Source organism: Pseudomonas sp. PSE14, assembly GCF_029203285.1.
Classification (GTDB): domain Bacteria; phylum Pseudomonadota; class Gammaproteobacteria; order Pseudomonadales; family Pseudomonadaceae; genus Pseudomonas.
In genome coordinates this window covers 620454-676507 of the sequence record NZ_CP115669.1, presented here as the reverse complement: position 1 = coordinate 676507, position 56054 = coordinate 620454, and the positions used below count along the sequence as shown (strand labels likewise).

Below are 56054 nucleotides of genomic sequence, written 5' to 3'. Positions count from 1 at the left end.
CCTGCGTTACCGGGGTGTCCGGCTCCGGCAAGTCGACGCTGATCAACAACACCCTGTTCCCGATCACCGCCACCGCGCTCAACGGCGCCACCAGCCTGGAGGTCGCGCCGCACGACTCCTTCGACGGCCTGCAGCACCTGGACAAGGTGGTGGACATCGACCAGAGCCCGATCGGTCGCACGCCACGCTCCAACCCCGCGACCTACACCGGCCTGTTCACACCGATCCGCGAGCTGTTCGCTGGCGTACCGGAAGCCCGTTCGCGCGGCTACGGCCCGGGGCGCTTCTCCTTCAACGTGAAGGGCGGCCGCTGCGAAGCCTGCCAGGGCGACGGCGTGATCAAGGTGGAGATGCACTTCCTGCCGGACATCTACGTCCCCTGCGACGTCTGCAAGGGCAAGCGCTACAACCGCGAGACCCTGGAAGTCCGCTACAAGGGCAAGAGCATCACCGAGGTGCTGGACATGACCATCGAGGACGCGCGCGAGTTCTTCGACGCCGTCCCGGCCATCGCCCGCAAGCTGCAGACGCTGATGGACGTCGGCCTGTCGTACATCAAGCTGGGCCAGAGCGCGACCACGCTGTCCGGCGGTGAGGCGCAGCGGGTGAAGCTGTCCCGCGAGCTGTCCAAGCGCGATACCGGCAAGACCCTGTACATCCTCGACGAGCCGACCACCGGCCTGCACTTCGCGGATATCCAGCAGTTGCTCGACGTGCTGCACCGCCTGCGCGACCACGGCAACACCGTGGTGGTGATCGAGCACAACCTGGACGTGATCAAGACCGCCGACTGGCTGGTCGACCTCGGCCCGGAGGGCGGCTCCAAGGGCGGCCAGATCATCGCCGTTGGCACGCCGGAGCAGGTCGCGGACATGGAGGCGTCGCACACCGGACGCTTCCTCAAACCGCTGCTGGAGCGCGATCGGGCCTGATCCGCGCCGGCATGAAAAAGCCCCTGCTGCCAATCGGCGCAGGGGCTTTTTTCTGCTCTTCGTAGGAGCGAGCTTGCTCGCGAACCGCCCAACAACGGAGTCGCCGGGAAGCTCTGTTCGCGAGCAAGCTCGCTCCTACAAAAGCGTGCTCCGCGCGCAAATAAAAAAGCCCCCGGAGCCTGAGCGCCGGGGGCTTTTGTCGAACCGAAGCTGCGGATCAGATCTGCGACTGCAGGTAATTTTCCAGCCCCATTTTCTGGATCAGCCCAAGCTGCTGCTCCAGCCAGTAGGCGTGGTCTTCCTCGGTGTCGGTCAGCTGCACGCGGAGGATGTCGCGGGTAACGAAGTCCTTGTGCTTCTCGCACAGGGCGATGCCCTTGGCCAGGGCGGCGCGCACATGGCGCTCCAGTTTGAGGTCAGCTTCGAGCATCTCCGGTACGGTCTTGCCTGGGTGGATGTCGTCCGGACGCATGCGAGGTGTGCCTTCGAGCAGCAGGATGCGGCGCAGCAAGGCATCGGCGTGCTGGGTTTCCTCTTCCATCTCGTGGTTGAGGCGTTCGTAGAGCTTGGTGAAGCCCCAGTCCTCGTACATCCGCGAGTGGATGAAGTACTGGTCGCGAGCGGCCAGCTCACCGGTCAGCAGCGTGTTCAGATAGTCGATAACCTCGGCGTGGCCTTGCATCAGCCTTCTCCCTGGAACGTGACAGCAAATTAAACGGCGCTATGGTCCGGCTGGGGATGACCGGGGTCAAGCCCGTAATTGGCCGGAAACAAAGCCGCCCTCCGAAGAGGGCGGCGTGTTCCGATGCCTGAGCTTAGTCCAGCTTCAGACCGAGCGCCTTGGCGACACCTTCGCCGTAGGCCGGGTCGATCTTGAAGAACAGCGCGAGCTGACGACGCTGGATGGCTTCCGGCACGCCTGCCATGTCACCGGCGATGTTGGCGTACAGCCGCTGCCGCTGAGCCTCGTCGAACAGGCGGAACAGCGCGGCCGGCTGGCTGTAGTAGTCATCGTCGACGCGGTGGTTCCAGTGATCGGCGGTGCCTTCCAGGGTCAGCGGCGGTTCGGAGTAGTCCGGCTGCTCCTGCCACTGGCTGAAGCTATTCGGCTCGTAGGTGACGGTCATGTCACCATTGTTGCCGTCCACCCGCATGGCGCCGTCGCGGTGGTAGATGCGCGGATTGTTGCGCGCGGCGTTAACCGGGATCTGGTGGTGGTTCACGCCCAGACGGTAGCGGTGCGCATCGCCGTAGGAGAACAGGCGCCCCTGGAGCATCTTGTCCGGCGAGAAGCCGATCCCGGGGACGATATTCGCCGGGCTGAACGCGGACTGCTCGACCTCGGCGAAGTAATTCGCCGGGTTGCGGTTAAGCTCGAAGTAGCCCACCTCGATGAGCGGATAATCACCGTGCGGCCAGACCTTGGTCAGGTCGAACGGGTTGTAGCGGTAGGTCGCCGCTTCCTTCTCCGGCATCACCTGCACGTACATGGTCCAGCGCGGGAAGTCGCCACGCTCGATGGCCTCGTACAAGTCGCGCTGCGAACTCTCGCGGTCGGCACCGACCAGCTTCGCCGCTTCCTCGTTGCTCAGGTTCTCGATGCCTTGCTGGGTCTTGAAGTGGAACTTCACCCAGAAGCGCTCGTTGCTGGCGTTGATGAAGCTGAAGGTGTGGCTGCCGAAGCCGTGGACGTGACGGTAGCTGCGTGGCAGGCCGCGGTCACTGAAGTCGATGGTCAGTTGGTGCAGCGCTTCAGGCAGATGCGAGAAGAAGTCCCACTTCATGGTGGCGTTGCGCAGGTTGGTACGCGGGTCGCGTTTCACCACGTGGTTCAGGTCAGGGAATTTCAGCGGGTCGCGGAAGTAGAAGACCGGGGTATTGTTGCCCACCAGGTCCCAGTTGCCTTCCTCGGTGTAGAACTTCAGGGCAAAGCCACGGATATCGCGTTCGGCATCCGCCGCGCCGCGCTCGCCTGCCACGGTGGAGAAGCGCAGGAACAACGGAGTCTGCTTACCGATCTGGGAGAACAGCTTCGCCCGGCTGTAGCGGGTGATGTCGTGGGTGACGGTGAAGGTGCCATAGGCGGCCGAGCCTTTGGCGTGCATGCGGCGCTCAGGAATCACTTCACGATCGAAGTGCGCCAGTTTCTCCAGGAACCAGACGTCCTGCAGCAGCATCGGCCCCCGCGGGCCGGCGGTCTGGACGTTCTGGTTATCGGCGACCGGCGCTCCAGCAGCGGTCGTCAGGCGGGTTTTGTCGCTCATCGTTACTCTCCTAAACGGCGGTCTGTGCGGCAGCCAATGCGTCACCGGAAGGGTGAGCGCTGCCCGACATCCCGATCGGACAATTAAGCGCCTCCACCGGCGTTGCGGCTGTTGATCCAGCTCAGCTAGCGGTGGAAGTCGGCGAAGTCAGGATCGTCGAGGAGATGGGTAATGAGCCAATTTATTGATTCGAGCCCATCGATAGAGAAATACTTTTCGATAGGCGATAAAAAACCGGGCACAAGGCCCGGTTTCTTATAAGTAAGGCGTAAACCTTACTCTGCAGCTTCTACTGCTTGGCCGCCAACAGCACGGTCAATCAGTTCGACGTATGCCATGGGGGCATTGTCGCCGGCGCGGAAGCCGCACTTCAGGATGCGCAGGTAGCCGCCCGGACGGTTGGCGTAGCGCTTGCCCAGTTCGTTGAACAGCTTGCCTACGGCTTCTTTCGAACGGGTACGATCGAAAGCGAGACGACGGTTGGCAACGCTATCCACTTTAGCCAGGGTGATCAGCGGCTCGGCAACGCGACGCAGTTCCTTGGCCTTGGGCAGGGTGGTTTTGATCAGTTCGTGTTCGAAGAGCGACACAGCCATGTTCTGGAACATAGCCTTGCGGTGCGCGCTGGTGCGGCTCAGGTGACGACCACTTTTACGATGGCGCATGGTTCAATTCCTTTCCAAACTTTACGTTCGGTAGCTACGACGATCAGGCAGTAGCCTTGTCGTCTTTCTTGAGACTTGCCGGCGGCCAGTTGTCGAGGCGCATACCGAGGGACAGACCGCGAGAGGCCAGAACGTCCTTGATTTCGGTCAGGGACTTCTTGCCCAGGTTCGGCGTTTTGAGCAGCTCTACTTCGGTGCGCTGAATCAGGTCACCGATGTAGTAGATGTTCTCTGCCTTCAGGCAGTTGGCCGAACGGACGGTCAGCTCCAGGTCATCGACCGGACGCAGCAGGATCGGATCGATCTCGTCTTCCTGCTCTTCAACGACGGGCTCGCTGTCGCCTTTGAGGTCCACGAACGCTGCCAGCTGCTGTTGCAGGATGGTAGCGGCGCGACGGATAGCCTCTTCAGGGTCCAGGGTGCCGTTGGTTTCCAGATCGAGGACCAGCTTGTCCAGGTTGGTACGCTGTTCGACACGGGCGTTCTCGACCACGTAGGCAACACGACGTACGGGGCTGAACGAGGCGTCGAGCTGCAGACGGCCGATACTACGGCTTTCGTCTTCATCGCTCGAACGGGCATCAGCCGGCTCGTAGCCACGGCCACGAGCGACTTTCAGCTTCATGTTCAGCGCGCCGTTATCGGCCAGGTGGGCGATAACATGGTCACCGTTGACGATCTCGACATCATGATCCAGCTGAATATCGGCAGCGGTCACCACACCCGAGCCCTTTTTCGCCAGGGTCAGCGTCACTTCGTCACGGCCGTGCAGCTTGATGGCCAGGCCTTTCAGGTTGAGCAGGATCTCGATGACATCTTCCTGCACACCTTCGATGGCGGAGTACTCATGGAGTACGCCGTCGATCTCGGCCTCGACCACTGCACAGCCAGGCATGGAGGACAACAGGATGCGACGCAGCGCGTTGCCCAGGGTATGGCCGAAACCACGCTCGAGGGGCTCGAGGGTGATCTTGGCGCGGGTTTGGCTGACCACCTGCACATCGATGTGGCGGGGGGTCAGGAACTCATTTACCGAACTCTGCATGGATGCACCTATTTTCTAGCCCTTACTTGGAGTAGAGCTCGACAATCAGGTTTTCGTTGATGTCGGCGGACAGATCAGCACGAGCCGGGACACTCTTGAAGGTGCCGGACTTCTTGTCGCTATCCACTTCGACCCACTCAACGCGACCGCGCTGGGCGCACAGTTCCAGGGCTTGGGCGATACGCAGCTGGTTCTTCGACTTCTCGCGAACAGCAACGACGTCACCAGCCTTGACCTGGTAGGACGGGATGTTAACGGTCTGACCGTTCACGCTGATGGTCTTGTGGGACACCAGCTGACGGGATTCGGAACGAGTGGAACCGAAGCCCATACGGTAGACGACGTTGTCCAGACGGCACTCGAGCAGCTGCAGCAGGTTCTCACCAGTGGAGCCCTTGCGGCGGGACGCTTCCTGATAGTAGCCACGGAATTGACGTTCCAGAACGCCGTAGATGCGGCGGACTTTCTGCTTCTCGCGCAGCTGCAGACCGTAGTCGGACAGACGACCACGACGCTGACCATGCTGGCCAGGAACGTTTTCTGCCTTGCACTTCGAGTCGAGGGCACGAACGCCGCTCTTCAGGAACAGATCAGTGCCTTCGCGGCGAGACAGTTTGCACTTGGGACCAATGTAACGAGCCATTTCTCACTGTCTCCTATTACACGCGACGCTTTTTCGGCGGACGGCAGCCGTTGTGCGGGATCGGGGTTACGTCGGTGATGCTGGCGATCTTGTAACCGCAGGCATTCAGCGCACGTACAGCCGATTCGCGGCCCGGGCCCGGGCCCTTGACGTTGACGTCGAGGTTCTTCAGACCGTATTCCAGAGCTGCCTGGCCGGCACGCTCGGCCGCTACCTGGGCAGCGAACGGAGTGCTCTTACGCGAGCCGCGGAAGCCCGAACCACCGGAGGTAGCCCAGGACAGGGCGTTGCCCTGACGGTCGGTGATGGTAACGATGGTGTTGTTGAAGGACGCGTGGATATGCGCGATCCCGTCAACCACCGTCTTTTTGACTTTCTTACGAGGACGAGCAGCAGGTTTTGCCATGACTAAATTCCTAAGCGATTACTTGCGGATCGGCTTACGCGGGCCCTTACGGGTACGCGCGTTGGTCTTGGTACGCTGACCGCGAACCGGCAGACCGCGACGATGACGCAGACCGCGGTAGCAACCGAGGTCCATCAGACGCTTGATGTTCATGTTGATTTCGCGACGCAGGTCACCTTCGGTGGTCAGCTTGGCCACCTCGGTACGCAGCGAATCAATCTGCTCTTCGCTCAGGTCCTTGATCTTTGCAGCCGGGCTGATGCCGGTGGCTGCACAGATGCTCTGTGCGGTAGTGCGACCGACACCATAGATGTAGGTCAGCGAGATAACAGTGTGCTTGTTATCCGGAATGTTTACGCCTGCAATACGGGCCATTCAGAAAAACTCCAATTGACAGCTACCCGGCGCCCAGGAAGCCAAGAAAGGGCGCGGATATTAGCGCTGTAAAAACAAATAATCAACCCGGCAGCACACTAGCTGCCGGGTTATAACGCGTGGTTCACACTCAGCCTTGGCGCTGCTTGTGACGCGGCTCCGCGCTGCAGATCACACGAACGACGCCTTCGCGACGGATGATCTTGCAGTTACGGCACAGCTTCTTTACCGATGCACGAACTTTCATCAGTGACTCCTCGAACCTTACGGGTCAGCGCAGCAGGCCGCTGCCATAGCCCTTCAGGTTGGCTTTCTTCATGAGGGATTCGTACTGGTGAGAAACGAGGTGCGATTGTACTTGGGCCATAAAGTCCATCACAACCACGACCACGATCAGCAACGAGGTCCCGCCAAGGTAGAACGGTACGTGGGCAGCTACGACCAGGAACTGGGGCAGCAGACACACAGCCGTCATGTACAGGGCACCGAACATGGTCAAACGGGTCAGCACGCCATCGATGTAGCGAGCCGATTGTTCGCCCGGACGAATACCCGGAATAAATGCACCGGACTTCTTGAGGTTTTCCGCCACGTCCTTCGGGTTGAACATCAGCGCTGTGTAGAAGAAGCAGAAGAAGACGATCCCTGCACTAAACAGCAGAATGTTCAGCGGCTGCCCCGGAGCGATCGCTTGCGCGACGTCCTGCAGCCAACCAAGGCCTTCCGACTGACCGAACCAGGCACCCAGGGATGCCGGGAACAGCAGGATGCTGCTGGCGAAGATCGCGGGGATTACACCCGCCATGTTCACTTTCAGCGGCAGATGGCTGGTCTGGGCGGCAAACACCTTGCGGCCTTGTTGGCGCTTGGCGTAATGCACGGCGATACGGCGCTGACCACGCTCGATGAATACAACGAACGCGATGATGGCCACGGCCAGCAGGCCGATGGCGATCAGGGCGAAGATGTTGATGTCACCTTGACGCGCAGACTCGAAGGACTGACCGATTGCTCGGGGCAGGCCTGCGACGATACCGGAGAAGATCAACATGGAGATGCCGTTGCCGACACCCCGCTCGGTGATCTGCTCACCCAGCCACATCATGAAGAGTGCACCCGCCACGAAGGTGGTGACCGACACGAAGTAGAAGCCGAAGTCGTTGGAGAAGGCCACACCCTGGCTGCCCAGACCAACGGACATGCCGATGGCCTGGACGAGTGCCAGAGCGAGAGTTGCGTAGCGGGTGTACTGGCTGATCTTGCGACGCCCAGACTCACCCTCTTTCTTCAACTGCTCCAGCTGCGGGCTGATAGCGGTCATGAGCTGCATGATGATCGATGCCGAGATGTACGGCATGATCCCCAGTGCAAAGATACTCATGCGCTCCAGCGCGCCGCCGGAAAACATGTTGAAGAGGCTAAGAATGGTCCCCTCGTTCTGCCGGAACAGTGCCGCCAAGCGATCAGGGTTGATGCCCGGGACTGGGATGTGCGCGCCGATCCGATAGACGATGATCGCCAGGAACAGGAAACGCAGACGTGCCCAGAGCTCGGACAAACCACCACCGTTGCTCAGCGCAGAGAGAGCACCTTGCTTAGCCATTTAGTCCTCGATTTTGCCGCCAGCTGCTTCGATAGCCGCACGAGCGCCTTTGGTGGCGCCGATGCCTTTCAGGGTGACTGCGCGAGTAACTTCGCCGGACAGCATGACTTTCACACGCTGTACGTTCTGGTTAATCACGTTGGCATCCTTCAGGGCCTGCACGGTTACGACATCACCCTCGACCTTGGCCAGCTCGGAGGTACGCACTTCTGCGCGATCCAGGGCCTTCAGCGAGTTGAAGCCGAACTTCGGCAGACGACGGTGCAGCGGCTGCTGACCACCCTCGAAGCCCGGAGCGATGGAGCCACCGGAGCGGGAGGTCTGACCTTTGTGACCACGGCCACCGGTCTTGCCCAGACCGCTACCGATGCCACGGCCCGGACGGTGCTTTTCGCGACGGGCACCCGGCGCGGAACGCAGATCGTTCAGTTGCATGGATTAACCCTCCACACGCAGCAGGTAGTAGGCCTTGTTGATCATGCCGCGGTTTTCAGGAGTGTCCTGAACCTCAACGGTGTGACCAATGCGACGCAGGCCCAGGCCTTTGACGCAAGCCTTGTGATTGGCCAGACGGCCGTTCACGCTCTTGATCAGGGTAACTTTGACAGTTGCCATGGTTAGAGAATCTCCTCGACGCTCTTGCCACGCTTGGCCGCTACCGACTCAGGGGACTGCATGTTCTTCAGGCCCTTGAAGGTTGCGTAGACCACGTTCACCGGGTTGGTGGAGCCGTAGCACTTCGCCAGAACGTTCTGCACACCGGCCACTTCCAGGACAGCACGCATGGCGCCGCCGGCGATGATACCGGTACCTTCGGAAGCCGGCTGCATGTACACCTTGGAGGCGCCATGGGCGGACTTGGTCGGGTACTGCAGGGTGGTGCCGTTCAGATCAACCTGGATCATGTTGCGGCGAGCAGCTTCCATGGCTTTCTGGATGGCGGCCGGCACTTCACGCGCCTTGCCACGACCGAAGCCAACACGGCCCTTGCCATCGCCAACCACGGTCAGCGCGGTGAAGGCGAAGATACGGCCACCTTTAACGGTTTTGGCGACGCGGTTAACTTGAACCAGCTTCTCGATGTAGCCTTCGTCGCGCTTTTGATCGTTGTTTGCCATAACTTAGAACTCCAGACCGCCTTCGCGAGCGGCATCAGCCAGGGCCTTGATACGGCCGTGGTACTTGAAGCCAGAACGGTCGAACGCCACCTGAGTGACGCCGGCAGCCTTGGCGCGTTCGGCGACCAGTTGACCAACTTTCTTGGCTGCGTCGATGTTGCCGGTGGCACCTTCGCGCAGTTCCTTGTCCAGGGTCGAGGCGCTGGCCAGGACCTTGCCGCCATCGGCCGCAATGACCTGGGCGTAGATGTGCTGGGCGGAGCGGTACACACAGAGGCGTACGGCTTCCAGTTCGCGCATCTTCAGGCGTGCCTTGCGAGCGCGGCGCAGACGGGTTTCTTTCTTGACGCTCATTTGCTATGCCCTACTTCTTCTTGGCTTCTTTACGAAGGACGACTTCGTCGGCGTAACGCACGCCCTTGCCTTTGTACGGCTCCGGCGGACGGAAGTCGCGGATTTCCGCAGCTACCTGACCCACCAGCTGCTTGTCGATGCCCTTGATCAGGATATCGGTCTGGCTGGGGGTTTCCGCTACGATGCCGGCAGGCAGTTCGTAATCAACCGGGTGGGAGAAGCCGAGAGCCAGGGACAGCACTTGGCCTTTGGCCTGCGCCTTGTAACCAACGCCGACCAGCTGGAGCTTGCGCTCGAAGCCCTGGCTGACGCCGATCACCATGTTGTTGACCAGAGCGCGGGTGGTACCGGCCATGGCACGGGTCTGCTGGTCGCCGTTACGCGCAGCGAAACGCAGCTCACCGTTGTCCTGAATGACTTCGACGGACGGATGGACTTTCAGCTCGAGAGCGCCTTTGGCACCCTTGATCGAAAGCTCCTGGCCAGCCAGCTTGATTTCAACGCCGGCGGGCAGCTTGACGGGGTTCTTAGCAACGCGAGACATGCTGATTCCCCTTAGAACACAGTGCAGAGCACTTCGCCACCAACACCAGCGGCACGGGCAGCACGATCAGTCATCACACCCTTGTTGGTGGAGACGATCGACACACCCAGGCCACCGCGTACTTTCGGCAGCTGGTCTACGGATTTGTACTGGCGCAGGCCAGGACGGCTGATTCGCTTCACTTCTTCGATGACAGGCTTGCCTTCGAAGTACTTCAGCTCGATCGACAGCAGAGGCTTGGCCTCGGCGCTGACTTGGAAATCCGCAATGTAACCTTCGTCCTTGAGGACTTTGGCGACTGCCGCTTTCAGCTTGGAAGACGGCATGCTCACGACGGTCTTCTCAGCCATCTGGGCATTACGGATGCGAGTTAGCATGTCTGCTAACGGGTCCTGCATACTCATGGGCTTAATGCTCCTGATACAAAAGATAAGCCTTCAACTTCTTTACTCGCCCTCAAAACACCAGGCGCACAAAACCCCTGGCTCGGGGGAGCCGGGTATTCTAGAGATCGCTCAAAAACGAATCAAGCCCCACGAGGGGGCTTGATTCGTTAAGCGATCAACGGAGCCGTTGCCGGCTCCGCTAACGACTTACCAGCTGGCTTTCACCAGACCCGGTACGTCGCCGCGCATTGCAGCTTCGCGCAGCTTGTTACGGCTCAGACCGAACTTGCGGTAGAAGCCGTGCGGACGACCGGTCAGACGGCAGCGGTTACGCAGGCGGCTGGCGCTCGCGTCACGGGGCTGCTTCTGCAGGGCGACCTGGGCATTCCAACGCTCTTCCGCGGAGGAGTTCGGATTAGCGATGATCGCTTTCAGCTCGGCACGCTTTTTGGCGTACTTGGCTACCGTTTGCTGACGCTTCAGCTCACGGTTCTTCATGCTCTCTTTAGCCATGGTCCTACTCCAATCAGTTGCGGAACGGGAAGTTGAAGGCGCGCAGCAGGGCACGACCTTCATCATCCGTACGAGCGGTGGTGGTCAGAGTGATATCCATACCGCGGAGGGCATCGATCTTGTCGTAATCGATTTCCGGGAAGATGATCTGCTCTTTGACGCCCATGCTGTAGTTGCCACGACCGTCGAAGGACTTGGCGTTCAGACCGCGGAAGTCACGTACGCGCGGCAGGGAGATCGACAGCAGACGGTCCAGGAACTCGTACATGCGGTCGCCACGCAGGGTGACTTTCACGCCAATCGGCCAGCCTTCACGGATCTTGAAGCCAGCGATGGACTTACGAGCGTAAGTCACGACCGGCTTTTGACCCGCGATCTTTTCCAGATCGGCTACGGCGCTCTCGATGACTTTCTTGTCACCAACAGCTTCGCCAAGACCCATGTTCAGGGTGATTTTGGTAACGCGCGGAACTTCCATCACGTTCGCCAGCTGAAGCTCTTGCTTCAGCTTGGGAGCGATTTCCTTCCGATAAATTTCTTTCAATCGTGCCATGGTGATCTACCTAGCTCCCTCAAGCCTGAACCGGTTTCTGGGTCGACTTGAAGACACGAATCTTCTTACCGTCTTCGACCTTGAAGCCAACGCGGTCAGCCTTGTTGGTTTCAGCGTTGAAGATGGCGACGTTGGAGACGTGCAGAGGCGCCTCCTTCTCGACGATCCCGCCTTGCTGGTTGAGCATGGGGTTGGGCTTGGTGTGGCGCTTGATCAGGTTCACACCGCCAACGACCAGACGGTCGTCAGCGAGAACTTTCAGCACCTTGCCACGCTTGCCCTTGTCCTTGCCGGCAATGACGATGACTTCGTCGTCACGACGAATTTTTTGCATGACGGCTACTCCTTACAGCACTTCAGGGGCAAGGGAGACGATCTTCATGAACTTCTCGGTACGAAGTTCACGAGTCACCGGCCCGAAGATACGGGTGCCGATCGGCTCCTGCTTGTTGTTCAGCAGGACGGCGGCGTTGCCGTCGAAGCGAATGATGGAACCGTCGGTACGACGTACGCCGTGCTTGGTGCGAACGACCACGGCAGTCATTACCTGGCCCTTCTTCACCTTGCCACGCGGAATCGCTTCCTTGACGGTGACCTTGATGATGTCGCCAATGCCGGCGTAACGACGGTGGGAACCGCCGAGTACCTTGATGCACATTACGCGACGCGCGCCGCTGTTGTCAGCGACATCGAGCATGGATTGAGTCTGAATCATCTTCTATCTCCGACCCTTAGACTTCAACCGCGCGCTCGACGATATCAACCAGGGTCCAGGCCTTGGTCTTGGCCAGCGGACGGGTCTCGCGGATGGTGACCAGGTCACCAACGCGGCACTGATTGGTTTCGTCGTGGGCGTGCAGTTTGGTCGAACGCTTCACGTATTTGCCGTAGATCGGGTGCTTTACGCGACGCTCGATCAGAACGGTAACGGTCTTGTCCATCTTGTCGCTGACGACGCGGCCAGTCAGCGTACGGACGGTGTTCTGAGCTTCAGCCATGATTACTTACCTGCTTGCTGGTTGAGCACAGTTTTAACGCGAGCGATGTCGCGCTTCACTTGCGAGAGCAGGTGAGACTGCCCCAACTGGCCAGTTGCCTTCTGCATGCGCAGATTGAACTGGTCGCGCAGCAGGCCGAGCAGTTGCTCGTTCAGCTGCTCAACGGATTTTTCACGAAGTTCATTCGCTTTCATCACATCACCGTCCGCTTAACAAAGGAGGTGGCGAGCGGCAGCTTTGCAGCAGCCAGGGCGAATGCCTCACGCGCCAGCTCTTCGGATACACCCTCGATCTCGTACAGGACCTTGCCCGGTTGAATCTGGGCTACCCAGTACTCGACGCCGCCCTTACCTTTACCCATACGTACTTCCAGGGGCTTCTTGGTAACAGGCTTGTCGGGGAATACGCGAATCCAGATCTTGCCGCCACGTTTAACGTGACGGGTCAGCGCACGACGTGCGGACTCGATCTGACGCGCGGTGAGACGGCCACGGCTGGTTGCCTTGAGGGCGAACTCGCCGAAGCTGACTTTGGAACCGCGATGAGCCAGGCCACGGTTGTGACCGGTCATTTGCTTGCGGAACTTCGTACGCTTAGGTTGCAGCATTTGCGTACTCCTTACTTAGCAGCTTTTTTACGAGGAGCGGGCGCTACAGGCTTCAGCTCTTCCTGGCGGCCACCAATGACCTCGCCTTTGAAGATCCAAACCTTCACACCGATCACACCGTAGGTGGTGTGCGCTTCGTAGGTTGCGTAGTCGATGTCGGCACGCAGGGTGTGCAGGGGCACACGACCTTCGCGATACCACTCGGTACGAGCGATTTCAGCGCCGCCCAGACGACCGCTTACCTGGATCTTGATGCCTTTGGCACCAATGCGCATGGCGTTCTGTACAGCGCGCTTCATGGCGCGACGGAACATAACGCGACGCTCCAGCTGCTGAGCTACGCTCTGCGCAACCAGCATACCGTCGAGTTCCGGCTTGCGGATCTCTTCGATGTTGATGTGCACAGGCACACCCATTTGCTTGGTCAGGTCCTGACGCAGCTTCTCAACATCTTCACCTTTCTTGCCGATCACGATGCCGGGACGAGCGGTGTGGATGGTGATGCGTGCAGTTTGAGCCGGACGATGGATATCGATACGGCTTACGGACGCGCTTTTTAGTTTGTCTTGGAGATACTCACGTACCTTCAGGTCGGCGAACAGATAATCGGCGTAAGTGCGCTTATCTGCGTACCAAACGGAGGTGTGCTCCTTGACGATACCCAGGCGGATGCCATTGGGATGTACTTTCTGACCCATCTGATCGACTCCGTTACTTGTCCGCAACCTTGACAGTGATATGGCAAGACCGCTTGACGATGCGATCAGCACGGCCTTTGGCACGCGGCATGATGCGCTTGAGCGAACGACCTTCGTTGACGAAGACGGTGGAGACCTTCAGGTCATCCACATCGGCGCCTTCGTTGTGCTCGGCGTTGGCCACGGCCGACTCCAGCACTTTCTTCATGATCTCGGCGGCTTTCTTGTTGCTGAAAGCCAGGAGGTTGAGCGCATCGCCCACCTTCTTCCCGCGGATCTGGTCGGCGACCAAGCGGGCTTTCTGGGCGGAGATACGAGCGCCCGAGAGCTTAGCGGCTACTTCCATCTTCCTTACCCCTTAACGCTTGGCTTTCTTGTCCGCAGCGTGCCCACGATAAGTGCGGGTAGCAGCGAACTCGCCGAGTTTGTGACCGACCATGTCTTCGTTGACCAGGACCGGCACGTGTTGACGGCCGTTGTGGACAGCGATGGTCAGACCAACCATGTGCGGCAGGATCATCGAACGGCGCGACCAGGTCTTGATCGGCTTGCGGTCGTTCTTTTCCACCGCCACTTCGATCTTCTTCAGCAGGTGAAGATCGATAAAAGGACCTTTTTTCAGAGAACGTGGCACTGTCGTATCCCTCTATTTACTTGCGGCGACGGACGATCATGTTGTCGGTACGCTTGTTCGCGCGAGTCTTCTTACCCTTGGTCTGAAGACCCCACGGCGATACCGGATGACGACCAGCAGAGGTACGACCTTCACCACCACCATGCGGGTGGTCGACCGGGTTCATGGCAACACCACGAACGGTCGGGCGAACGCCACGCCAGCGCTTGGCACCAGCTTTACCCAGCGAACGCAGGCTGTGCTCGGAGTTCGAGACTTCACCCAGGGTCGCACGGCAGTCAGCCAGGACTTTGCGCATTTCGCCGGAACGCAGACGTACGGTTACGTATGCACCTTCACGGGCAACCAGCTGAGCCGAAGCGCCAGCGGAGCGAGCGATCTGAGCGCCTTTACCAGGCTTCAGTTCGATACCGTGGATGGTGCTACCCACCGGGATGTTGCGCAGCGGCATGTTGTTGCCGGCCTTGATCGGAGCGCCGATACCGGAGATCAGTTGATCACCAGCCACCACGCCTTTCGGAGCGATGATGTAGCGACGCTCGCCGTCCGCGTATTTCAGCAGAGCGATGTGAGCAGTACGGTTCGGATCGTATTCAACGCGCTCAACGATGGCAGGGATGCCATCCTTGTTGCGGCGGAAGTCGACCAGACGATAGTGCTGCTTGTGGCCACCACCGATATGACGGGTGGTGATACGACCGTTGTTGTTACGGCCGCCCGACTTGGACTTCTTCTCGAGCAGGGGAGCGAACGGAGCACCTTTGTGCAGGTCCTGGTTCACTACCTTGACGACGAAACGACGACCAGCGGAAGTCGGTTTGCATTTAACGATTGCCATGATGCACCCCTTTACTCAGCGCCAGCTGCGAAATCGAGATCCTGGCCCGGCTGGAGAGCGATGTACGCTTTTTTCCAGTCGTTACGCTTGCCCAGGCCGCGAACGGTACGCTTGGTCTTGCCCTGAACGTTCAGGGTGGTGACGCGACGTACTTTCACGCCGAACAGGCTTTCTACGGCCTTCTTGATTTCCAGCTTGGTTGCATCAGTGGCAACCTTGAAAACGAATTGGCTGTTGCCGTCCGCCAGGCCAGTGGCCTTCTCGGAGATATGCGGGCCCAGCAGCACCTTGAATACGCGTTCCTGGTTCATGCCAGCAGCTCCTCGAACTTCTTCACGGCAGACACGGTGACCAGCACCTTGTCGTAGGCAATGAGGCTGACCGGATCGGAAGCCTGGACGTCACGTACATCGACGTGGGCCAGGTTGCGAGCTGCCAGGTACAGGTTCTCATCGACGCCTTCGGTGACGATCAGTACATCTTTCAGGCCCAGGCCTTCCAGCTTGCTGACCAGACCCTTGGTCTTCGGCGCATCGACAGCGAAGTCGGCAACGACAACCAGACGATCCAGACGAACCAGCTCAGAGAGGATGGAGCGCAGAGCAGCGCGGTACATCTTCTTGTTGAGCTTCTGGGAGTGATCCTGGGGCTTGGCTGCGAAGGTCGCGCCGCCGCCACGCCAGATGGGGCTGCGAATGGTGCCAGCACGAGCACGACCGGTGCCCTTCTGACGCCACGGCTTCTTGCCACCGCCGGAGACTTCGGAACGAGTCTTCTGAGCCTTGGTGCCCTGACGACCGCCAGCCATGTAGGCGACGACAGCCTGGTGAACCAGAGTCTCGTTGAATTCGCTGCCAAAGGTACGCTCGGAAACTTCGATCGCCTGAGCGCCATTTACATTCAGTTGCATCTCAGCTTCCTCTCTTAACCGCGAGCCTTGGCTGCCGGACGCACCAGCACATCACCACCGGTAGCGCCGGGAACGGCACCTTTGACCAGCAGCAGATTGCGCTCTGCATCGACACGTACGACTTCCAGGGATTGAACGGTTACACGCTCAGCACCCAGGTGGCCGGACATTTTCTTGCCCTTGAACACTCGACCAGGAGTCTGGCACTGGCCGATAGAACCCGGGACGCGGTGGGAAACGGAGTTACCGTGGGTGTTATCTTGACCACGGAAGTTCCAGCGCTTGATGGTACCGGCAAAGCCTTTACCCTTGGACTCGCCGGTAACGTCTACCAGCTGGCCAGCCTGGAACAGCTCGACGGTGATTGCATCACCGGCGTTGTAGGCTTCCTCGTCCAGACGGAATTCCCACACGCCGCGACCGGCGGCGACATTCGCCTTGGCGAAGTGACCGGCTTGCGCCTTGGTCACACGGGAAGCACGACGCTCACCGACAGTCACCTGGACCGCACGGTAGCCATCGCTCTCTTCGTTCTTGAACTGGGTGACGCGATTCGGCTCGACCTCAATGACCGTGACCGGAATGGAGACACCATCTTCGGTGAAAATGCGGGTCATGCCGCACTTACGACCGACAACACCAATTGTCATCTTTAGAACCTCTTTAGTGTACGGGGCTTTCACCCGCTATGGCCGCCCATTTCAGAGCGTTACACGACCAATGCCGAAGGCATTAGCCGAGGCTGATCTGTACTTCGACGCCAGCAGCAAGGTCGAGCTTCATCAGCGCGTCGACGGTTTTGTCGGTCGGCTGAACGATGTCGAGAACACGCTTGTGGGTACGAATTTCGTACTGGTCACGAGCGTCCTTGTTGACGTGCGGGGAAATCAGCACGGTGTAACGTTCCTTGCGGGTCGGCAGAGGAATCGGACCACGCACCTGAGCGCCAGTACGTTTCGCGGTTTCCACGATTTCCTGGGTAGATTGGTCGATCAGGCGATGGTCAAAAGCCTTCAACCGAATACGGATTTGTTGATTTTGCATTTGACCTCAGACTCCAAGTTGCCATTCCCAACGGACGGACTCCGCCCGTTAAAAGGAGGCGCAATTGTACGGATGCACCTTGGGGGTGTCAATATTTAACCAACTCAACGAAAAAGGGACCCCGAGGGGTCCCTTTTTCTGGAGCGGATCAGCGATTACTCGATGATCTTGGCAACCACGCCGGCGCCAACGGTACGGCCGCCTTCGCGGATCGCGAAGCGCAGGCCATCTTCCATGGCGATCGGAGCGATCAGGGTGACAACCATTTTCACGTTGTCGCCCGGCATTACCATCTCAACGCCTTCCGGCAGTTCGCAGTTGCCGGTTACGTCGGTGGTACGGAAGTAGAACTGCGGACGGTAGCCCTTGAAGAACGGGGTGTGACGACCGCCTTCTTCCTTGGACAGCACGTACACTTCGCACTCGAACTTGGTGTGCGGCTTGATGGTGCCCGGCTTGGCCAGAACCTGACCACGCTCTACGTCTTCACGCTTGGTGCCGCGCAGCAGGACGCCGACGTTCTCACCAGCACGACCTTCGTCGAGCAGCTTGCGGAACATTTCAACGCCGGTGCAGGTGGTCTTGGTGGTCGCCTTGATGCCGACGATTTCCACTTCTTCCTGAACCTTGACGATGCCACGCTCAACACGGCCAGTTACCACGGTGCCACGACCGGAGATCGAGAACACGTCTTCGATCGGCATCAGGAACGGCTGGTCGATTGCACGAACCGGCTCGGGGATGTAGGAGTCCAGGGTCTCTACCAGCTTGCGCACGGCGGAAACGCCCATCTCGTTGTCGTCCTGGCCGTTCAGAGCCATCAGAGCGGAACCCACGACGATCGGGGTGTCATCACCCGGGAAGTCGTAGGTGTTCAGCAGGTCGCGAACTTCCATCTCGACCAGTTCCAGCAGCTCGGCGTCGTCAACCATGTCAGCCTTGTTCAGGAACACGACAATGTAAGGAACGCCTACCTGACGGGACAGCAGGATGTGCTCGCGGGTCTGCGGCATGGGGCCGTCAGCAGCCGAGCAAACCAGGATCGCGCCGTCCATCTGGGCAGCACCGGTGATCATGTTCTTCACGTAGTCGGCGTGGCCCGGGCAGTCTACGTGCGCGTAGTGGCGAACGGGCGAGTCGTATTCAACGTGAGAGGTGTTGATGGTGATACCACGAGCCTTCTCTTCCGGCGCGTTGTCGATCTGGTCGAAAGCGCGAGCGGAGCCGCCCCAGGTCTCGGAGCAGACCTTGGTCAGAGCAGCGGTCAGAGTGGTTTTACCGTGGTCAACGTGACCGATGGTGCCAACGTTGACGTGCGGTTTGTTACGTTCGAATTTTTCCTTAGCCACGACAGTAAACCTCGTACTTAAAGGGCTGAATCAAGCTTGTTTTTTAACGAGAGCTTCGACGATGTTCGACGGAGCCTCGGCGTACTTGGAGAATTCCATAGAGTAGCTTGCGCGACCCTGGGACATGGAACGCACGTCGGTTGCGTAACCGAACATTTCGCCCAGCGGAACCTCGGCACGAATCACCTTACCGGAGACCGAGTCTTCCATCCCCTGAATCAGACCACGACGACGGTTCAGGTCACCCATCACATCGCCCATGTAGTCCTCAGGAGTCACCACCTCTACCTTCATGATCGGCTCAAGCACCTTACCACCACCCTTCTGGGCCAGTTGCTTGGTCGCCATGGAAGCAGCGATCTTGAACGCCATCTCGTTGGAGTCGACGTCGTGGTAGGAACCATCGAACACGGTAGCCTTCAGGCCGATGAGCGGATAGCCGGCAACAACGCCGTTCTTCATCTGCTCTTCGATACCCTTCTGGATCGCCGGGATGTATTCCTTCGGAACCACACCGCCCACGACTTCGTTGGTGAATACCAGACCTTCGGTGATGTTGCCCTTCTCGTCCACATCCGGAGTCGAGAAGCGGATCCAGCAGTGACCGAACTGGCCGCGACCGCCGGACTGGCGAACGAACTTGCCTTCGATCTCTACGTTGTCCTTGGAGATGGTTTCACGGTAGGAAACCTGCGGCTTGCCGATGTTGGCCTCGACGCCGAACTCGCGCTTCATACGGTCGACGAGGATGTCCAGGTGCAGCTCACCCATACCGGAGATGATGGTCTGGCCGGTTTCTTCGTCGGTCTTGACGCGGAACGACGGGTCTTCCTGGGCCAGCTTGCCAAGGGCGATACCCATCTTCTCCTGGTCAGCCTTGGTCTTCGGCTCTACAGCTACCGAGATTACCGGCTCCGGGAAGTCCATACGCTCGAGGATGATCGGCTTCTCGATGTCGCACAGGGTGTCACCGGTGGTGACGTCCTTCATACCGATCAGAGCCGCGATGTCGCCAGCGCGTACTTCTTTGATCTCGTCACGCTGGTTGGCGTGCATCTGCACCATACGACCAACGCGCTCTTTCTTGCCCTTGACGGAGTTGACGACCGACTGGCCGGACTCCAGAACGCCCGAGTAGACGCGAACGAAGGTCAGAGTACCTACGAACGGGTCGGTAGCGATCTTGAACGCCAGAGCGGAGAACGGAGCGTTGTCGTCAGCCGGACGCTCGTCGTGGATTTCGTTGTCATCAGTGCTGTCCGGGTGGACGCCCTGAATCGCCGGAATCTCGGTCGGAGCAGGCAGGAAGTCGATAACGGCGTCGAGAACCAGGGGCACGCCCTTGTTCTTGAAGGAGGAGCCGCAGACAGCCGGAACGATTTCGCAGGCGATAGTACGCTGACGCAGGCCGGCCTTGATGTCTTCGATCGACAGCTCGCCCTCTTCCAGGTACTTGTTCATCAGCTCTTCGTTGGCTTCGGCAGCAGCCTCGACCATGTTGTTGCGCCACTCGTTGGCCAGATCGACCAGCTCGGCAGGGATCTCTTCCTCACGGTAAGAGGTGCCCTTGTCGTCTTCGTTCCAGTAGATGGCCTTCATCTTCATCAGGTCGATCTGACCCTGGAAGTCATCTTCTGCACCAATGGCCAGCTGAACCGGAACCGGGGTGTGGCCCAGACGGTTCTTGATCTGACCGACGACGCGCAGGAAGTTGGCGCCAGCGCGGTCCATCTTGTTCACGTAAACGATACGCGGAACACCGTACTTGTTGGCCTGACGCCATACGGTTTCGGACTGCGGCTCAACGCCGGAGGTGCCGCAGAACACAACGACGGCGCCGTCCAGTACGCGCAGGGAGCGCTCAACTTCAATGGTGAAGTCTACGTGGCCGGGGGTGTCGATGACGTTTACGCGGTACTTGTCGTACTGGCCGCGCGAACCTTCCCAGAAGGTAGTGATCGCAGCGGAAGTAATGGTGATACCACGCTCCTGCTCCTGCACCATCCAGTCGGTGGTAGCAGCGCCGTCGTGTACCTCACCCATCTTGTGGCTGAGACCTGTGTAGAACAGGATCCGCTCGGTAGTGGTGGTCTTGCCCGCGTCAACGTGGGCGCAGATACCAATGTTCCGGTAGCGGTTGATTGCTGTATTACGAGCCATAAAGCCCTCGCAGAAGTATTGATGCCGTAATTAGAAGCGGTAGTGCGAGAACGCTTTGTTGGCTTCAGCCATACGGTGCACGTCTTCACGCTTCTTGACGGCAGCGCCTTTGCCTTCAGCGGCATCCAGCAGCTCGCCAGCCAGGCGCAGGGCCATGGACTTCTCGCCACGCTTGCGGGCGAAGTCCACCAGCCAACGCATGGCCAGTGCATTACGACGGGACGGACGTACTTCGACCGGAACCTGGTAGGTAGCACCGCCAACACGGCGGGACTTCACTTCGACCAGCGGAGCGATGGCGTCGAGTGCTTTTTCGAAGAGTTCCAGGGGGTCACCTTTACTGCGCTCTTTGACCTTGTCCAGAGCACCGTAAACGATACGCTCGGCAACGGCTTTCTTGCCGCTTTCCATCACGTGGTTCATGAACTTGGCCAGAATCTGGCTTCCGTATTTCGGATCGGCCAGGATCTCACGTTTGGCCGCTACACGACGTCTTGGCATTGATAAGCCCTCAAACGGTCTTCAGGTTAGCTCGGGACCAGGCCCGACCTTACTCTTATCGACTCAGCAAATAGGAAAACAAAATTACTTCGGACGCTTGGCGCCGTACTTGGAACGACCCTGCTTACGGTCTTTAACGCCGGAGGTATCCAGCGAACCGCGCACGGTGTGGTAACGCACACCCGGGAGGTCCTTTACACGACCGCCACGGATCAGCACTACGCTGTGCTCTTGCAGGTTGTGACCTTCACCACCGATGTACGAGGAAACCTCGAAACCGTTGGTCAGACGAACACGGCACACTTTACGCAGTGCGGAGTTCGGCTTCTTCGGGGTGGTGGTGTATACGCGGGTGCATACGCCGCGACGCTGAGGGCAGTTCTGCAGGGCAGGAACGCCGCTCTTGTCTACCAGGCGCTTGCGCGGTTTGCGCACCAGCTGGTTGATAGTTGCCATCTATAGCTCCACTGATTGTCTTACGACACTTAAAAACGAAAATGGGCAGAGCGTGAGCCCTGCCAATTTTCGGGGTACAAGATACTAAAGAGCTTCCTGTACACCGTCAAGACGAAGCCCCGGTTGTCAAGACAACCGGGGCTTCGTTTGAGGCTTAGTTACCGCTCAGGTTGAGCGCTTCGGCCAGTGCAGCTTCGGCTTCGCTCGCGCTGACGCGCTGCGGTTTGCCGAGATCGCGCTGACGCTTGCGCTCGCTGTGGTAAGCAAGGCCGGTACCTGCCGGGATCAGACGACCCACGACCACGTTTTCCTTCAGGCCGCGCAGGAAGTCGCGCTTGCCGGTGACCGCCGCTTCGGTGAGAACGCGGGTGGTCTCCTGGAAGGATGCCGCCGAGATGAACGACTCGGTGGACAGCGAGGCCTTGGTGATACCCAGCAGGACGCGCTCGTACTTGGCCGGGAACTTGTCCTGGGTACCCAGTACTTCGTTCTCTTCCAGCACGTGTACCAGCTCGACCTGGTCGCCCTTGATGAAGGACGAATCGCCCGACTCGGCCACTTCGACCTTGCGCAGCATCTGACGCAGGATGGTCTCGATGTGCTTGTCGTTGATCTTCACGCCCTGCAGACGGTAAACGTCCTGGATCTCGTTGACGATGTACTTGGCCAGCGAGCTGACACCCAGCAGACGCAGAATGTCGTGCGGGTTGCTCGGGCCGTCGGAGATCACTTCACCACGGCTTACCTGTTCACCTTCGAACACGTTCAGGTGACGCCACTTCGGAATCAGCTCCTCGTACGGATCGCTACCGTCGGTGGGAGTGATGACCAGGCGGCGCTTGCCCTTGGTTTCCTTGCCGAAGGAAATGGTGCCGCTGATTTCCGCCAGGATCGAAGGCTCTTTCGGACGACGAGCTTCGAACAGGTCGGCAACGCGCGGCAGACCACCGGTGATGTCACGGGTCTTCGAGGTTTCCTGCGGGATACGCGCGATAACGTCACCGATACGCACCTTCGCGCCATCGTTGAGGTTGACCAGTGCGTTTGCCGGCAGGAAGTACTGGGCCGGTACGTCGGTACCCGGCAGCAGCAGATCCTTGCCTGCGGCGTCGATCAGCTTCACGGCCGGACGGATGTCCTTGCCGGCAGCCGGACGATCCTTCGGATCCATCACTTCAATGTTGGTCAGACCGGTCAGTTCGTCGGTCTGGCGCTTGATGGTGATGCCCTCTTCCATGCCCACGAAGGCCACGGTGCCGTCCATCTCGGTGACGATCGGGTGGGTGTGCGGGTCCCACTTGGCGACGATGGCGCCCGGATCGACCTTGTCACCTTCCTTCACGGAAATCACCGCACCGTACGGCAGCTTGTAGCGCTCGCGCTCACGACCGAAGTCGTCGGCTACCGCCAGCTCACCGGAACGGGAAACCGCTACCAGGGCGCCGTCGGCACGCTCTACGTGCTTCAGGTTGTGCAGGCGAATGGTGCCGCCGTTCTTGACCTGTACGTTGTCCACGGCGGAAGTACGGCTGGCCGCACCACCAATGTGGAAGGTACGCATGGTCAGCTGGGTACCCGGCTCACCGATCGACTGGGCGGCGATAACGCCGACAGCTTCACCGATGTTCACGCGGTGACCACGGGCCAGATCGCGGCCGTAGCACATGGCGCAGATGCCGTGACGGGTTTCGCAGGTGATCGGCGAGCGCACAACGACTTCGTCGACGCTCATCTGCTCGAGGAAATCGACCCACTTCTCGTCGATCAGGGTGCCAGCTTCGACGATGACGTCGTCGCTGCCCGGCTTGAACACGTCGCGTGCAATCACACGGCCGAGTACACGCTCACCCAGCGGCTCAACCACGTCGCCGCCTTCGATGTGCGGAGACATGACCAGGCCATGCTCGGTGCCGCAATCGATCTCGGTCACGACCAGGTCCTGGGCCACGTCGACGAGACGACGGGTCAGGTAACCGGAGTTCGCAGTCTTCAGTGCGGTATCCGCCAGACCTTTACGAGCACCGTGAGTGGAGATGAAGTACTGGAGTACGTTCAGGCCTTCACGGAAGTTCGCGGTGATCGGGGTCTCGATGATGGAGCCGTCCGGCTTGGCCATCAGGCCACGCATACCGGCCAGCTGACGGATCTGGGCCGCGGAACCCCGCGCACCGGAGTCCGCCATCATGTACATGGAGTTGAAGGACTCCTGATCGACCTGCTTGCCTTCGCGATCGGTCACCTTCTCTTTCGAGAGGTTGGCCATCATCGCCTTGGACACTTCGTCGTTGGCCTTGGACCAGAGGTCGATCACCTTGTTGTACTTCTCGCCCTGGGTTACCAGGCCGGAGGCGTACTGGCTCTCGATCTCCTTCACTTCCTCGGTGGCGGCATCGATGATGCGGGCCTTTTCGTCCGGGATGACGAAGTCGTTCACGCCGATCGACACACCGGAGATGGTCGAGTAGGCGAAGCCGGTGTACATCAGCTGGTCAGCGAAGATGACGGTGTCCTTCAGACCCACCACGCGGTAGCAGTGGTTGATCAGCTTGGAGATCGCCTTCTTCTTCATCGACTGGTTGACCACGTCGAAGGGCAGGCCGGCCGGGACAACCTGGAACAGCAGCGCACGGCCGACGGTGGAGTCGACGATGCGGGTGTTGGCGGTCAGGGAGCCGTCTTCGTTCTTGATCTTCTCGTTGATGCGCACTTTCACGCGGGCGTGCAGGGACACCTGGCCGCTGCGGTACGCGCGGTCAACTTCCTGCAGGTCTGCGAAAGCCATGCCCTCGCCCTTCGCGTTGATCGCTTCACGGGTCATGTAGTACAGACCCATTACCACGTCCTGCGACGGAACGATGATCGGCTCGCCGTTGGCGGGCGACAGAATGTTGTTGGTGGACATCATCAGCGCGCGCGCTTCCAGCTGAGCCTCGAGGGTCAGCGGAACGTGCACGGCCATCTGGTCACCGTCGAAGTCGGCGTTGTATGCGGCGCAGACCAGCGGGTGCAGCTGGATGGCTTTACCTTCGATCAGTACCGGCTCGAACGCCTGGATGCCCAGACGGTGCAGAGTCGGCGCACGGTTCAGCAGTACGGGGTGTTCGCGAATGACTTCAGCGAGAACGTCCCACACTTCCGGCAGCTCGCGTTCGACCATCTTCTTGGCGGCCTTGATGGTGGTGGCCATGCCACGACCTTCCAGCTTGCCGAAGATGAAGGGCTTGAACAGCTCCAGGGCCATTTTCTTCGGCAGACCGCACTGGTGCAGACGCAGGGTCGGACCTACGGTAATTACCGAACGGCCGGAGTAGTCCACGCGCTTACCGAGCAGGTTCTGACGGAAGCGACCCTGCTTACCCTTGATCATGTCAGCCAGGGACTTCAGCGGGCGCTTGTTCGAGCCGGTGATGGCACGGCCGCGACGGCCGTTGTCCAGCAGGGCGTCGACGGCTTCCTGCAGCATGCGCTTTTCGTTGCGCACGATGATGTCCGGAGCGGCCAGGTCGAGCAGGCGCTTCAGACGGTTGTTACGGTTGATCACGCGACGATACAGATCGTTCAGATCCGAAGTCGCGAAGCGGCCGCCATCCAGCGGAACCAGCGGACGCAGGTCCGGCGGCAGCACCGGCAGGACGGTCAGCACCATCCACTCCGGATGGTTGCCGGAGCCCTGGAAGGCTTCCATCAGCTTCAGGCGCTTGGACAGCTTCTTGATCTTGGTTTCCGAGTTGGTCTGCGGAATCTCTTCGCGCAGGCGGCCGATCTCGTGCTCCAGATCGATAGCGTTGAGCAGCTCGCGAACGGCTTCCGCACCCATGCGGGCGTCGAAGTCGTCACCGAACTCTTCGAGGGCTTCGAAGTACTGCTCGTCGTTCAGCAGCTGGCCCTTCTCCAGGGTGGTCATGCCCGGATCGATCACCACGTAGCTCTCGAAGTAGAGCACGCGCTCGATGTCACGCAGGGTCATGTCCAGCAGCAGGCCGATACGGGACGGCAGGGACTTCAGGAACCAGATGTGGGCGACCGGCGAGGCCAGTTCGATGTGGCCCATGCGCTCACGGCGCACCTTGGCCAGGGCGACTTCCACGCCGCACTTCTCGCAGATCACACCGCGGTGCTTGAGGCGCTTGTACTTACCGCACAGGCACTCGTAGTCCTTCACCGGGCCGAAGATCTTGGCGCAGAACAGGCCATCGCGCTCCGGCTTGAAGGTACGGTAGTTGATGGTCTCCGGCTTCTTAACTTCGCCGAAGGACCAGGAACGAATCATCTCGGGCGAGGCCAGACCAATACGGATGGCATCGAACTCCTCGATTTGACCCTGGTTTTTCAACAGATTGAGCAAGTCTTTCAAGGCCTTTCCTCCTCACGGACCCGGTGCGACTGGCCTTGACCAGCCGCACCGTTCTGACGTCACGTGTTATTCGGTTTCCAGTTCGATATCGATGCCGAGCGAGCGGATCTCTTTGATCAGCACGTTGAAGGACTCGGGCATGCCGGCCTCCATGCGGTGATCCCCGTCCACGATGTTCTTGTACATCTTGGTACGGCCGTTCACGTCGTCCGACTTCACGGTCAGCATTTCCTGCAGGGTGTAGGCGGCACCGTAGGCTTCCAGCGCCCAGACCTCCATCTCCCCGAAACGCTGGCCACCGAACTGCGCCTTACCACCCAACGGCTGCTGGGTAACCAGGCTGTAGGAGCCGGTGGAACGTGCGTGCATCTTGTCATCGACCAGGTGGTTCAGCTTGAGCATGTACATGTAACCAACGGTGGTCGTACGCTCGAACTGGTTGCCGGTGCGGCCATCGAACAGACGCATCTGGCCGCTCTCCGGCAGATCGGCCAGCTTCAGCATGGCCTTGATCTCGCGTTCCTTGGCACCGTCGAACACCGGGGTAGCCATGGGCACGCCACCCTTGAGGTTGTTGGCCAGAGCGATGATCTCGTTATCGTTCAGCTCGTCCAGGTTCTCCTGGCGGCCGCCGATCTCGTTGTAGATCTCGTTCAGGAAGGCACGCAGTTCGGCGATCTTGCGCTGCTCTTCGAGCATGCGGTTGATCTTCTCGCCCAGACCCTTGGCCGCGAGGCCCAGGTGGGTTTCGAGGATCTGACCGACGTTCATACGCGACGGTACGCCCAGCGGGTTCAGGACGATATCGACCGGAGTACCGTTGGCGTCGTGCGGCATGTCTTCGACCGGCATGATCACCGAGACCACACCCTTGTTACCGTGGCGGCCCGCCATCTTGTCGCCCGGCTGGATGCGGCGCTTGATGGCCAGGTAGACCTTGACGATCTTCAGTACGCCCGGAGCCAGGTCGTCGCCCTGCTGCAGCTTGCGCTTCTTGTCTTCGAACTTGTCGTCCAGCATCTGACGGCGGTCGCTGATGTAGGCCTGGGCCTTCTCCAGCTGCTCGTTCAGAGCGTCTTCCGCCATGCGCAGCTTGAACCACTGGCCGCGCTCGAGGCCGTCCAGGTACTCGTCGGTGATCTCTGCGCCTTTCTTCAGGGCAGGACCGCCGTCGGCCTTGGCACCGACCAGAGCGGAACGCAGACGCTCGAAGGTCGCGCCTTCGACGATGCGGAACTCTTCGTTCAGATCCTTGCGGATCTCGTCCAGCTGCATCTTCTCGATGGACAGGGCGCGGCTGTCGCGCTCTACGCCATCACGAGTGAAGACCTGTACGTCGATGACGGTACCCTTGGTGCCGGTCGGCACGCGCAGGGAGGTGTCCTTCACGTCGGACGCCTTCTCACCGAAGATCGCGCGCAGCAGCTTCTCTTCCGGAGTCAGCTGGGTCTCGCCTTTCGGGGTGACCTTGCCGACCAGGATGTCGCCGGCCTGCACTTCGGCGCCGACGTAGACGATACCGGCTTCGTCCAGCTTGTTCAGCGCAGCCTCACCCACGTTCGGGATGTCCGCGGTGATTTCTTCTGGGCCGAGCTTGGTGTCACGGGCAACGCAGGTCAGTTCCTGAATGTGGATCGTGGTGAAACGATCTTCCTGGACCACGCGCTCGGACAGGCAGATGGAGTCTTCGAAGTTGAAGCCGTTCCAGGGCATGAACGCTACGCGCATGTTCTGACCCAGAGCCAGTTCACCCATGTCGGTGGACGGACCGTCGGCCAGGATGTCGCTGCGCGAAACCTTGTCACCCTTCTGCACCAGCGGACGCTGGTTGATGCAGGTGTTCTGGTTGGAACGGGTGTACTTGGTCAGGTTGTAGATGTCGACGCCGGCTTCGCCAGTCTCGACTTCGTCGTCGTTCACGCGCACCACGATACGGCTGGCATCGACGGAGTCGATCACGCCGCCCCGGCGAGCAACCACGCAGACACCGGAGTCACGGGCGACGTTGCGCTCCATGCCGGTACCTACCAGCGGCTTGTCAGCGCGCAGGGTCGGTACAGCCTGACGCTGCATGTTCGAACCCATGAGTGCACGGTTGGCGTCGTCGTGCTCGAGGAACGGAATCAGCGAGGCAGCGACGGAAACAACCTGCTTCGGCGAAACATCCATGAGGGTGACGTCTTCCGGCGCCTTCACGGTGAATTCGTTCAGGTGACGCACGGCTACCAGTTCGTCGATCAGCTGGCCTTTTTCGTTCAGGGTCGCGGACGCCTGAGCGATGACGTGGTCAGCTTCTTCGATCGCGGAGAGGAAGACGATGTCGTCGGTGACCAGACCTTCCTTCACCACGCGGTACGGGCTTTCCAGGAAGCCGTACTTGTTGGTGCGGGCGTAGGTAGCCAGGGAGTTGATCAGACCGATGTTCGGACCTTCAGGGGTTTCGATCGGGCACACGCGGCCGTAATGGGTCGGGTGTACGTCACGAACCTCGAAGCCTGCGCGCTCACGGGTCAGACCACCTGGGCCGAGTGCGGAGACGCGGCGCTTGTGGGTGATCTCGGAGAGCGGGTTGTTCTGGTCCATGAACTGCGACAGCTGGCTGGAACCGAAGAATTCCTTGATCGCAGCAGCCACCGGCTTGGCGTTGATCAGGTCCTGCGGCATCAGGCCTTCGCTTTCGGCCATCGACAGGCGTTCCTTGACCGCGCGCTCTACACGCACCAGGCCAACGCGGAACTGGTTCTCGGCCATTTCGCCGACGCAACGGACACGACGGTTACCCAGGTGGTCGATGTCGTCGACGATGCCTTTACCGTTACGGATGGCAACCAAGGTCTTGAGGACCTCGACGATGTCTTCCTTGCTCAGTACGCCCGGGCCTTCGATCTCGGTGCGACCGATACGACGGTTGAACTTCATGCGGCCAACGGCCGACAGGTCGTAACGCTCGGCGCTGAAGAACAGGTTGCCGAACAGGGTCTCGGCAGCTTCCTTGGTCGGCGGCTCACCAGGACGCATCATGCGATAGATCTCGACCAGCGCTTCCAGTTGGTTGCTGGTGGAGTCGATCTTCAGCGTGTCGGAGATGAACGGACCGCAGTCGATGTCGTTGGTGTACAGGGTTTCCAGACGCACGACCTGGGCCTTGGCGATCTTGGCCAGGGCGTCGACGGTCAGCTCGGTGTTGCACTCGGCGATGATCTCGCCGGTAGCCGGGTGCACGACGGCCTTGGCCACGGTACGGCCAATCAGGTAGTCGAACGGCACTTCCAGCTGGGTGATACCAGCCTTCTCGAGCTGGTTGATGTGGCGCGCAGTGATACGACGACCCGCTTCGACGATGACCTTGCCGCTGGCATCCTTGATGTCGAAGCTGGCGATCTCGCCACGCAGACGCGACGGCACCAGCTCCAGGTTCAGGGTCTCGCCCTTGATCTGGAAGACGTTGGTGTCATAGAACGCGTTGAGGATTTCCTCGGTGCTGTAGTTCAGCGCGCGCAGCAGGACGGACGCCGGCAGCTTGCGGCGACGGTCGATACGGACGAACACGCAGTCCTTCGGATCGAACTCGAAGTCCAGCCAGGAGCCGCGGTAGGGGATGATGCGAGCGGAGTACAGCAGCTTGCCGGAGCTGTGGGTCTTGCCACGGTCGTGGTCGAAGAACACACCCGGGGAACGGTGCAGCTGGGAAACGATGACGCGCTCGGTACCGTTGATGATGAAGGTACCGTTCTCGGTCATCAGGGGGATTTCCCCCATGTAGACTTCCTGTTCCTTGATGTCCTTGATCGCTTTGTTCGACGATTCTTTGTCGAAAATGATCAGGCGCACTTTCACACGCAGCGGGACGGCGAAGGTCACACCGCGCAGCACGCATTCCTTGACGTCGAATGCCGGCTCACCCAGACGGTAGCCGACGTATTCCAGGGCAGCATTGCCGGAATAGCTGATAATCGGGAAAACGGACTTGAAGGCCGCATGCAGGCCGATGTCTCGAACCTGGTCCTTGCTCGCGCCGGCCTGCAGGAATTCGCGATAGGAATCCAGCTGGATGGCCAGCAAATACGGCACATCCATGACGTCCGGCAACTTGCTAAAGTCCTTGCGGATACGTTTTTTCTCAGTGTATGAGTAAGCCATCAGCGTTCCCCAGCTTGGTCACCTGCTTGTTTGGCCTCTCCCTCGCAGGGAGCAGCCCAAAAATCGTGCAAACCCTAGGTTTGCGCCGCCACTCGGGCGGGATTTTCGCGTTATGGAGGGGCACCCACGGCACCCCACCCATAACGGAAAAAGGCCGGTGGCAATTGCCACCAGCCATCAGCCTGTCGCTTAACGCTCGGGCTGTAGACGCAAGGTCCGAACTTACTTGAGCTCGACCTTGGCGCCTGCTTCTTCCAGGGCTTTCTTGGCAGCTTCGGCTTCTTCTTTCGAAGCGCCTTCCTTGACCACGCCCGGGGCGCCGTCAACGACAGCCTTGGCTTCTTTCAGGCCCAGGCCGGTCAGTTCACGAACGACCTTGATCACGTTCACTTTCTTGTCGCCAGCTTCGGCCAGGACGATGGTGAACTCGGTCTGCTCTTCAGCAGCAGCAGCCGGGCCAGCAGCCGGGCCAGCAGCAACAGCAGCAGCAGCGGTAACGCCGAACTTCTCTTCCATCGCCTTGATCAGTTCAACGATCTGCATGACGGACATTTCGGATACGGCGTTGATGATGTCTTCGTTGGTCAGAGCCATGACTCTAATTCCTGTATTGGGTGACGGCCTAAGGCCATCGAATTAAACAAAAAAGGTTGAAAGGAGTTGCCGAGCCTTAGGCTGCGGTAGCTTCTTTCTGATCGCGAATTGCCGCCAGAGTACGAGCCAGCTTGCTGGTAGCGCCCTGAATGACGCTCATCAGCTGTGCAACAGCTTCGTTGTAGGTCGGCAGGGTCGCCAGCACGTCGATCTGATTGGCTGCGAGGAACTGACCCTCGAACGCGGCCGCCTTGATCTCGAACTTGTCCTGACCCTTGGCAAACTCCTTGAAGATACGAGCGGCAGCGCCCGGATGTTCGTTGGAGAAAGCAATCAGGGTCGGGCCCTTGAACACGTCGTTGAGCACTTCAAACTGAGTGCCTTCAACGGCGCGCTTGAGCAGGGTGTTACGTACGACTTTCACGTACACACCAGCTGCGCGGGCCTCTTTACGGAGTCCGGTCATTGCGCCGACAGTCACGCCGCGTGCATCAACCACGACAGCGGACAGACCGGCTTTGGCAGCCTCGTTGACTTCAGCGACGATGGCCTTCTTGTCTTCGAGTTTAATTGCCACGGGTTTACTCCTGGATGTTACCGATTCGTCCAGCCGGAGCCGGACGGCGTTTTGGTGTCTGATTCGGTTAACGAATCGGGAGCACCATCTGCGTAGGCTTGAGGTTTAAGGCTTGCGCCGCCTACGGTCTTGGACAGCCCCCGCCAGGCAGGGACCCCAATACCTGCGAACAGTGGGCGAACCCACTGTTCGACTTAGTTCATCAGCCTTCCAGCGAAGCCTGATCGATCTGCAGACCCGGGCCCATGGTGGTGCTCAGGGTTACGCGCTGAACGTACACGCCCTTCGAGGAGGACGGCTTCAGACGCTTCAGATCGCTCAGCAGCGCTTCCACGTTCTGCTTCAGCTTGGCCGGCTCGAAGTCGATCTTGCCAACAGAAGCGTGGATGATGCCGTTCTTGTCGGTACGGAAACGTACCTGACCGGCCTTGGCGTTCTTGACGGCGGTGGCGACGTCCGGAGTCACGGTGCCGACTTTCGGGTTCGGCATCAGACCGCGCGGGCCGAGGACCTGACCCAGCTGGCCAACAACGCGCATGGCGTCCGGGGAAGCGATGACGACGTCGTAGTTCAGGTCACCGGCCTTCATTTCGGCAGCCAGTTCGTCCATACCGACCTTGTCAGCACCGGCAGCCAGAGCAGCTTCAGCGCCCGGACCCTGGGTGAAGACGGCAACGCGTACGGATTTGCCGGTACCGTTCGGCAGAACGGTGGCGCCACGTACGACCTGGTCGGATTTACGCGGATCAACGCCCAGATTGATGGCGATGTCTACGGATTCCTTGAACTTGATGGTCGACAGTTCGGCCAGCAGTTTGGCGGCATCTTCGAAGCCGTATTGCTTGCCAGCTTCAACCTTCTCGGCGATAGCCTTTTGACGCTTGGTCAGCTTAGCCATTACACACCCTCCACGTTCAGGCCCATGCTGCGCGCGGAGCCAGCGATGGTACGTACGGCAGCGTCCAGGTCAGCAGCGGTCAGGTCAGCCTGCTTGGCCTTGGCGATCTCTTCCAGCTGAGCACGGGTAACAGTGCCCACTTTCTGGGAGTTCGGACGAGCGGAGCCGCTGGAGATGCCGGCTGCTTTTTTCAGCAGAACGGATGCCGGGGTGCTCTTGGTTTCAAAGGTGAAGCTGCGGTCGCTGTAAACGGTGATGATCACAGGAGTCGGCAGACCAGGTTCCATGCCCTGGGTCTTGGCGTTGAACGCCTTGCAGAATTCCATGATGTTCACGCCGTGCTGACCCAGAGCCGGGCCGACGGGCGGCGACGGGTTGGCCTGGCCGGCCTTTACTTGCAGCTTGATGTAAGCCTGGATTTTCTTAGCCATTTGCTACTCCAAATTCGGGTCAAGCGCCCTGACGGGCTCCCCGGTTGCTTTCGCGTTTATCCCAATGACGACAAAACCCCGCAGCCTATGGCTGCGGGGTGTGGGATTCATTGTGCCAGTTAAACTTTCTCTACCTGGCTGAACTCCAGCTCTACCGGGGTAGAGCGACCGAAAATGAGCACAGCGACCTGGATGCGGCTCTTTTCGTAGTTAACCTCTTCGACGACGCCGTTGAAATCAGCGAACGGACCATCGATCACACGAACGGTCTCGCCCGGCTCGAACAGGGTCTTCGGCTTCGGCTTGTCACCGCTATCAGCAACGCGACGCAGGATGGCGTCAGCTTCCTTATCGGTGATCGGAGCCGGCTTGTCGGCAGTACCACCAATGAAGCCCATGACGCGAGGAGTATCCTTGACCAGGTGCCAAGTACCCTCGTTCATTTCCATCTGCACCAGGACATAGCCGGGGAAGAACTTGCGCTCACTCTTGCGCTTCTGGCCGTTCCGCATCTCCACGACTTCTTCGGTGGGGACGAGAATCTCACCAAACCCGTCTTCCATGCCGGCCAGTTTGACCCGCTCGATCAGCGAGCGCATGACATGCTTCTCGTAACCCGAGTAAGCATGCACAACGTACCAACGCTTAGCCACGGAACACCCTTAACCTACGATCATGGAAACCAGCCAACCCAGCAGGGAGTCGAGCCCCCAAAGCACCAGCGCCATTACCAGCACTACTGCCACTACGATCAGCGTGGTCTGAGTTGTCTCTTGACGAGACGGCCATACAACCTTGCGAATCTCGGCGCGAGCTTCTTTAGCGAGAGTAAAGAATGCACGCCCCTTGACGGTCTGCAGCGCAGTGAAACCTGCAGCAGCAGCCATTACGAGAATACCGAGAACGCGATAGAAGATCGGTTGCGCCGAGTAATACTGGTTGGCAACCACCGCCACCACAACCAGCACCGCAACCACAAGCCACTTCAAGAGATCAAGACGCGACTCTTTGGCTTCTACCTTCGCATTCATCTGCTAGGAATCCCGTTTAAAGAAGTGCCAGATCTTGAGGAATCTGGCAGGCCAGGAGGGAATCGAACCCCCAACCTGCGGTTTTGGAGACCGCCGCTCTGCCAATTGAGCTACTGGCCTAGAACAAAGTCAGGCCGACCATTATGCCGGCCTGAGGGGAAAAGATCAATCGATTATTCGATGATCTTGGCAACCACGCCGGCGCCAACGGTACGGCCGCCTTCGCGGATCGCGAAGCGCAGGCCATCTTCCATGGCGATCGGAGCGATCAGGGTGACAACCATTTTCACGTTGTCGCCCGGCATTACCATCTCAACGCCTTCCGGCAGCTCGCAGTTGCCGGTTACGTCGGTGGTACGGAAGTAGAACTGCGGACGGTAGCCCTTGAAGAACGGGGTGTGACGACCGCCTTCTTCCTTGGACAGCACGTACACTTCGCACTCGAACTTGGTGTGCGGCTTGATGGTGCCCGGCTTGGCCAGAACCTGGCCACGCTCTACGTCTTCACGCTTGGTGCCGCGCAGCAGGACGCCGACGTTCTCACCAGCACGACCTTCGTCGAGCAGCTTGCGGAACATTTCAACGCCAGTGCAGGTGGTCTTGGTGGTCGCCTTGATGCCGACGATTTCCACTTCTTCCTGAACCTTGACGATGCCACGCTCAACACGACCAGTTACCACGGTGCCACGACCGGAGATCGAGAACACGTCTTCGATCGGCATCAGGAACGGCTGGTCGATTGCACGAACCGGCTCGGGGATGTAGGAGTCCAGGGTCTCTACCAGCTTGCGCACGGCGGAAACGCCCATCTCGTTGTCGTCCTGACCGTTCAGAGCCATCAGAGCGGAACCCACGACGATCGGGGTGTCATCACCCGGGAAGTCGTAGGTGTTCAGCAGGTCGCGAACTTCCATCTCGACCAGTTCCAGCAGCTCGGCGTCGTCAACCATGTCGGCCTTGTTCAGGAACACGACAATGTAAGGAACGCCTACCTGACGGGACAGCAGGATGTGCTCGCGGGTCTGCGGCATGGGGCCGTCAGCAGCCGAGCAAACCAGGATCGCGCCGTCCATCTGGGCAGCACCGGTGATCATGTTCTTCACGTAGTCGGCGTGGCCCGGGCAGTCTACGTGCGCGTAGTGGCGAACGGGCGAGTCGTATTCAACGTGAGAGGTGTTGATGGTGATACCACGAGCCTTCTCTTCCGGCGCGTTGTCGATCTGGTCGAAAGCGCGAGCGGAGCCGCCCCAGGTCTCGGAGCAGACCTTGGTCAGAGCAGCGGTCAGAGTGGTTTTACCGTGGTCAACGTGACCGATGGTGCCGACGTTTACGTGCGGCTTGTTACGCTCAAACTTTTCTTTAGCCATCTTGACCGCCTCCCGTAAGGAATTGAGAAAGTCACGTCACCATTAAAACAAAGGCAGATATTTTCATATCTGCCTTTGCGAGATGGAGCTCATGAGCGGATTTGAACCGCTGACCTCACCCTTACCAAGGGTGTGCTCTACCAGCTGAGCTACATGAGCAAGACATAAGCAACAAACTTGGAGCGGGTAGCGGGAATCGAACCCGCATCATCAGCTTGGAAGGCTGAGGTTCTACCACTGAACTATACCCGCGGAGCTTGAGGCTCACGCTTGAAACTGGTGGAGGGGGAAGGATTCGAACCTTCGAAGTCTGAGACGTCAGATTTACAGTCTGATCCCTTTGGCCGCTCGGGAACCCCTCCGAGTGAGGCGGCATTCTACAGCCTGCCACCGCGTTGTCAACTGTTTTTCTTTAAAAAACTTGAGCTTAGCTCTTCGACAACGGCTTCCAGTGTTTTCCCTTTTCAGGTCACCCCTGTGAAGCGGGCGCCATTCTATTCAAACTATTGAGGGCTTGCAACGCTTTTGCATGGCATTGTTTGTTTTTGCAGTTCTGGGAAATCCGGAGCCAATTGGCGCACCAGGGAATCGTCCACCAGGCGACTGCTATCGGGGGCGACCTGCACCCAATAATCGTGCTGCGAGCGCGCCAGTTCGCGGATCAGCGCGTCATAGCCTGCCGACTTCAGGCGCTCCACGATACTGTCCGCGGAGTCCTTGCGTTGAAAGATCCCTAGCGAGATGCCATCCGCCAGGTCACCCTCGGTAATGATGTAGCTGTCGATCTTTCGCGCCTGCAGCTCGCGCAGCTGCCACAGCGATGCCTGACGTGAAGCCAGGGGCGGCAGATATACCCAATAATCCATACCGGCAGCCGCATCCACCGTCTGCACCGACGCCTGCACATCCAGACTGATAAGTCGCTGCGCCAGCAGCCGGGCGCGCTCCTCGGCCGGGAAGCTCCCCAGGAACAGGCAGGCCGACGCCGGGGCCGCCGGCTTTTCATCAGCCTGCCGGCGCTGGGGCGCCTCGCTCGACTCGCTCAGCAGGCGAATATTCTTCTGCTCACTATGGAACAGACTCAGGGGCGCAACTTCCTTGGGACGGAGCGGCGCCTGCTGCTGATGCCATACGTAATAAAAGACGTTCAATGCCAACAGGAACAGAAAGAACCAACGCATCAATCAGACTCACTCAATCGGGCAGGCGAGCGCCAGGCCGAGAAACACCAGATCCGGAAGCACCACGGCGCGCGCAAGCTCGTCCTTCACCAGCTCGGCATCCCCCCCGGTGAGGTACACCGCACATTCGTCGCCCAGCAGTTGGCTGGCCAGGGCGCATTGTTCGCGCACGAAACCCCGAAGCATCAGAACGCAACCACGCTCCACCGCTTCAGAGGTTTCCTGACCCGGCAACAGATTCTGCAACGCCTCATGGGCCGCCTCATCGTCATAGCGAATACGGCGTGTATGCGTCCGCAACTGGCTACGCATCAGCGGCATCCCAGGGGCGATGTAACCGCCCATGTGGCGCCCGGAGGCATCAACCAGATCGGAAGTCACCGCAGTGCCGAGATCGATCACCAGACAACCACGCCCCGCCAGACAATGCCCTGCCACCAGTGCAAGCCAACGATCCATACCCAGACGCTGGTATTCGCGATAGCCGTTCACGACGCCAGCGAGCTCTTTCGCCGGCGCGGCAACCTGGACTGAGACGGGAAACGCATTTTCGAGCGAGCTGCGCAGCGCCTCGGTTTCCTGCTCACTGCGCACACTCACCATGCGGCAATAGCGAATATCCAGAGCGCCGTTTGCCTGCAACTGTGCAAGCAGCGCCGGATCAGAATCGGCCACGCCCCCGGCAACAGTCACCAGATCGTGTTTTCTGACCACACGCCACTTGATCAGGCTATTACCGCAATCCAATTCAAGAATCATCAGACAACCTCAGGCTCAGCTCGCCTCCGCTGTAACGCTGCTCCTGCCCATCGACCAGAAGGCGCAAAGCGCCTCGCTCATCGATGCCCAACGCGCGCCCAACGATATTATTGGCGGCAGTGGATAGCGTGACCTGCTTCCCCTGCCAAAGATGAAGAGACTCCCACTCCTCGAGGCTGGCAGAGAAACCTTGCTCGCGGTGGCGGGAAAGCACCTGGGCAAGCTCCAACTCCAACTCTGCGAGCAGCGCATTACGATCGAGCAACACACCCAGCGCCTCACGCAGCGACGTCCAGGGCTGATCAATAGTCTCGGCTTTGCGCATATTCACATTGATGCCGATACCAATGGCGACGCTGCAGATATCGGCGGGATCTCCCGTGAGCTCCAGCAGTATGCCGGCGATCTTCCTGCCACCGACCAGGACGTCGTTGGGCCACTTGAGCCCGACATCGGCAACACCCAGGGAGCGAATGGCGCGCGCAACAGCAAGCCCTACCACAAGGCTCAGCCCTTCGAGCTCCTTCGCACCACCTCGAACAGCAATGCCAAGGGTGTAATAGATGTTGGCGCCGAATGGGCTTTCCCACTGACGCCCACGCCGGCCGCGCCCGGCGGTTTGGCGCTCCGCCAGAATAGCGAACGGCGCAGCCGCGCCCGCGGCTAGGCGCCGCAGCACTTCAGCGTTGGTGGAGTCGATGGAGAAAAGCACATCCAGCGGCCAGGGGCCGAAGCCCTGCCTGGGCGCGATGATGCTCAGTGGCTCTTCCAGGCGATAGCCACGACCGCGCACTCTCTGCACGACCATCCCGTAGTCGCGCTCGAGACCTTCGAGGCGTTTCCAGACGGCACTTCGGCTTACCCCGAGCAGAGCACCGAGCTCTTCTCCTGAATGGAAGCGGCCATCGCTCAGCAATGTCAGCAAGGTCTGCATATCACCCCCGCAATATTCAGGCACGCATCATATAGAGGCATGCCGGACTTGCCTATGCAGCAAAACACCGGTTTTCCCGCGCGCAAAGCAAAACCCCCGGCCAGCTTTCGCTAACCAGGGGCTTTGGGATAGGAGCTTGACGATGACCTACTCTCACATGGGGAAACCCCACACTACCATCGGCGATGCGTCGTTTCACTGCTGAGTTCGGGATGGGATCAGGTGGTTCCAACGCTCTATGGTCGTCAAGCAATTCTTTAGGACGCTCGTGGCATTCGCACACGCTCATCCAGATTCGGGTATGTGACAGTCTTTGCGGTTCACACGAACTTTCGGTTCGTCGACTTCACCATCGAACACACAAATTGTTTGGGTGTTATATGGTCAAGCCTCACGGGCAATTAGTATCGGTTAGCTCAACGCCTCACAGCGCTTACACACCCGACCTATCAACGTCGTAGTCTTCGACGGCCCTTCAGGGGAATCAAGTTCCCAGTGAGATCTCATCTTGAGGCTAGTTTCCCGCTTAGATGCTTTCAGCGGTTATCTATTCCGAACATAGCTACCCGGCAATGCCACTGGCGTGACAACCGGAACACCAGAGGTTCGTCCACTCCGGTCCTCTCGTACTAGGAGCAGCCCCTCTCAAATCTCAAACGTCCACGGCAGATAGGGACCGAACTGTCTCACGACGTTCTAAACCCAGCTCGCGTACCACTTTAAATGGCGAACAGCCATACCCTTGGGACCGGCTTCAGCCCCAGGATGTGATGAGCCGACATCGAGGTGCCAAACACCGCCGTCGATATGAACTCTTGGGCGGTATCAGCCTGTTATCCCCGGAGTACCTTTTATCCGTTGAGCGATGGCCCTTCCATACAGAACCACCGGATCACTAAGACCTACTTTCGTACCTGCTCGACGTGTCTGTCTCGCAGTCAAGCGCGCTTTTGCCTTTATACTCTGCGACCGATTTCCGACCGGTCTGAGCGCACCTTCGTACTCCTCCGTTACTCTTTAGGAGGAGACCGCCCCAGTCAAACTGCCCACCATACACTGTCCTCGATCCGGATGACGGACCAGAGTTAGAACCTCAAGCATGCCAGGGTGGTATTTCAAGGTTGGCTCCACGCAGACTGGCGTCCACGCTTCAAAGCCTCCCACCTATCCTACACAAGCAGGCTCAAAGTCCAGTGCAAAGCTACAGTAAAGGTTCACGGGGTCTTTCCGTCTAGCCGCGGATACACTGCATCTTCACAGCGATTTCAATTTCACTGAGTCTCGGGTGGAGACAGCGCCGCCATCGTTACGCCATTCGTGCAGGTCGGAACTTACCCGACAAGGAATTTCGCTACCTTAGGACCGTTATAGTTACGGCCGCCGTTTACCGGGGCTTCGATCAAGAGCTTCGCTTTCGCTAACCCCATCAATTAACCTTCCGGCACCGGGCAGGCGTCACACCCTATACGTCCACTTTCGTGTTTGCAGAGTGCTGTGTTTTTAATAAACAGTCGCAGCGGCCTGGTATCTTCGACCGACATGGGCTTACGCAGTAAATGCTTCACCCTCATCGGCGCACCTTCTCCCGAAGTTACGGTGCCATTTTGCCTAGTTCCTTCACCCGAGTTCTCTCAAGCGCCTTGGTATTCTCTACCCGACCACCTGTGTCGGTTTGGGGTACGGTTCCTAGTTACCTGAAGCTTAGAAGCTTTTCCTGGAAGCATGGCATCAACCACTTCATCATCTAAAAGACGACTCGTCATCAGCTCTCGGCCTTGAACACCCGGATTTGCCTAAGTGTTCGGCCTACCACCTTAAACTTGGACAACCAACGCCAAGCTGGCCTAGCCTTCTCCGTCCCTCCATCGCAGTAACTAGAAGTACAGGAATATTAACCTGTTTCCCATCGACTACGCTCTTCAGCCTCGCCTTAGGGACCGACTAACCCTGCGTCGATTAACGTTGCGCAGGAACCCTTGGTCTTTCGGCGTGGATGTTTTTCACACCCATTGTCGTTACTCATGTCAGCATTCGCACTTCTGATACCTCCAGCAAGCTTCTCAACTCACCTTCACAGGCTTACAGAACGCTCCTCTACCGCGCATCTTGCGATGCACCCGTAGCTTCGGTGTGTGGTTTGAGCCCCGTTACATCTTCCGCGCAGGCCGACTCGACTAGTGAGCTATTACGCTTTCTTTAAAGGGTGGCTGCTTCTAAGCCAACCTCCTAGCTGTCTAAGCCTTCCCACATCGTTTACCACTTAACCACAACTTTGGGACCTTAGCTGACGGTCTGGGTTGTTTCCCTTTTCACGACGGACGTTAGCACCCGCCGTGTGTCTCCCACGCTGACACTTCCAGGTATTCGGAGTTTGCATCGGTTTGGTAAGTCGGGATGACCCCCTAGCCGAAACAGTGCTCTACCCCCTGGAGTGATACGTGAGGCGCTACCTAAATAGCTTTCGAGGAGAACCAGCTATCTCCGAGCTTGATTAGCCTTTCACTCCGATCCACAAGTCATCCCCTACCTTTTCAACGGGAGTGGGTTCGGTCCTCCAGTCAGTGTTACCTAACCTTCAACCTGCTCATGGATAGATCGCCCGGTTTCGGGTCTATACCCAGCGACTAAATCGCCCTATTAAGACTCGCTTTCGCTACGCCTTCCCTATACGGTTAAGCTCGCCACTGAATATAAGTCGCTGACCCATTATACAAAAGGTACGCAGTCACCTAACAAAGTAGGCTCCCACTGCTTGTACGCATACGGTTTCAGGTTCTATTTCACTCCCCTCTCCGGGGTTCTTTTCGCCTTTCCCTCACGGTACTGGTTCACTATCGGTCAGTCAGTAGTATTTAGCCTTGGAGGATGGTCCCCCCATATTCAGACAAAGTTTCTCGTGCTCCGTCCTACTCGATTTCACTTCAAAGAACCTTTCACATACGGGGCTATCACCCACTATGGCCGCACTTTCCAGAGCGTTCTGTTAGATTCAAAGAAGCTTAAGGGCTAGTCCCCGTTCGCTCGCCACTACTAAGGGAATCTCGGTTGATTTCTTTTCCTCAGGGTACTTAGATGTTTCAGTTCCCCTGGTTCGCCTCTTGCACCTATGGATTCAGTACAAGATACCTAGGTTATCCTAGGTGGGTTCCCCCATTCAGAGATCTCCGGATCAAAGTCTGTTTGCCGACTCCCCGAAGCTTATCGCAGGCTACCACGTCTTTCATCGCCTCTGACTGCCAAGGCATCCACCGTATGCGCTTCTTCACTTGACCATATAACCCCAAGCAATCTGGTTACAGTCTCGAACGTGAAGACGACATTCGCCGAAAATTCGCGCTTGAACTCGCAAATTTTACCTTGACTTGAATAATCACCAGTGAAAGAGATTATTCAGTCTACTTCTATCACATACCCAAATTTTTAAAGAACAGTTCTGGCACAAAGACCAGACAGCAAGGTTCGTTACACCGAACATTCCTGTCTGAGCTTTCGACGATTTAGAGATGGTGGAGCCAAGGAGGATCGAACTCCTGACCTCCTGCGTGCAAAGCAGGCGCTCTCCCAGCTGAGCTATGGCCCCATCGGATCAGCAGCACACCACAACAATTGGTGGGTCTGGGCAGATTCGAACTGCCGACCTCACCCTTATCAGGGGTGCGCTCTAACCAACTGAGCTACAGACCCAATCGTCTAACCAGTGAATCAAGCAATTCGTGTGGGAGCTTATGAAGAAGCTGCGATCTTCGATTAAGGAGGTGATCCAGCCGCAGGTTCCCCTACGGCTACCTTGTTACGACTTCACCCCAGTCATGAATCACTCCGTGGTAACCGTCCCCCTTGCGGTTAGACTAGCTACTTCTGGAGCAACCCACTCCCATGGTGTGACGGGCGGTGTGTACAAGGCCCGGGAACGTATTCACCGTGACATTCTGATTCACGATTACTAGCGATTCCGACTTCACGCAGTCGAGTTGCAGACTGCGATCCGGACTACGATCGGTTTTGTGGGATTAGCTCCACCTCGCGGCTTGGCAACCCTCTGTACCGACCATTGTAGCACGTGTGTAGCCCTGGCCGTAAGGGCCATGATGACTTGACGTCATCCCCACCTTCCTCCGGTTTGTCACCGGCAGTCTCCTTAGAGTGCCCACCCGAGGTGCTGGTAACTAAGGACAAGGGTTGCGCTCGTTACGGGACTTAACCCAACATCTCACGACACGAGCTGACGACAGCCATGCAGCACCTGTGTTCCGATTCCCGAAGGCACCCTCGCATCTCTGCAAGGTTCCGGACATGTCAAGGCCAGGTAAGGTTCTTCGCGTTGCTTCGAATTAAACCACATGCTCCACCGCTTGTGCGGGCCCCCGTCAATTCATTTGAGTTTTAACCTTGCGGCCGTACTCCCCAGGCGGTCGACTTATCGCGTTAGCTGCGCCACTAAAATCTCAAGGATTCCAACGGCTAGTCGACATCGTTTACGGCGTGGACTACCAGGGTATCTAATCCTGTTTGCTCCCCACGCTTTCGCACCTCAGTGTCAGTATCAGTCCAGGTGGTCGCCTTCGCCACTGGTGTTCCTTCCTATATCTACGCATTTCACCGCTACACAGGAAATTCCACCACCCTCTACCGTACTCTAGTCAGGCAGTTATGGATGCAGTTCCCAGGTTGAGCCCGGGGATTTCACATCCATCTTACCAAACCACCTACGCGCGCTTTACGCCCAGTAATTCCGATTAACGCTTGCACCCTTCGTATTACCGCGGCTGCTGGCACGAAGTTAGCCGGTGCTTATTCTGTTGGTAACGTCAAAACAGCAAGGTATTAACTTACTGCCCTTCCTCCCAACTTAAAGTGCTTTACAATCCGAAGACCTTCTTCACACACGCGGCATGGCTGGATCAGGCTTTCGCCCATTGTCCAATATTCCCCACTGCTGCCTCCCGTAGGAGTCTGGACCGTGTCTCAGTTCCAGTGTGACTGATCATCCTCTCAGACCAGTTACGGATCGTCGCCTTGGTAGGCCTTTACCCCACCAACTAGCTAATCCGACCTAGGCTCATCTGATAGCGCAAGGCCCGAAGGTCCCCTGCTTTCTCCCGTAGGACGTATGCGGTATTAGCGTTCCTTTCGAAACGTTGTCCCCCACTACCAGGCAGATTCCTAGGCATTACTCACCCGTCCGCCGCTGAATCATGGAGCAAGCTCCACTCATCCGCTCGACTTGCATGTGTTAGGCCTGCCGCCAGCGTTCAATCTGAGCCATGATCAAACTCTTCAGTTCAATACTGCTTGGGTTTTGCGAAAACCCTAAACTTGGCTCAGCAATCGCATGCTCTATTTAAAGAGCTAAAACTCTCGAATTCACGAGTGTTACTTGCGTTGCTGATAATCAGTCGATCATCAGTCTTACATCACAAGCACCCACACGAATTGCTTGATTCGACTTGTTAAAGAGCAGTTGGTCAAGGCTTTCGTCTCAACCGAGGCGCGCATTCTACAGCAGCGTCTCATCTTGTCAAGCGTTGTTTTCGAAAATTTTCTTTTCTACTCAACCGCTTGCGCTTCGGAGAAGGAAGCCTTCTCACCAGCGGGAGGCGCATTCTACAGCGATCAAACTCACTGTCAAGCACCTCGATGATCTTCTTTTCGATTCACTGCCGGAGCAGCGAATGAAGAGTGGCAAGTGATTCACCTGCCGGACCACCACCCTCAGCTTCGAATCTTTGTAAGTGCTTGATTTTCAAGCTCTTTCAGCGCTTCGTCGCTGGGAGTGGTGCGCATTATAGGGACTTAAAAAGACCCGTCAACGACTTTTTTAAACTTTCTTTACTCGGTGACCAGGGTGACACGTGCGAAGGCCTTCTTGCCGGCCTGCAGAACGTGGGTAGCGCCGATCTTGAAGACAAAGCTGCGATCCACGACTTCGCCGTCCACACGCACGCCGCTGGAAGACAGCAGATCGCGAGCGACTGCGGAGTTCTTCACCAGGCCAGCCTTATTAAGGACTGCGCCGATCGGCAGGTCTTCGGCCGCAGCGACTTCCACTTCCGGCAGGTCTTCCGGCAGCTCGCCCTCCTTCAGACGGTTACCGGCGGACTTGTGCGCCGAAGCGGCAGCCTCTTCGCCATGGAAGCGAGCAACGATTTCCTCGGCCAGCTTGATCTTGATGTCGCGCGGGTTGGCGCCTGCCTCTACATCCTTCCTGAAGCCTTCGATCTCTTCCATGGAGCGGAAGCTCAGCAGCTCGAAGTAACGCCACATCAGGGTGTCCGGGATGGAGACCAGCTTGCTGTACATGACGCCCGGCGCTTCCTGGATGCCGATGTAGTTGCCCAGGGACTTGGACATCTTCTTCACGCCATCCAGACCTTCCAGCAGCGGCATGGTCAGGATGCACTGCGGCTCCTGATCGTACGCACGTTGCAGCTCACGCCCCATCAGCAGGTTGAACTTCTGGTCGGTGCCGCCAAGCTCCACGTCCGCGCGCAGCGCTACCGAGTCGTACCCCTGAACCAGCGGATAAAGGAACTCATGAATGGCGATGGACTGGTTGTTGGCATAGCGCTTGCTGAAATCATCGCGCTCCAGCATACGGGCAACGGTGTACTGGGAAGCCAGGCGAATGAAGTCAGCGGGGGAAAGCTGGTCCATCCAGGTGGAATTGAAGGCCACTTCGGTCTTCGCGGGGTCGAGGATCTTGAAAACCTGTGCCTTGTAGGTCTCGGCGTTCTCGAGAACCTGCTCGCGAGTGAGGGGAGGACGGGTAACACTTTTCCCACTGGGGTCACCGATCATCCCAGTGAAGTCACCGATCAGGAAGATCACCTGATGCCCCAGATCCTGGAACTGGCGCAGCTTATTAATTAGAACGGTGTGACCGAGGTGCAGATCGGGGGCGGTCGGGTCGAAGCCGGCCTTGATACGCAGGGGCTGGCCGCGCTTGAGCTTTTCGATCAGCTCGGCCTCCACGAGAATTTCGTCCGCTCCGCGCTTGATCAGCGCCAGCTGCTCTTCGACCGACTTCATTGCAGTTTCCTGTACGTTGCGAATTGCGAAAGGGAACCAACGATACAAGAACAGGCACTAAAAACAAGTTTTGCCCGGCGCCAGAGGACAGGACGTCAGAAGCCCGTCAGCAGGGTTGCCTCTGAAGGAATTTGGTTATATTTTAGGCAGTTATTTCACATTCCCAAAACACCACTCACGCCATGACGCAATCCGATCAGAAAGCGCCGTACTACCCGAAGAGCCATCTGCTGGCCGCAAGCGGTGTAGCAGCGCTCCTCAGCCTGGCTCTGCTGGTGTTCCCCTCGGCCGAGGTCGAGGCGAAGAAGACCACGCTCAATCTGGAGCTGGAGAGCGGCACAGACCGCATCATTCAGGAAAAAGACGATCTTCGACCCAACCCGGTCACGGAAGACGACGGCTCTTCTCCCTTTGCACAGATAGAAGGTTCGTCCGATAACCAGAACAGCGCCGGAAAAGACGCGGAAAAGAAGAACGATCTCGCCGACTCGAGTAAACAAGCCTCCCCCTCCGCCCCCGCAGAGCCTGCGTGGAAGAGCGTGACCGTGGGCAAGGGCGACACTCTTTCCAACGTGTTCGCGAAGGCCGGCCTGCCGGCGAACGTCGTGCACGACATGCTTGCCGCCAACAAGGACGCCAAGCAGTTCACTCGTCTCGATGTCGGCCAGGACGTGGATTTCCTCATTGACGCCAAGGGCGACCTGCAGGGCCTGAAGGTCAAGCGCAGCGACATGGAGACCATCAGCCTGAGCAAGTCCGCCAAGGGCTATGACTTCAAGCGCGACCTGGTCAAACCGTCGGTGCACGCCAACTACGCCCACGGCCGCATCGACAGTTCGCTGTTCGCCGCCGGCAAGAACGCAGGCCTGTCCCACGACCTGATCATGTCGATGGCCAACATCCTCGGCTACGACATCGACTTCGCCCAGGATATTCGCGAAGGCGACGAGTTCGATGTGATCTACGAATCCCAGCAGGTGAACGGTAAGCAGGTCAACACCGGAAGCATCCTCGCTGTCCGCTTCGTCAACCGCGGCAAGGAATACACCGCGGTGCGCTACACCACCAGGCAGGGCAACACCAGCTACCTGCGCGCCGACGGCAGCAGCATGCGCAAGGCGTTCATCCGAACTCCGGTGGACTTCGCCCGCATCAGTTCGCGCTTCTCGATCGGGCGTTTCCACCCCATCCTGAACAAGATTCGTGCACACAAGGGCGTGGACTACGCGGCGCCCATCGGCACGCCGATCAAGGCTACCGGCGACGGCAAGATCCTCGAAGCCGGCCGCAAGGGCGGTTACGGCAACGCCGTCGTGATCCAGCACGGCCAGCGCTATCGCACCGTGTACGGCCACATGAGCCGCTTCGCCAAGGGCATCCGCTCCGGTGTAGCGGTGAAGCAGGGCCAGATCATCGGTTACGTTGGCATGACCGGCCTGGCCACCGGCCCGCACCTGCATTACGAGTTCCAGGTCAACGGCCAGCACGTCGATCCGCTGAGCGCCAAACTGCCGACGGCCGACCCGCTGAGTGGTCCGGAACGCAAGCGCTTCCTCGCTCAGACCCAACCGCTGATCGCTCGCATGGACCAGGAGAAGGCAACCTTCCTGGCCCTGAACAAGCGCTGAGCCATGCCGCTCTATCTTGGGGTGATGTCCGGCACCAGTCTCGACGGACTGGACATCGCCCTGATCGAGCAAGGCGAGCAGACCACGCTGCTCGCGTCCCATTACCTCCCCATGCCGCCGGCTCTTCGCGCCGACCTCCTGTCGCTCTGCTCCTCCGGCCCTGACGAAGTCGCCCGCTCCGCCCTCGCGGAAAACAACTGGGTTCGCCTCGCGGCCCAAGGCATCAACGAACTCCTGGCCCGCGAAACGCTGGATGCCAGTGCGATTCGCGCCATCGGCAGCCACGGCCAGACCATTCGCCACGAGCCGCATCTGGGCTTCACCGTACAGATCGGCAATCCGGCACTGCTCGCCGAGCTGACCGGTATCGATGTGGTGGCTGACTTCCGTCGTCGCGATGTCGCTGCCGGCGGCCAGGGTGCGCCCTTGGTCCCGGCCTTCCACCAGGCCTTGTTCGGCAGCGACAGCCGCGAGTGCGCGATCCTCAATGTCGGCGGCTTCAGCAACGTCTCCCTGCTCAGCCCCGGCAAGCCCGTCCGTGGGTTCGACTGCGGCCCGGGCAATGTGCTGCTGGATGCCTGGATTCAGGAACAACGCGGCGAAGCCTACGATCGTGATGGCGCGTGGGCAGCCAGCGGCAGTATCGACCAGTCTCTGCTACGGGTGATGCTGGCGGACGACTTCTTTGCCGCGAAGGGCCCGAAGAGCACCGGCCGCGAACGCTTCAACCTGAACTGGCTGACATCGCTGCTGGCCAATCACGGCCCGGTAAAAGCCGAAGATGTGCAGGCGACCCTGCTGGAGCTGACGGCACACAGCATTGCTGCCGCGCTTCTGGATGCGCAGCCGGGCTGCGAGGAAGTGGTGGTCTGTGGTGGTGGAGCGTTCAACACCACCCTTATGCAACGCCTGGCCGCGCATATGCCTGGCGCAGACGTGATCAGCAGCATCGACCGCGGCGTGCCGCCGGAGTGGATGGAAGCCATGGCCTTCGCCTGGCTGGCCCATCGATTCCTCGAGCGCCTGCCCGGCAACTGCCCGGAGGTCACCGCCGCCCGGGGGCCTCGCATTCTAGGCGCGCTCTACCCTGCCTGAACCGACTGCACAAACAAAAACGCCGCGCTATTGCGCGGCGTTTTCATTACTACGGCATCAGATCGAGAAGGACTGGCCGCAGCCACAGGTGGTCGCTGCGTTCGGGTTCTTGATAACGAACCGCGAACCTTCGAGGCCTTCCTGGTAGTCCACTTCCGCACCGGCGAGGTACTGGAAGCTCATCGGATCGACCACGAGGCTGACGCCGTCGCGCTCGACGATGGTGTCGTCGTCCGCGGTGTCCTCATCGAAGGTGAACCCGTACTGGAAGCCCGAGCAGCCACCGCCCGTGACGAACACCCGCAGCTTCAGACGCGGATTGCCTTCTTCGTCGATCAGGTTCTTCACCTTGTTTGCAGCGCCGTGGGAAAACACCAGCGGGGTGGGGGTGAAGGTTTCGATGGTCATGGTGACAACTCTCCCGGCCGAGGCCGTACGTTACAACATTGCGGGCTATTATCCGCTTACCCCAGAAAAACGGTCAACTAATCCAACTCATCCTTTGGTCCAGATCAATCGGCCGCTTTCCGGGGCAATCCGTCCTTACGGCAGCAGCGCGACGTTGGACAGGCCCATGTGCTCGTCCAGGCCGAACAGGATGTTCATGTTCTGGATCGCCTGGCCGGATGCGCCCTTCACCAGGTTGTCGATCACCGACAGGATCACCACCAGGTCGCCACCCTGCGGACGGTGCACGGCGATGCGGCAAACGTTGGCGCCGCGCACGCTGCGGGTTTCCGGATGGCTGCCGGCCGGCATCACGTCGACGAACGGCTCGTTGGCGTAGCGCTCTTCATAGAGCTTCTGCAGGTCCACGCCACGGTCGGCGACGCGGGCATACAGGGTCGCGTGGATACCGCGGATCATCGGGGTCAGGTGCGGTACGAAGGTCAGGCCGACATCGCCTTTCGCTGCACGACGCAGGCCCTGGCTGATCTCCGGCAGGTGACGGTGGCCCTTGACCGAGTAGGCCATCATGCTCTCACCGGCCTCACAGAACAGCGAACCGACCTTGGCGCCACGGCCAGCGCCACTGACGCCGGACTTGCAGTCGGCGATCAGCTGGCTGGCATCGGCCAGGCCGTTTTCCAGCAGCGGGATGAAACCGAGCTGGGTGGCGGTCGGATAGCAGCCGGGCACGGCGATCAGGCGCGCTGACTTGATGGCCTCGCGATTCACTTCCGGCAGGCCGTAGACGGCTTCGGGCAGCAGTTCGGGCGCGCCATGAGGCTGGCCGTACCACTTGGCCCACTCTTCGGCGTCCTGCAGGCGGAAGTCCGCGGACAGGTCGATCACCCGGGTGCCGGTGGCCAGCAGCTCGCCGGCCAGGGCATGAGCGACGCCATGAGGCGTGGCGAAGAACACCACGTCACACTCGCCCAGGCGCTTCACGTCCGGCACGCTGAACGCCAGGCCGTCATAGTGGCCTCGCAGGTTCGGGTACATATCGGCGACTTTCACGCCCTCCTCGGAACGCGAGGTAATCACCTCGACGTGCGCCTGGGGATGCTGTGCCAGCAGGCGCAGCAGTTCCACGCCCGTATAACCCGTACCACCTACGATACCGACCTTGATCATCTACCTGTCACTCCACCTATGGGGCCAAATTCAGGGGCAGTCATGATATGAGCCGCTGCCCCCGCTGAACAGAGCGAATGTGCCTAGGAGGCAGACCCTTTGGTCGGGGCCAGGGTTTCCTGCATCTGACGGGCGAGTGCGTGGTAAATGGGCAACGGGGTAAACCGACCGGAAATGCCGCTGGCCAGGAGGGTCGCAGCGAGGATTGGAATCAGCATGTCCGGGCTGTGGGACATTTCCACCGTGATGACTGTGGCGGTCAGGGGCGTGCGCGTCACACCGGCAAGGTACGCGGACATTCCCAGCAGCCCCACCGCCGACAGGCTCGCGCCGGGAATCAATGGCGTAAGCCAGGGGGCAAGGCTGGCACCAACGGTGAGCGAAGGCGAGAACAAGCCACCGGGAATCCCCGCAATGAAGGACACCACGTTGGCGGTGAACTTCCACAGCAGGAAGTCATGCCCCACCACCGGCTGGCCATCCAGAATGGAGCGGGTCTCGGCGTAGCCGGTGCCGAACACGTGCTGCCCCGACAGCAGGCCCAGGAGCGCCAGCAGCAGACCGCAAACGAAAGCGAAACGGAGCGGCCAGCGCCCGCGCCAGCGGCTGATGAAGCTCAGGGGTCCCTGCTGGGCAGGCAGGACCAGGCGACAGTACAGAGCGCCGAGCAGCCCGCCCAGAACACCGCAGGCCACCACGGCAATCCAGGCGGGCCCCAACGGCATGCTCTCGGATAGCCGACCGAAATAGCTGTAGCTGCCCATCAGGCCGAGCGTAACCATGCCGCCAAGCAGGACCGCAGTCAGCACCAGGCCGCTGAAGCGCTGCTCGAAGCTGCGGCTCATCTCCTCGATGGCGAACACCACACCGCCCAGCGGCGTATTGAAAGCCGCCGCGATGCCTGCCGCGCCACCGGCGATGATCAGCCCGGAAACCGTACGCTTGCCATAGAGACCGAGCCGTCTGCCGAGGGAATACATCAGCGCGGCGCCGATGTGCACCGTAGGCCCCTCGCGCCCGGCCGAGGCACCTACCAGCAGTGCCAACAGGGTGAGGAACAGTTTGCCCACGGCGATCGGCAACGACAGCAGGGCATTGCGGGTCCGGCTGCTGCGCTGTTCCAGGGCCACGATGACCTGCGGAATGCCGCTGCCACGGGTATTTTTCAGCGCCCCCTGGGTCAGCCAGACCAATCCGGCGAAACCCAGCGGACAGACCAGCCACGGCCACCACTGGCTGTGCGCGACCACACCGCGAAACGTCGCACTGGCGAGGTCCGCCAGATGCGCGAAGACCAGCGCCACCAACCCCACCAGCAAGGCCCCCACCCAGAAAGCCAGAGTCCGTCGCCAGCGTCGTAGCAAGGGATGCCGCAGCCATGAGCGCTTCGGCGCCTGCTGCGGCGAAGCCTGGGCAATCGACTCGGAGGTGCTCTGGGGCGGCGTGGAATCGGACATGGGCACGAGTCGGGCATCTGCCGGATGCCGAGCGGCATACGCGGCAACGCGCCACGCATGGAAAGGTCGATGACGTCCCTAGTGTAATAGAACCAGGGATGACGCCATTGCACCGCGCCACTACTATCGGCTCATCACCGATCCGAGGAAGTCCCGATGCTGTACCTGTGGCTCAAAGCCTTTCACATCATTGCCGTGGTCTGCTGGTTCGCCGGCCTGTTCTACCTGCCGCGCCTGTTCGTCTACCACGCCATGAGCGAGGATGCCGCCAGCCGGGAGCGCTTCTGCGTGATGGAGCGCAAGCTGTACCGCGGCATCATGGGCCCCTCGATGATCCTCACCATCCTCCTGGGCGCCTGGATGCTCTACCTGAACCCGGCCTGGCTGAGCCAGGGCTGGCTGCACGCCAAGCTCACCCTGGTGGTCCTGCTGATCGGCTACCACCACGCCTGCGGCGCCATGCTCAAGCGCTTCGCCCGCGGCGAGAACGGCCGCAGCCACGTGTTCTACCGTTGGTTCAACGAGGTACCGGTACTGTTCCTGCTTGCCATCGTCATCCTGGTGGTGATCAAACCCTTCTGACTCTGCCGTCCGAGGAGACTGCCATGTCCCTGCCTGCCCTGCTCGACCGTCGCCTGCGCGTTCCCCTGGTGGCGGCACCGATGTTCCTGGTGTCCACCCCGCAACTGGTACTGGCCTGCTGCAAGGGCGGCATCGTCGGCAGTTTCCCGGCGCTGAACCAGCGCGAAAGCAGCGGCTTCAAGGCCTGGCTGGAGGAAATCGAGGCGGGCCTGGCCGCCGATCCCAAGGCGGCGCCCTACGCGGTGAACCTCATCGTCCACCACAGCAACCCGCGTCTGCAGGCGGACCTGGCGCTGTGTGTGGAGCATCGCGTCCCTATCGTCATCACCAGCCTGGGCGCGGTGCGCGAGGTGGTGGACGCCGTGCACAGCTATGGCGGACTGGTCTTCCATGACGTCACCACCCGCCGCCACGCCGAAAAGGCCGCGGAAGCCGGAGTCGATGGACTGATCGCGGTCGCCGCCGGCGCCGGCGGCCATGCTGGCACCTGGAGCCCCTTCGCGCTGATCGCAGAGATCCGCCAGTTCTTCGACAAGACCCTGCTGCTGGCCGGCTGCATCAACCACGGCCATGAGATTCTCGCCGCGCAGGTGCTTGGCGCCGACCTCGCCTACCTCGGCACCCGCTTCATCGCCACCCGCGAGAGCAACGCCTCCACCGACTACAAGCGGATGCTCCTCGAAGCCCGCGCCGCCGACATCATCCATACGCCGGCGGTGTCCGGCGTACCGGCCAGCTTCATGCGCCAGAGCCTGGAGGCCGCCGGCTTCGACATGAAACGCCTGACCGACAAGGCCGACATCAACTATGGCGAGAAGCTCAAGCCGGTAAGCGACGAGGCCAAGGCCTGGAAGACCGTCTGGTCGGCCGGCCAGGGGGTCGGCAACATCCATGACCTGCCGTCGGTGGAGGAACTCATCGCCCGGCTCGACAACGAGTACCGCCAGGCCTTGAGCCGCAGCACGACGCTGCCCGGCCAACTGCTGGTCTGACCAGCGCCACCACTTGCCGATATGTATAGCGGGGCAGCTTGTTGCCCCCAAAAGGCACGATTACGCTGTATCGATCTCACCACAGCCCGCTGACAAGGATGCCCCAATGGACCAAGCCCGCTTCAAGATCGTGTTCGACGGCACGCTGATGCCACAGACACCGCTGGAAACCGCCAAGGAAAACCTCGCCCGCCTGTTCAAGAGTGACACGTCGAAGATCGACGCACTGTTCAGCGGCAAACCGGTGGTGCTCAAGCGCGACCTCTCCGACGACGAGGCCGACAAATACCTCCGAGCCCTGCACGGCGCAGGCGCCAACGCCCGCAAGGAAGCCGAGGAGCAGGCAGGAGGCTTGAGCCTGGTCGAAACCGACGACCATCCCAACGAAGCAACGCTCGCCAGCCGCGCCCCCGCTGAAACGCTCCGCGATGACCAGATGACCTGTCCCAAATGCGGGCATGTACAACTCAAGGCCAGCGACTGCAGTGCCTGCGGCATCATCATCGAGCGCTATCTCGCCCGTCAGGCCGAGATGAACGCCAGCATGGCAACATCCGGCACCGGGACATCGACCGCGTCCCCCTATGCGCCGCCGCAGGCCCGCGTCGGTGACGAGTTGCCGGAATTCGGCGAACTTCAGCCCTTCACCAGCGAAGGCCGGATCGGCCGGGTCCGCTATCTGGGCTGGAGCATGGCGCTGTTCCTGGTCGCCATCCCGATCTTCCTGCTGGTGGCCGGTGCCTTCGCGATCTCCCAGACGCTGGGCATGCTGCTGGCGGCAGTCGTGTTCATCGCCTACGCCATCGTCGGTGTCATGATGGGCATTCAGCGCCTGCACGATATCGGCTGGTCGGGATGGCTGATGCTGCTCAACATCGTCCCGGTGGTGGGCAGCGTGTTTCCCCTGCTGATGATGCTGATCCCCGGCAACGACGGCGCCAACCGCTACGGCCCGCCGCCGCCGCCCAACAGCCGTGGCGTGGTGGCGCTGGCCTGGAGCATGGTGATCGTTCCGGTGGTAGTCGGTATCCTTGCCGCCATCGCGATTCCCAGTTACGAGCAGTACGTCGAGCGCGCCAACGCAGCCCAGTACCAACAGGGCGAGCCGGATGCCGCCGCATCGGCCGATCCGTCTGAGGAATTCAACAGCGGCGACACCGAAGGCGCCGACTCCGACGACGCCGGCGGCACCGACCAGTAATGCAACAACCCGTGGCGGGCGTGGTCGAACGCCACCCCGCCACAGAGACCTTTGAATGCCTCGTTTTGCCCTCATCACCGGCGCCTCCAGCGGCATCGGCCTGGCGCTGGCCGAAGCCCTCGCGCGGCGCGGCCAGGCGCTGATCCTGGTGGCCCGCCAGCGCGATGCGCTGGACAGCATCGCCTGCGAGCTCTCGCAGCGCTTCGGCGTCGAGGTGCTGTTCCGCGTCTGCGATCTCTCCGAGCCGCTGCAGATTTCCGGTCTGCTCCATGAGCTGGAGCAAAGCGGCCGGCAGATTGAGCTGCTGGTGAACAACGCCGGCATCGGCACCTCAGGTTCCTTCCTCGACCATGACTGGTCCAGCGAGCAGGAACTTCTGGAACTCAACGTCCTCGCGGTCGCGCGCCTGTGCCATGGCATCGGCGCGATGATGGAGCGCAGCGGCGGCGGGCAGATTCTCAATGTCGCGTCGGTGGCCGGCCTGCTGCCCGGCCCGTGGATGAGCAGCTACTACGCCAGCAAGGCCTTCGTGCTGCACTTCTCCGAAGGGCTGCGCGAGGAGCTGCGCGGACGCGGCATCAAGGTTTCCGTGCTGTGCCCCGGACCGACCCGCACCGCCTTCTTCCGCCATGCGGAGCTGCAGACCTCCCGGTTCGATGGCGGCAAGCTGATGATGTCACCCGAAGAGGTCGCCTTCCGCACCGTCAGGGCGCTGCGCCGAGCGCCGGCGATCATCATCCCTGGCTGGCGCAACCGTCTGATGGCCTTCGCCGTACGCCTGCTGCCACGCTGGGCGCTGCGCAAGCTGGCCGGCCGCCTCAACCGCATGGCGCTGGCCAGCTGAGCCGTATTCAGTCGGCCCGCACCGTGCGGCCGTCGGCCCACTCCCGCAGTTGGGCCAGTTCCTCGGCCATCACCACCGACAGCGGCGCCGTCCGCCGGATTTCCTCCAGCAGCAGCGCTTGATCCACCGATTTCTGCCGCGCCTGCGCAGCATAGAAGGTGCCGACCACGGCCTGCTCGATCTCCGCGCCGGAAAAACCCTCGGCTGCATCGGCCAGCGCGCCCAGCTCGAACTGCGCCACGTCCAGCTCGCGGCGCGCCAGGTGGATGCGGAAGATATCCATGCGCACCTCACGCTCCGGCAGGTCGACGAAAAACAGTTCATCGAAGCGCCCCTTGCGCACCAGTTCCGGCGGCAGACGGTCGATGGCATTGGCAGTGGCGACCATGAACACCGGCGCCTTGCGTTCCGCCATCCAGGTCAGCAGGGTGCCGAGCACGCGCTGGCTGACGCCATTGTCCTGGTCGCCGGTGGCCACGCCCTTCTCGATCTCGTCCGCCCAGAGCACGCAGGGCGCCATGCTGTCGGCCAGGCGCAGCGCCTCGCGCAGGTTGCGCTCGGTCTCGCCGAAGTACTTGTTGTACAGGCTGCCGAAGTCCAACCGCAGTAGCGGCAGGCCCCAGAGTCCGGCGACAGCCTTGGCCGCGAGGCTCTTGCCGCCACCCTGCACACCGACCAGCAGCACACCCTTGGGCAGGTCCTTCTCTTTACCCTCGGTGAAGGCGCTCTGCCGCTCGCCGAGCCAACGTTTGAGGTTCGCCAGCCCGCCAACTTCGGCAAAGCGCGCGGTGTCGTGCTCGAAGCTGAGCACACCGTCGAGGTTGAGCAGCTCGAACTTGGTGCGATTGAGTTCCGGCAGGTCTTCCTGGGTGATCGCACCGTCATTGCAGATCACCCCGCGCGCCAGCGAGCGGGCCTCGCCGTGGGTCAGGCCACGCAGGTTCTTCACCACCTGGCGCAGGGTACGGTTGTCCGTGCGCACGCGCGCCCCGCTGTTGCGCTCGCTCCAGCGCGTGGCTTCTTCGCGGACGATGCCAACCAGTTCGTCCTCCGAAGGCAGCGACAGGGCGAAGCGCGCGGCGAAACGCTGGACCTCCGCCGGCAGCTTCAGCGCATGGGACACCAGGATCACCGTGGGCTTGAACGTGCCCTCGGCCATGGCGATTTCCTTGAGCAGGCGAACCGCACGGGGGGTGTCATTGAGGTAGGGATGCAGGTCGCAGAGTACGTAGAGCGTTGGCTGCGGGTCGGCCTTGATCAGTTGCAGCGCGGTTTCCGCCTCGCGGCTGTCGCCCGCGCCCTGCGGCTCGCCGCCGAAGCCCAGGCGCTGCAAGCCCTCGGTCGCCGACCATAGCCGCAGGTCGAGCCCGCGGCGCACGGCAAGGCCGGTCAGGGTTTCCAACACCCGGGGCTCGTCCCAGGACTCGATCACGATCAGCTTGACCCTGGAATCGAGTACCAGGCCCAGGTCATGGATATCGTTCTGCACGCTGGCTCCTTGCGAATACCGCCGCGAACCTGGGCGGTGCGGGTCACGGCCGCTAAACTCCTGTTCCAGCCAACCAGATCGGAGGAACGTCCGTGGACTGTTTGTTCTGCAAGATCGTCGCCGGGGAAATTCCCGCGCGCAAGCTCTATGAAGATGACCAGGTGATCGCCTTCCACGACATCGGCCCACAGGCACCGGTGCACTTCCTGGTGGTGCCGAAGAAGCACATTGCTACCCTTCACGACCTGCAGGAAGCAGACAAGCCATTGGCCGGGCATATCCTCTTCACCGCCCAGC

59 protein-coding genes, 6 tRNA genes and 3 rRNA genes (2 of these 68 cut by a window edge) are annotated in these 56054 nt (G+C 59.9%); 8 read left to right on the top strand and 60 right to left on the bottom strand.

All coding sequences use genetic code 11. The features are described from left to right. Positions 1-932 carry the 3' portion of an excinuclease ABC subunit UvrA gene (uvrA, locus tag O6P39_RS03195; protein ID WP_275609990.1) on the top strand. It extends 1903 nt beyond the left edge of the window, so the window shows 932 of its 2835 coding nt (coding positions 1904-2835); its start codon lies off the left edge, out of view; the stop codon is at positions 930-932. Positions 933-1149: 217 nt separating this feature from the next. On the opposite strand, the gene bfr is transcribed toward uvrA, so the two are convergent. The 56 genes from bfr to tyrS form a co-directional block, all read right to left on the bottom strand. After that, entirely contained in the window at positions 1150-1614 is a 465-nt protein-coding gene (gene bfr / locus O6P39_RS03190) for a bacterioferritin (protein ID WP_015475340.1), read from the bottom strand. Between the two features lie 133 nt (positions 1615-1747). Further along, positions 1748-3196, bottom strand: a complete 1449-nt coding sequence (gene katA, locus O6P39_RS03185; RefSeq protein WP_275609989.1) for a catalase KatA — start codon at positions 3194-3196, stop codon at positions 1748-1750. A gap of 275 nt (positions 3197-3471) precedes the next feature. Continuing rightward, positions 3472-3861 (bottom strand): 50S ribosomal protein L17, encoded by a 390-nt coding sequence (rplQ, locus tag O6P39_RS03180; RefSeq protein ID WP_015475338.1) that lies wholly within the window; start codon positions 3859-3861, stop codon positions 3472-3474. 43 nt (positions 3862-3904) lie between these two features. Further along, positions 3905-4906 carry a DNA-directed RNA polymerase subunit alpha gene (gene rpoA, locus O6P39_RS03175; protein WP_009617182.1) on the bottom strand — a complete coding sequence of 334 codons (1002 nt, stop codon included), beginning with the start codon at positions 4904-4906 and terminating at the stop codon, positions 3905-3907. Between the two features lie 22 nt (positions 4907-4928). After that, positions 4929-5549, bottom strand: coding sequence for a 30S ribosomal protein S4 (rpsD, locus tag O6P39_RS03170; RefSeq protein ID WP_275609988.1), 621 nt, complete (start codon positions 5547-5549; stop codon positions 4929-4931). A gap of 16 nt (positions 5550-5565) precedes the next feature. Further along, positions 5566-5955, bottom strand: a complete 390-nt coding sequence (gene rpsK / locus O6P39_RS03165) for a 30S ribosomal protein S11 (protein WP_003093689.1) — start codon at positions 5953-5955, stop codon at positions 5566-5568. A gap of 18 nt (positions 5956-5973) precedes the next feature. Then, the gene (rpsM, locus tag O6P39_RS03160; RefSeq protein ID WP_017521894.1) at positions 5974-6330 is read right to left on the bottom strand and encodes a 30S ribosomal protein S13; all 357 of its coding nucleotides are present in this window, start codon (positions 6328-6330) and stop codon (positions 5974-5976) included. A gap of 130 nt (positions 6331-6460) precedes the next feature. Further along, positions 6461-6577, bottom strand: a complete 117-nt coding sequence (gene rpmJ, locus O6P39_RS03155; protein ID WP_002555468.1) for a 50S ribosomal protein L36 — start codon at positions 6575-6577, stop codon at positions 6461-6463. Between the two features lie 24 nt (positions 6578-6601). Continuing rightward, positions 6602-7933, bottom strand: coding sequence for a preprotein translocase subunit SecY (gene secY / locus O6P39_RS03150; RefSeq protein ID WP_207884734.1), 1332 nt, complete (start codon positions 7931-7933; stop codon positions 6602-6604). Next, positions 7934-8368: a 50S ribosomal protein L15 gene (rplO, locus tag O6P39_RS03145; protein ID WP_152219918.1), complete on the bottom strand. Its 435-nt coding sequence runs from the start codon at positions 8366-8368 to the stop codon at positions 7934-7936. It lies immediately after the preceding gene. 3 nt (positions 8369-8371) lie between these two features. After that, positions 8372-8548 carry a 50S ribosomal protein L30 gene (gene rpmD / locus O6P39_RS03140; RefSeq protein ID WP_016490545.1) on the bottom strand — a complete coding sequence of 59 codons (177 nt, stop codon included), beginning with the start codon at positions 8546-8548 and terminating at the stop codon, positions 8372-8374. A 2-nt stretch (positions 8549-8550) separates the two neighbouring features. Next, entirely contained in the window at positions 8551-9051 is a 501-nt protein-coding gene (gene rpsE, locus O6P39_RS03135; protein ID WP_009617173.1) for a 30S ribosomal protein S5, read from the bottom strand. 3 nt (positions 9052-9054) lie between these two features. Continuing rightward, a complete protein-coding gene (gene rplR / locus O6P39_RS03130; protein ID WP_152219916.1) occupies positions 9055-9405 on the bottom strand; it encodes a 50S ribosomal protein L18 in 351 nt (116 codons plus the stop codon). Between the two features lie 10 nt (positions 9406-9415). Then, complete coding sequence (rplF, locus tag O6P39_RS03125; protein ID WP_275609987.1) at positions 9416-9949, bottom strand: 50S ribosomal protein L6; 534 nt, start codon at positions 9947-9949, stop codon at positions 9416-9418. Between the two features lie 11 nt (positions 9950-9960). Beyond that, a complete protein-coding gene (gene rpsH, locus O6P39_RS03120; protein WP_084313379.1) occupies positions 9961-10353 on the bottom strand; it encodes a 30S ribosomal protein S8 in 393 nt (130 codons plus the stop codon). A gap of 189 nt (positions 10354-10542) precedes the next feature. Beyond that, positions 10543-10848 (bottom strand): 30S ribosomal protein S14, encoded by a 306-nt coding sequence (rpsN, locus tag O6P39_RS03115; protein WP_152219911.1) that lies wholly within the window; start codon positions 10846-10848, stop codon positions 10543-10545. 13 nt (positions 10849-10861) lie between these two features. Next, on the bottom strand, positions 10862-11401 hold the full coding sequence (gene rplE / locus O6P39_RS03110; RefSeq protein ID WP_275609986.1) for a 50S ribosomal protein L5: 540 nt from the start codon (positions 11399-11401) through the stop codon (positions 10862-10864). A 19-nt stretch (positions 11402-11420) separates the two neighbouring features. Further along, positions 11421-11735 carry a 50S ribosomal protein L24 gene (gene rplX / locus O6P39_RS03105; protein WP_015475328.1) on the bottom strand — a complete coding sequence of 105 codons (315 nt, stop codon included), beginning with the start codon at positions 11733-11735 and terminating at the stop codon, positions 11421-11423. A gap of 12 nt (positions 11736-11747) precedes the next feature. Beyond that, positions 11748-12116 (bottom strand): 50S ribosomal protein L14, encoded by a 369-nt coding sequence (gene rplN / locus O6P39_RS03100; protein ID WP_003093714.1) that lies wholly within the window; start codon positions 12114-12116, stop codon positions 11748-11750. A 16-nt stretch (positions 12117-12132) separates the two neighbouring features. Then, complete coding sequence (gene rpsQ, locus O6P39_RS03095; protein ID WP_152219907.1) at positions 12133-12399, bottom strand: 30S ribosomal protein S17; 267 nt, start codon at positions 12397-12399, stop codon at positions 12133-12135. Between the two features lie 2 nt (positions 12400-12401). Next, positions 12402-12593, bottom strand: coding sequence for a 50S ribosomal protein L29 (gene rpmC / locus O6P39_RS03090; RefSeq protein WP_003093720.1), 192 nt, complete (start codon positions 12591-12593; stop codon positions 12402-12404). Next, the gene (rplP, locus tag O6P39_RS03085) at positions 12593-13006 is read right to left on the bottom strand and encodes a 50S ribosomal protein L16 (RefSeq protein ID WP_009617163.1); all 414 of its coding nucleotides are present in this window, start codon (positions 13004-13006) and stop codon (positions 12593-12595) included. Before rplP ends, rpmC begins: the two co-directional genes overlap by 1 nt. Positions 13007-13017: 11 nt before the next feature. Then, positions 13018-13704, bottom strand: coding sequence for a 30S ribosomal protein S3 (rpsC, locus tag O6P39_RS03080; protein WP_015475326.1), 687 nt, complete (start codon positions 13702-13704; stop codon positions 13018-13020). 13 nt (positions 13705-13717) lie between these two features. After that, positions 13718-14050: a 50S ribosomal protein L22 gene (rplV, locus tag O6P39_RS03075; protein WP_015475325.1), complete on the bottom strand. Its 333-nt coding sequence runs from the start codon at positions 14048-14050 to the stop codon at positions 13718-13720. 12 nt (positions 14051-14062) lie between these two features. After that, a complete protein-coding gene (gene rpsS, locus O6P39_RS03070) occupies positions 14063-14338 on the bottom strand; it encodes a 30S ribosomal protein S19 (protein ID WP_015475324.1) in 276 nt (91 codons plus the stop codon). A 16-nt stretch (positions 14339-14354) separates the two neighbouring features. Further along, entirely contained in the window at positions 14355-15176 is an 822-nt protein-coding gene (gene rplB, locus O6P39_RS03065) for a 50S ribosomal protein L2 (RefSeq protein ID WP_024767388.1), read from the bottom strand. An 11-nt stretch (positions 15177-15187) separates the two neighbouring features. Further along, complete coding sequence (gene rplW / locus O6P39_RS03060) at positions 15188-15487, bottom strand: 50S ribosomal protein L23 (RefSeq protein ID WP_015475322.1); 300 nt, start codon at positions 15485-15487, stop codon at positions 15188-15190. Beyond that, positions 15484-16086 (bottom strand): 50S ribosomal protein L4, encoded by a 603-nt coding sequence (rplD, locus tag O6P39_RS03055; protein ID WP_017521904.1) that lies wholly within the window; start codon positions 16084-16086, stop codon positions 15484-15486. Before rplD ends, rplW begins: the two co-directional genes overlap by 4 nt. 14 nt (positions 16087-16100) lie before the next feature. Next, the gene (rplC, locus tag O6P39_RS03050) at positions 16101-16736 is read right to left on the bottom strand and encodes a 50S ribosomal protein L3 (RefSeq protein WP_275609985.1); all 636 of its coding nucleotides are present in this window, start codon (positions 16734-16736) and stop codon (positions 16101-16103) included. Between the two features lie 82 nt (positions 16737-16818). Beyond that, positions 16819-17130, bottom strand: a complete 312-nt coding sequence (rpsJ, locus tag O6P39_RS03045; RefSeq protein WP_003243886.1) for a 30S ribosomal protein S10 — start codon at positions 17128-17130, stop codon at positions 16819-16821. 155 nt (positions 17131-17285) lie between these two features. Beyond that, entirely contained in the window at positions 17286-18479 is a 1194-nt protein-coding gene (gene tuf, locus O6P39_RS03040) for an elongation factor Tu (RefSeq protein WP_152219891.1), read from the bottom strand. Positions 18480-18509: 30 nt separating this feature from the next. After that, entirely contained in the window at positions 18510-20639 is a 2130-nt protein-coding gene (gene fusA / locus O6P39_RS03035; protein ID WP_275609984.1) for an elongation factor G, read from the bottom strand. A gap of 30 nt (positions 20640-20669) precedes the next feature. Further along, positions 20670-21140, bottom strand: coding sequence for a 30S ribosomal protein S7 (gene rpsG / locus O6P39_RS03030; protein WP_275609983.1), 471 nt, complete (start codon positions 21138-21140; stop codon positions 20670-20672). An 84-nt stretch (positions 21141-21224) separates the two neighbouring features. Then, positions 21225-21596 (bottom strand): 30S ribosomal protein S12, encoded by a 372-nt coding sequence (gene rpsL / locus O6P39_RS03025; protein WP_015475317.1) that lies wholly within the window; start codon positions 21594-21596, stop codon positions 21225-21227. A 154-nt stretch (positions 21597-21750) separates the two neighbouring features. Then, a complete protein-coding gene (gene rpoC, locus O6P39_RS03020; RefSeq protein ID WP_275609982.1) occupies positions 21751-25950 on the bottom strand; it encodes a DNA-directed RNA polymerase subunit beta' in 4200 nt (1399 codons plus the stop codon). Positions 25951-26016: 66 nt separating this feature from the next. After that, positions 26017-30090, bottom strand: coding sequence for a DNA-directed RNA polymerase subunit beta (gene rpoB / locus O6P39_RS03015; RefSeq protein WP_275609981.1), 4074 nt, complete (start codon positions 30088-30090; stop codon positions 26017-26019). 222 nt (positions 30091-30312) lie between these two features. Further along, the gene (gene rplL / locus O6P39_RS03010) at positions 30313-30684 is read right to left on the bottom strand and encodes a 50S ribosomal protein L7/L12 (RefSeq protein ID WP_275609980.1); all 372 of its coding nucleotides are present in this window, start codon (positions 30682-30684) and stop codon (positions 30313-30315) included. Positions 30685-30760: 76 nt separating this feature from the next. Continuing rightward, positions 30761-31261 carry a 50S ribosomal protein L10 gene (gene rplJ, locus O6P39_RS03005; protein WP_015475313.1) on the bottom strand — a complete coding sequence of 167 codons (501 nt, stop codon included), beginning with the start codon at positions 31259-31261 and terminating at the stop codon, positions 30761-30763. A gap of 202 nt (positions 31262-31463) precedes the next feature. After that, complete coding sequence (gene rplA / locus O6P39_RS03000; protein ID WP_275609979.1) at positions 31464-32159, bottom strand: 50S ribosomal protein L1; 696 nt, start codon at positions 32157-32159, stop codon at positions 31464-31466. Continuing rightward, positions 32159-32590, bottom strand: coding sequence for a 50S ribosomal protein L11 (rplK, locus tag O6P39_RS02995; protein ID WP_275609978.1), 432 nt, complete (start codon positions 32588-32590; stop codon positions 32159-32161). Before rplK ends, rplA begins: the two co-directional genes overlap by 1 nt. Before the next feature lie 119 nt (positions 32591-32709). Further along, a complete protein-coding gene (nusG, locus tag O6P39_RS02990; protein WP_015475310.1) occupies positions 32710-33243 on the bottom strand; it encodes a transcription termination/antitermination protein NusG in 534 nt (177 codons plus the stop codon). A gap of 9 nt (positions 33244-33252) precedes the next feature. Beyond that, positions 33253-33621 (bottom strand): preprotein translocase subunit SecE, encoded by a 369-nt coding sequence (secE, locus tag O6P39_RS02985; RefSeq protein WP_275609977.1) that lies wholly within the window; start codon positions 33619-33621, stop codon positions 33253-33255. Positions 33622-33665: 44 nt separating this feature from the next. Further along, positions 33666-33741: transfer RNA gene (locus O6P39_RS02980), tRNA-Trp, on the bottom strand. Positions 33742-33794: 53 nt separating this feature from the next. After that, positions 33795-34988, bottom strand: coding sequence for an elongation factor Tu (gene tuf / locus O6P39_RS02975; protein ID WP_152219891.1), 1194 nt, complete (start codon positions 34986-34988; stop codon positions 33795-33797). Between the two features lie 83 nt (positions 34989-35071). Further along, positions 35072-35147 (bottom strand) — tRNA-Thr (locus O6P39_RS02970). Positions 35148-35166: 19 nt separating this feature from the next. Continuing rightward, positions 35167-35240, bottom strand: a tRNA-Gly gene (locus O6P39_RS02965). A 25-nt stretch (positions 35241-35265) separates the two neighbouring features. Continuing rightward, positions 35266-35350 (bottom strand) — tRNA-Tyr (locus O6P39_RS02960). A gap of 141 nt (positions 35351-35491) precedes the next feature. Then, entirely contained in the window at positions 35492-36169 is a 678-nt protein-coding gene (locus O6P39_RS02955) for an SPOR domain-containing protein (RefSeq protein ID WP_275609976.1), read from the bottom strand. Positions 36170-36178: 9 nt separating this feature from the next. Continuing rightward, complete coding sequence (locus O6P39_RS02950) at positions 36179-36928, bottom strand: pantothenate kinase (protein ID WP_275609975.1); 750 nt, start codon at positions 36926-36928, stop codon at positions 36179-36181. Then, the gene (gene birA, locus O6P39_RS02945) at positions 36918-37862 is read right to left on the bottom strand and encodes a bifunctional biotin--[acetyl-CoA-carboxylase] ligase/biotin operon repressor BirA (protein ID WP_275609974.1); all 945 of its coding nucleotides are present in this window, start codon (positions 37860-37862) and stop codon (positions 36918-36920) included. The genes O6P39_RS02950 and birA overlap by 11 nt, the downstream gene beginning before the upstream one ends. Before the next feature lie 134 nt (positions 37863-37996). Next, positions 37997-38112 (bottom strand): 5S ribosomal RNA (gene rrf / locus O6P39_RS02940). Between the two features lie 130 nt (positions 38113-38242). Then, a 23S ribosomal RNA gene (locus O6P39_RS02935) occupies positions 38243-41134 on the bottom strand. A gap of 232 nt (positions 41135-41366) precedes the next feature. Next, positions 41367-41442 (bottom strand) — tRNA-Ala (locus O6P39_RS02930). A 27-nt stretch (positions 41443-41469) separates the two neighbouring features. Further along, positions 41470-41546: transfer RNA gene (locus tag O6P39_RS02925), tRNA-Ile, on the bottom strand. 64 nt (positions 41547-41610) lie between these two features. Further along, positions 41611-43146 (bottom strand): 16S ribosomal RNA (locus tag O6P39_RS02920). The 16S, 23S and 5S rRNA genes sit together here with 2 tRNA genes alongside, the layout of an rRNA operon. A 545-nt stretch (positions 43147-43691) precedes the next feature. Next, positions 43692-44891 carry a tyrosine--tRNA ligase gene (tyrS, locus tag O6P39_RS02915; protein ID WP_275609973.1) on the bottom strand — a complete coding sequence of 400 codons (1200 nt, stop codon included), beginning with the start codon at positions 44889-44891 and terminating at the stop codon, positions 43692-43694. 182 nt (positions 44892-45073) lie between these two features. Here tyrS and O6P39_RS02910 point away from each other — a divergent pair, with 182 nt between their 5' ends. Both O6P39_RS02910 and O6P39_RS02905 read left to right on the top strand, forming a co-directional pair. Beyond that, positions 45074-46519 (top strand): peptidoglycan DD-metalloendopeptidase family protein, encoded by a 1446-nt coding sequence (locus O6P39_RS02910; protein ID WP_275609972.1) that lies wholly within the window; start codon positions 45074-45076, stop codon positions 46517-46519. Between the two features lie 3 nt (positions 46520-46522). Then, the gene (locus O6P39_RS02905) at positions 46523-47614 is read left to right on the top strand and encodes an anhydro-N-acetylmuramic acid kinase (RefSeq protein WP_275609971.1); all 1092 of its coding nucleotides are present in this window, start codon (positions 46523-46525) and stop codon (positions 47612-47614) included. 57 nt (positions 47615-47671) lie between these two features. Here the strand turns inward: O6P39_RS02905 and erpA are convergent, their stop codons facing one another. The 3 genes from erpA to O6P39_RS02890 all read right to left on the bottom strand — a co-directional run bounded on the left by erpA (position 47672) and on the right by O6P39_RS02890 (position 50649). Then, positions 47672-48022 (bottom strand): iron-sulfur cluster insertion protein ErpA, encoded by a 351-nt coding sequence (gene erpA / locus O6P39_RS02900; protein WP_275609970.1) that lies wholly within the window; start codon positions 48020-48022, stop codon positions 47672-47674. A 135-nt stretch (positions 48023-48157) separates the two neighbouring features. Further along, the gene (gene argC / locus O6P39_RS02895) at positions 48158-49192 is read right to left on the bottom strand and encodes an N-acetyl-gamma-glutamyl-phosphate reductase (protein ID WP_275609969.1); all 1035 of its coding nucleotides are present in this window, start codon (positions 49190-49192) and stop codon (positions 48158-48160) included. An 83-nt stretch (positions 49193-49275) separates the two neighbouring features. After that, positions 49276-50649, bottom strand: a complete 1374-nt coding sequence (locus O6P39_RS02890) for a chloride channel protein (protein WP_275609968.1) — start codon at positions 50647-50649, stop codon at positions 49276-49278. A gap of 159 nt (positions 50650-50808) precedes the next feature. Here O6P39_RS02890 and hemJ point away from each other — a divergent pair, with 159 nt between their 5' ends. The 4 genes from hemJ to O6P39_RS02870 all read left to right on the top strand — a co-directional run bounded on the left by hemJ (position 50809) and on the right by O6P39_RS02870 (position 54268). Beyond that, positions 50809-51231 carry a protoporphyrinogen oxidase HemJ gene (hemJ, locus tag O6P39_RS02885; protein WP_275611872.1) on the top strand — a complete coding sequence of 141 codons (423 nt, stop codon included), beginning with the start codon at positions 50809-50811 and terminating at the stop codon, positions 51229-51231. Positions 51232-51254: 23 nt separating this feature from the next. Then, positions 51255-52223, top strand: coding sequence for a nitronate monooxygenase family protein (locus O6P39_RS02880; RefSeq protein ID WP_275609967.1), 969 nt, complete (start codon positions 51255-51257; stop codon positions 52221-52223). A 106-nt stretch (positions 52224-52329) separates the two neighbouring features. Then, complete coding sequence (locus O6P39_RS02875) at positions 52330-53424, top strand: DUF805 domain-containing protein (RefSeq protein ID WP_275609966.1); 1095 nt, start codon at positions 52330-52332, stop codon at positions 53422-53424. A gap of 55 nt (positions 53425-53479) precedes the next feature. After that, positions 53480-54268 (top strand): SDR family oxidoreductase, encoded by a 789-nt coding sequence (locus O6P39_RS02870; RefSeq protein WP_275609965.1) that lies wholly within the window; start codon positions 53480-53482, stop codon positions 54266-54268. Positions 54269-54275: 7 nt separating this feature from the next. Here the strand turns inward: O6P39_RS02870 and O6P39_RS02865 are convergent, their stop codons facing one another. Next, on the bottom strand, positions 54276-55757 hold the full coding sequence (locus O6P39_RS02865; protein ID WP_275609964.1) for an AAA family ATPase: 1482 nt from the start codon (positions 55755-55757) through the stop codon (positions 54276-54278). Positions 55758-55849: 92 nt separating this feature from the next. On the opposite strand from O6P39_RS02865, the gene O6P39_RS02860 reads away from it, so the two are divergent. Further along, positions 55850-56054, top strand: the 5' portion of a protein-coding gene (locus tag O6P39_RS02860; RefSeq protein WP_275609963.1) for a histidine triad nucleotide-binding protein. It continues 134 nt past the right edge of the window; only the first 205 of its 339 coding nucleotides appear in the window; the start codon lies at positions 55850-55852; its stop codon lies beyond the right edge, outside the window.

Bases quoted from the DNA above. Each gene is read 5' to 3' on its own strand.
- bfr (WP_015475340.1), bottom strand. From the start codon at position 1,614: ATGCAAGGCCACGCCGAGGTTATCGACTATCTGAACACGCTGCTGACC.
- katA (WP_275609989.1), bottom strand. From the start codon at position 3,196: ATGAGCGACAAAACCCGCCTGACGACCGCTGCTGGAGCGCCGGTCGCC.
- rplQ (WP_015475338.1), bottom strand. From the start codon at position 3,861: ATGCGCCATCGTAAAAGTGGTCGTCACCTGAGCCGCACCAGCGCGCAC.
- rpoA (WP_009617182.1), bottom strand. From the start codon at position 4,906: ATGCAGAGTTCGGTAAATGAGTTCCTGACCCCCCGCCACATCGATGTG.
- rpsD (WP_275609988.1), bottom strand. From the start codon at position 5,549: ATGGCTCGTTACATTGGTCCCAAGTGCAAACTGTCTCGCCGCGAAGGC.
- rpsK (WP_003093689.1), bottom strand. From the start codon at position 5,955: ATGGCAAAACCTGCTGCTCGTCCTCGTAAGAAAGTCAAAAAGACGGTG.
- rpsM (WP_017521894.1), bottom strand. From the start codon at position 6,330: ATGGCCCGTATTGCAGGCGTAAACATTCCGGATAACAAGCACACTGTT.
- rpmJ (WP_002555468.1), bottom strand. From the start codon at position 6,577: ATGAAAGTTCGTGCATCGGTAAAGAAGCTGTGCCGTAACTGCAAGATC.
- secY (WP_207884734.1), bottom strand. From the start codon at position 7,933: ATGGCTAAGCAAGGTGCTCTCTCTGCGCTGAGCAACGGTGGTGGTTTG.
- rplO (WP_152219918.1), bottom strand. From the start codon at position 8,368: ATGCAACTGAACGATCTGCGTTCCGCGCCGGGTGCCCGTCGCGAAAAG.
- rpmD (WP_016490545.1), bottom strand. From the start codon at position 8,548: ATGGCAACTGTCAAAGTTACCCTGATCAAGAGCGTGAACGGCCGTCTG.
- rpsE (WP_009617173.1), bottom strand. From the start codon at position 9,051: ATGGCAAACAACGATCAAAAGCGCGACGAAGGCTACATCGAGAAGCTG.
- rplR (WP_152219916.1), bottom strand. From the start codon at position 9,405: ATGAGCGTCAAGAAAGAAACCCGTCTGCGCCGCGCTCGCAAGGCACGC.
- rplF (WP_275609987.1), bottom strand. From the start codon at position 9,949: ATGTCTCGCGTTGCTAAGAACCCCGTCAAGCTGCCCGCCGGCGTTGAA.
- rpsH (WP_084313379.1), bottom strand. From the start codon at position 10,353: ATGAGTATGCAGGACCCGTTAGCAGACATGCTAACTCGCATCCGTAAT.
- rpsN (WP_152219911.1), bottom strand. From the start codon at position 10,848: ATGGCTAAAGAGAGCATGAAGAACCGTGAGCTGAAGCGTCAGCAAACG.
- rplE (WP_275609986.1), bottom strand. From the start codon at position 11,401: ATGGCACGATTGAAAGAAATTTATCGGAAGGAAATCGCTCCCAAGCTG.
- rplX (WP_015475328.1), bottom strand. From the start codon at position 11,735: ATGCAAAAAATTCGTCGTGACGACGAAGTCATCGTCATTGCCGGCAAG.
- rplN (WP_003093714.1), bottom strand. From the start codon at position 12,116: ATGATTCAGACTCAATCCATGCTCGATGTCGCTGACAACAGCGGCGCG.
- rpsQ (WP_152219907.1), bottom strand. From the start codon at position 12,399: ATGGCTGAAGCTCAGAACACCGTCCGTACGCTGACTGGCCGCGTCGTC.
- rpmC (WP_003093720.1), bottom strand. From the start codon at position 12,593: ATGAAAGCGAATGAACTTCGTGAAAAATCCGTTGAGCAGCTGAACGAG.
- rplP (WP_009617163.1), bottom strand. From the start codon at position 13,006: ATGCTGCAACCTAAGCGTACGAAGTTCCGCAAGCAAATGACCGGTCAC.
- rpsC (WP_015475326.1), bottom strand. From the start codon at position 13,704: ATGGGTCAGAAAGTACATCCCAATGGCATCCGCCTGGGTATCGTCAAG.
- rplV (WP_015475325.1), bottom strand. From the start codon at position 14,050: ATGGAAGTAGCCGCTAAGCTCTCGGGCGCTCGTATCTCCGCCCAGAAA.
- rplB (WP_024767388.1), bottom strand. From the start codon at position 15,176: ATGGCAATCGTTAAATGCAAACCGACTTCCGCTGGTCGTCGTTTCGTC.
- rplW (WP_015475322.1), bottom strand. From the start codon at position 15,487: ATGAACCAGGAACGCGTATTCAAGGTGCTGCTGGGCCCGCATATCTCC.
- rplD (WP_017521904.1), bottom strand. From the start codon at position 16,086: ATGCAACTGAATGTAAATGGCGCTCAGGCGATCGAAGTTTCCGAGCGT.
- rplC (WP_275609985.1), bottom strand. From the start codon at position 16,736: ATGACAATTGGTGTTGTCGGTCGTAAGTGCGGCATGACCCGCATTTTC.
- rpsJ (WP_003243886.1), bottom strand. From the start codon at position 17,130: ATGCAAAATCAACAAATCCGTATTCGGTTGAAGGCTTTTGACCATCGC.
- fusA (WP_275609984.1), bottom strand. From the start codon at position 20,639: ATGGCTCGTAATACAGCAATCAACCGCTACCGGAACATTGGTATCTGC.
- rpsG (WP_275609983.1), bottom strand. From the start codon at position 21,140: ATGCCAAGACGTCGTGTAGCGGCCAAACGTGAGATCCTGGCCGATCCG.
- rpsL (WP_015475317.1), bottom strand. From the start codon at position 21,596: ATGGCAACTATCAACCAGCTGGTGCGCAAACCGCGCAAGCGCCTGGTA.
- rpoB (WP_275609981.1), bottom strand. From the start codon at position 30,090: ATGGCTTACTCATACACTGAGAAAAAACGTATCCGCAAGGACTTTAGC.
- rplL (WP_275609980.1), bottom strand. From the start codon at position 30,684: ATGGCTCTGACCAACGAAGACATCATCAACGCCGTATCCGAAATGTCC.
- rplA (WP_275609979.1), bottom strand. From the start codon at position 32,159: ATGGCTAAGCTGACCAAGCGTCAAAAGGCTATCGCCGAGAAGGTTGAA.
- rplK (WP_275609978.1), bottom strand. From the start codon at position 32,590: ATGGCTAAGAAAATCCAGGCTTACATCAAGCTGCAAGTAAAGGCCGGC.
- secE (WP_275609977.1), bottom strand. From the start codon at position 33,621: ATGAATGCGAAGGTAGAAGCCAAAGAGTCGCGTCTTGATCTCTTGAAG.
- tuf (WP_152219891.1), bottom strand. From the start codon at position 34,988: ATGGCTAAAGAAAAGTTTGAGCGTAACAAGCCGCACGTAAACGTCGGC.
- O6P39_RS02955 (WP_275609976.1), bottom strand. From the start codon at position 36,169: ATGCGTTGGTTCTTTCTGTTCCTGTTGGCATTGAACGTCTTTTATTAC.
- O6P39_RS02950 (WP_275609975.1), bottom strand. From the start codon at position 36,928: ATGATTCTTGAATTGGATTGCGGTAATAGCCTGATCAAGTGGCGTGTG.
- birA (WP_275609974.1), bottom strand. From the start codon at position 37,862: ATGCAGACCTTGCTGACATTGCTGAGCGATGGCCGCTTCCATTCAGGA.
- tyrS (WP_275609973.1), bottom strand. From the start codon at position 44,891: ATGAAGTCGGTCGAAGAGCAGCTGGCGCTGATCAAGCGCGGAGCGGAC.
- O6P39_RS02910 (WP_275609972.1), top strand. From the start codon at position 45,074: ATGACGCAATCCGATCAGAAAGCGCCGTACTACCCGAAGAGCCATCTG.
- O6P39_RS02905 (WP_275609971.1), top strand. From the start codon at position 46,523: ATGCCGCTCTATCTTGGGGTGATGTCCGGCACCAGTCTCGACGGACTG.
- erpA (WP_275609970.1), bottom strand. From the start codon at position 48,022: ATGACCATCGAAACCTTCACCCCCACCCCGCTGGTGTTTTCCCACGGC.
- argC (WP_275609969.1), bottom strand. From the start codon at position 49,192: ATGATCAAGGTCGGTATCGTAGGTGGTACGGGTTATACGGGCGTGGAA.
- O6P39_RS02890 (WP_275609968.1), bottom strand. From the start codon at position 50,649: ATGTCCGATTCCACGCCGCCCCAGAGCACCTCCGAGTCGATTGCCCAG.
- O6P39_RS02880 (WP_275609967.1), top strand. From the start codon at position 51,255: ATGTCCCTGCCTGCCCTGCTCGACCGTCGCCTGCGCGTTCCCCTGGTG.
- O6P39_RS02875 (WP_275609966.1), top strand. From the start codon at position 52,330: ATGGACCAAGCCCGCTTCAAGATCGTGTTCGACGGCACGCTGATGCCA.
- O6P39_RS02870 (WP_275609965.1), top strand. From the start codon at position 53,480: ATGCCTCGTTTTGCCCTCATCACCGGCGCCTCCAGCGGCATCGGCCTG.